Origin of the sequence: Gordonia sp. UBA5067, from assembly GCF_002414845.1 — a bacterium.
GTDB lineage: Bacteria > Actinomycetota > Actinomycetes > Mycobacteriales > Mycobacteriaceae > Gordonia > Gordonia defluvii.
This window is the reverse complement of sequence record NZ_DIAX01000021.1, coordinates 15,498-59,198: the sequence shown is the minus strand read 5'-3', so window position 1 is coordinate 59,198 and position 43,701 is coordinate 15,498. Positions and strand designations below refer to the sequence as shown.

At 68.1% G+C, this 43,701-nt stretch carries 44 protein-coding genes, 5 tRNA genes and 1 pseudogene; 15 read left to right on the top strand and 35 right to left on the bottom strand.

The genetic code is table 11. The features are described from left to right. From ruvB to B4M62_RS03005, 20 genes are all read right to left on the bottom strand, one after another. Nucleotides 1-668 (bottom strand): Holliday junction branch migration DNA helicase RuvB (gene ruvB / locus B4M62_RS03100; RefSeq protein ID WP_290704994.1); only part of this gene is annotated, 668 nt, incomplete at its 3' end. A gap of 3 nt (nt 669-671) precedes the next feature. After that, nucleotides 672-1,262 (bottom strand): Holliday junction branch migration protein RuvA, encoded by a 591-nt coding sequence (gene ruvA / locus B4M62_RS03095; RefSeq protein ID WP_290704992.1) that lies wholly within the window; start codon nt 1,260-1,262, stop codon nt 672-674. Continuing rightward, on the bottom strand, nt 1,259-1,837 hold the full coding sequence (gene ruvC / locus B4M62_RS03090) for a crossover junction endodeoxyribonuclease RuvC (RefSeq protein WP_290704989.1): 579 nt from the start codon (nt 1,835-1,837) through the stop codon (nt 1,259-1,261). Before ruvC ends, ruvA begins: the two co-directional genes overlap by 4 nt. 87 nt (nt 1,838-1,924) lie before the next feature. Beyond that, nucleotides 1,925-2,677, bottom strand: coding sequence for a YebC/PmpR family DNA-binding transcriptional regulator (locus tag B4M62_RS03085; protein WP_290704986.1), 753 nt, complete (start codon nt 2,675-2,677; stop codon nt 1,925-1,927). Nucleotides 2,678-2,840: 163 nt separating this feature from the next. Continuing rightward, a complete protein-coding gene (gene pdxT / locus B4M62_RS03080) occupies nt 2,841-3,467 on the bottom strand; it encodes a pyridoxal 5'-phosphate synthase glutaminase subunit PdxT (protein ID WP_290704983.1) in 627 nt (208 codons plus the stop codon). After that, nucleotides 3,464-4,318: an acyl-CoA thioesterase gene (locus B4M62_RS03075; protein ID WP_414651764.1), complete on the bottom strand. Its 855-nt coding sequence runs from the start codon at nt 4,316-4,318 to the stop codon at nt 3,464-3,466. The genes pdxT and B4M62_RS03075 overlap by 4 nt, the downstream gene beginning before the upstream one ends. Nucleotides 4,319-4,373: 55 nt before the next feature. Continuing rightward, the gene (locus B4M62_RS03070; protein ID WP_290704977.1) at nt 4,374-4,922 is read right to left on the bottom strand and encodes a helix-turn-helix transcriptional regulator; all 549 of its coding nucleotides are present in this window, start codon (nt 4,920-4,922) and stop codon (nt 4,374-4,376) included. Nucleotides 4,923-5,070: 148 nt separating this feature from the next. Continuing rightward, nucleotides 5,071-5,790, bottom strand: a complete 720-nt coding sequence (locus B4M62_RS03065) for a hypothetical protein (RefSeq protein WP_290704974.1) — start codon at nt 5,788-5,790, stop codon at nt 5,071-5,073. Continuing rightward, nucleotides 5,783-6,577, bottom strand: a complete 795-nt coding sequence (locus B4M62_RS03060; RefSeq protein ID WP_290704971.1) for a PP2C family protein-serine/threonine phosphatase — start codon at nt 6,575-6,577, stop codon at nt 5,783-5,785. Before B4M62_RS03060 ends, B4M62_RS03065 begins: the two co-directional genes overlap by 8 nt. A gap of 8 nt (nt 6,578-6,585) precedes the next feature. Further along, nucleotides 6,586-7,503, bottom strand: coding sequence for a pyridoxal 5'-phosphate synthase lyase subunit PdxS (gene pdxS, locus B4M62_RS03055; protein WP_290704968.1), 918 nt, complete (start codon nt 7,501-7,503; stop codon nt 6,586-6,588). A 61-nt stretch (nt 7,504-7,564) separates the two neighbouring features. Beyond that, nucleotides 7,565-8,092 (bottom strand): NUDIX hydrolase, encoded by a 528-nt coding sequence (locus tag B4M62_RS03050; protein ID WP_290704965.1) that lies wholly within the window; start codon nt 8,090-8,092, stop codon nt 7,565-7,567. 25 nt (nt 8,093-8,117) lie between these two features. Then, on the bottom strand, nt 8,118-9,242 hold the full coding sequence (locus B4M62_RS03045) for a glycosyltransferase family 4 protein (RefSeq protein WP_290704962.1): 1,125 nt from the start codon (nt 9,240-9,242) through the stop codon (nt 8,118-8,120). Further along, nucleotides 9,239-10,171 carry a phosphatidylinositol mannoside acyltransferase gene (locus B4M62_RS03040; protein WP_290704960.1) on the bottom strand — a complete coding sequence of 311 codons (933 nt, stop codon included), beginning with the start codon at nt 10,169-10,171 and terminating at the stop codon, nt 9,239-9,241. Before B4M62_RS03040 ends, B4M62_RS03045 begins: the two co-directional genes overlap by 4 nt. Nucleotides 10,172-10,176: 5 nt before the next feature. Then, nucleotides 10,177-10,842 carry a phosphatidylinositol phosphate synthase gene (gene pgsA, locus B4M62_RS03035; RefSeq protein WP_290704957.1) on the bottom strand — a complete coding sequence of 222 codons (666 nt, stop codon included), beginning with the start codon at nt 10,840-10,842 and terminating at the stop codon, nt 10,177-10,179. Further along, nucleotides 10,842-11,348, bottom strand: coding sequence for an HIT family protein (locus B4M62_RS03030; protein ID WP_290704954.1), 507 nt, complete (start codon nt 11,346-11,348; stop codon nt 10,842-10,844). Before B4M62_RS03030 ends, pgsA begins: the two co-directional genes overlap by 1 nt. Continuing rightward, the gene (gene thrS / locus B4M62_RS03025) at nt 11,345-13,417 is read right to left on the bottom strand and encodes a threonine--tRNA ligase (RefSeq protein ID WP_290704951.1); all 2,073 of its coding nucleotides are present in this window, start codon (nt 13,415-13,417) and stop codon (nt 11,345-11,347) included. Before thrS ends, B4M62_RS03030 begins: the two co-directional genes overlap by 4 nt. Nucleotides 13,418-13,503: 86 nt before the next feature. Beyond that, nucleotides 13,504-13,578 (bottom strand) — tRNA-Val (locus B4M62_RS03020). Between the two features lie 54 nt (nt 13,579-13,632). Then, nucleotides 13,633-13,707, bottom strand: a tRNA-Val gene (locus B4M62_RS03015). A 27-nt stretch (nt 13,708-13,734) separates the two neighbouring features. Further along, nucleotides 13,735-13,808: transfer RNA gene (locus tag B4M62_RS03010), tRNA-Cys, on the bottom strand. A 19-nt stretch (nt 13,809-13,827) separates the two neighbouring features. Next, nucleotides 13,828-13,900: transfer RNA gene (locus B4M62_RS03005), tRNA-Gly, on the bottom strand. A 174-nt stretch (nt 13,901-14,074) separates the two neighbouring features. Between B4M62_RS03005 and B4M62_RS03000 the strand changes: the two genes are divergently transcribed. Then, nucleotides 14,075-14,632 (top strand): GNAT family N-acetyltransferase, encoded by a 558-nt coding sequence (locus B4M62_RS03000; protein ID WP_290704948.1) that lies wholly within the window; start codon nt 14,075-14,077, stop codon nt 14,630-14,632. A 9-nt stretch (nt 14,633-14,641) separates the two neighbouring features. Here B4M62_RS03000 and zapE read toward each other — a convergent pair whose 3' ends face one another. Further along, nucleotides 14,642-15,673: a cell division protein ZapE gene (gene zapE / locus B4M62_RS02995; RefSeq protein ID WP_290704945.1), complete on the bottom strand. Its 1,032-nt coding sequence runs from the start codon at nt 15,671-15,673 to the stop codon at nt 14,642-14,644. Between the two features lie 38 nt (nt 15,674-15,711). Here zapE and B4M62_RS02990 point away from each other — a divergent pair, with 38 nt between their 5' ends. The 4 genes from B4M62_RS02990 to msrB are packed head-to-tail and all read left to right on the top strand — an operon-like array spanning nt 15,712 to nt 19,704. Further along, nucleotides 15,712-16,437, top strand: coding sequence for a pyrimidine reductase family protein (locus B4M62_RS02990; RefSeq protein WP_290704942.1), 726 nt, complete (start codon nt 15,712-15,714; stop codon nt 16,435-16,437). 10 nt (nt 16,438-16,447) lie between these two features. Beyond that, nucleotides 16,448-18,025 carry an alpha/beta fold hydrolase gene (locus tag B4M62_RS02985; RefSeq protein ID WP_290704939.1) on the top strand — a complete coding sequence of 526 codons (1,578 nt, stop codon included), beginning with the start codon at nt 16,448-16,450 and terminating at the stop codon, nt 18,023-18,025. Between the two features lie 27 nt (nt 18,026-18,052). Continuing rightward, complete coding sequence (locus B4M62_RS02980; RefSeq protein WP_290704936.1) at nt 18,053-19,294, top strand: glycosyltransferase family 87 protein; 1,242 nt, start codon at nt 18,053-18,055, stop codon at nt 19,292-19,294. Next, nucleotides 19,291-19,704 carry a peptide-methionine (R)-S-oxide reductase MsrB gene (gene msrB, locus B4M62_RS02975; protein ID WP_290704933.1) on the top strand — a complete coding sequence of 138 codons (414 nt, stop codon included), beginning with the start codon at nt 19,291-19,293 and terminating at the stop codon, nt 19,702-19,704. The genes B4M62_RS02980 and msrB overlap by 4 nt, the downstream gene beginning before the upstream one ends. A 3-nt stretch (nt 19,705-19,707) precedes the next feature. Here msrB and hemQ read toward each other — a convergent pair whose 3' ends face one another. From hemQ to hemE, 3 genes are read right to left on the bottom strand one after another with little or no spacing between them, the layout of a single operon-like run. Further along, nucleotides 19,708-20,403, bottom strand: coding sequence for a hydrogen peroxide-dependent heme synthase (gene hemQ, locus B4M62_RS02970; protein WP_290704930.1), 696 nt, complete (start codon nt 20,401-20,403; stop codon nt 19,708-19,710). Nucleotides 20,404-20,412: 9 nt separating this feature from the next. After that, complete coding sequence (locus tag B4M62_RS02965; protein ID WP_290704927.1) at nt 20,413-21,801, bottom strand: FAD-dependent oxidoreductase; 1,389 nt, start codon at nt 21,799-21,801, stop codon at nt 20,413-20,415. Further along, nucleotides 21,798-22,856: a uroporphyrinogen decarboxylase gene (hemE, locus tag B4M62_RS02960; protein ID WP_290705047.1), complete on the bottom strand. Its 1,059-nt coding sequence runs from the start codon at nt 22,854-22,856 to the stop codon at nt 21,798-21,800. Before hemE ends, B4M62_RS02965 begins: the two co-directional genes overlap by 4 nt. Nucleotides 22,857-22,944: 88 nt before the next feature. Here hemE and B4M62_RS02955 point away from each other — a divergent pair, with 88 nt between their 5' ends. Together B4M62_RS02955 and B4M62_RS02950 are read left to right on the top strand one after the other, a co-directional pair. After that, nucleotides 22,945-23,604: a DUF3000 domain-containing protein gene (locus B4M62_RS02955; protein WP_290704924.1), complete on the top strand. Its 660-nt coding sequence runs from the start codon at nt 22,945-22,947 to the stop codon at nt 23,602-23,604. Nucleotides 23,605-23,627: 23 nt separating this feature from the next. After that, nucleotides 23,628-24,872 (top strand): ribonuclease D, encoded by a 1,245-nt coding sequence (locus B4M62_RS02950; protein WP_290704921.1) that lies wholly within the window; start codon nt 23,628-23,630, stop codon nt 24,870-24,872. Here B4M62_RS02950 and dxs read toward each other — a convergent pair. The 3 genes from dxs to B4M62_RS02935 all read right to left on the bottom strand — a co-directional run bounded on the left by dxs (nt 24,869) and on the right by B4M62_RS02935 (nt 30,143). Further along, nucleotides 24,869-26,809: a 1-deoxy-D-xylulose-5-phosphate synthase gene (gene dxs / locus B4M62_RS02945; RefSeq protein WP_290704918.1), complete on the bottom strand. Its 1,941-nt coding sequence runs from the start codon at nt 26,807-26,809 to the stop codon at nt 24,869-24,871. The genes B4M62_RS02950 and dxs overlap by 4 nt on opposite strands. Nucleotides 26,810-26,898: 89 nt before the next feature. After that, nucleotides 26,899-28,149, bottom strand: a complete 1,251-nt coding sequence (locus B4M62_RS02940) for a class I SAM-dependent RNA methyltransferase (RefSeq protein ID WP_290705044.1) — start codon at nt 28,147-28,149, stop codon at nt 26,899-26,901. Beyond that, nucleotides 28,149-30,143 (bottom strand): APC family permease, encoded by a 1,995-nt coding sequence (locus tag B4M62_RS02935; protein WP_290704914.1) that lies wholly within the window; start codon nt 30,141-30,143, stop codon nt 28,149-28,151. Before B4M62_RS02935 ends, B4M62_RS02940 begins: the two co-directional genes overlap by 1 nt. 68 nt (nt 30,144-30,211) lie before the next feature. Here B4M62_RS02935 and B4M62_RS02930 point away from each other — a divergent pair, with 68 nt between their 5' ends. Beyond that, entirely contained in the window at nt 30,212-30,877 is a 666-nt protein-coding gene (locus B4M62_RS02930; protein WP_290704911.1) for a potassium channel family protein, read from the top strand. A gap of 16 nt (nt 30,878-30,893) precedes the next feature. Continuing rightward, nucleotides 30,894-31,553 carry a potassium channel family protein gene (locus B4M62_RS02925; RefSeq protein WP_290704908.1) on the top strand — a complete coding sequence of 220 codons (660 nt, stop codon included), beginning with the start codon at nt 30,894-30,896 and terminating at the stop codon, nt 31,551-31,553. Nucleotides 31,554-31,561: 8 nt separating this feature from the next. Here the strand turns inward: B4M62_RS02925 and B4M62_RS02920 are convergent, their stop codons facing one another. After that, the gene (locus B4M62_RS02920; RefSeq protein WP_414651763.1) at nt 31,562-32,269 is read right to left on the bottom strand and encodes a DUF3159 domain-containing protein; all 708 of its coding nucleotides are present in this window, start codon (nt 32,267-32,269) and stop codon (nt 31,562-31,564) included. Then, nucleotides 32,262-32,630: an OB-fold nucleic acid binding domain-containing protein gene (locus B4M62_RS02915; protein WP_290704906.1), complete on the bottom strand. Its 369-nt coding sequence runs from the start codon at nt 32,628-32,630 to the stop codon at nt 32,262-32,264. Before B4M62_RS02915 ends, B4M62_RS02920 begins: the two co-directional genes overlap by 8 nt. A gap of 69 nt (nt 32,631-32,699) precedes the next feature. On the opposite strand from B4M62_RS02915, the gene B4M62_RS02910 reads away from it, so the two are divergent. Further along, on the top strand, nt 32,700-33,407 hold the full coding sequence (locus tag B4M62_RS02910) for an alpha/beta hydrolase (RefSeq protein ID WP_290704904.1): 708 nt from the start codon (nt 32,700-32,702) through the stop codon (nt 33,405-33,407). Between the two features lie 18 nt (nt 33,408-33,425). Here the strand turns inward: B4M62_RS02910 and B4M62_RS02905 are convergent, their stop codons facing one another. Together B4M62_RS02905 and dut are read right to left on the bottom strand one after the other, a co-directional pair. After that, nucleotides 33,426-34,226: a DUF3710 domain-containing protein gene (locus tag B4M62_RS02905; RefSeq protein WP_290704902.1), complete on the bottom strand. Its 801-nt coding sequence runs from the start codon at nt 34,224-34,226 to the stop codon at nt 33,426-33,428. 16 nt (nt 34,227-34,242) lie between these two features. Further along, entirely contained in the window at nt 34,243-34,710 is a 468-nt protein-coding gene (gene dut / locus B4M62_RS02900; protein ID WP_290704899.1) for a dUTP diphosphatase, read from the bottom strand. On the opposite strand from dut, the pseudogene B4M62_RS02895 reads away from it, so the two are divergent. Beyond that, nucleotides 34,647-35,174: pseudogene (locus B4M62_RS02895) on the top strand (DUF3093 domain-containing protein); the annotation flags it as partial. The gene dut and the pseudogene B4M62_RS02895 overlap by 64 nt on opposite strands. Nucleotides 35,175-35,267: 93 nt before the next feature. Next, nucleotides 35,268-36,368 carry a quinone-dependent dihydroorotate dehydrogenase gene (locus B4M62_RS02890; RefSeq protein ID WP_290705038.1) on the top strand — a complete coding sequence of 367 codons (1,101 nt, stop codon included), beginning with the start codon at nt 35,268-35,270 and terminating at the stop codon, nt 36,366-36,368. On the opposite strand, the gene B4M62_RS02885 is transcribed toward B4M62_RS02890, so the two are convergent. Continuing rightward, nucleotides 36,356-36,892, bottom strand: coding sequence for a YbhB/YbcL family Raf kinase inhibitor-like protein (locus B4M62_RS02885; RefSeq protein WP_290704896.1), 537 nt, complete (start codon nt 36,890-36,892; stop codon nt 36,356-36,358). The two genes, B4M62_RS02890 and B4M62_RS02885, sit on opposite strands and share 13 nt — an antisense overlap. A gap of 5 nt (nt 36,893-36,897) precedes the next feature. Beyond that, a complete protein-coding gene (locus tag B4M62_RS02880; RefSeq protein ID WP_290704893.1) occupies nt 36,898-38,271 on the bottom strand; it encodes a M20/M25/M40 family metallo-hydrolase in 1,374 nt (457 codons plus the stop codon). A gap of 60 nt (nt 38,272-38,331) precedes the next feature. Between B4M62_RS02880 and B4M62_RS02875 the strand changes: the two genes are divergently transcribed. The 3 genes from B4M62_RS02875 (at nt 38,332) to B4M62_RS02865 (ending at nt 40,792) form a co-directional block, all read left to right on the top strand. After that, a tRNA-Leu gene (locus tag B4M62_RS02875) sits at nt 38,332-38,417 on the top strand. 127 nt (nt 38,418-38,544) lie between these two features. Continuing rightward, nucleotides 38,545-39,768 (top strand): MFS transporter, encoded by a 1,224-nt coding sequence (locus tag B4M62_RS02870; protein ID WP_290704889.1) that lies wholly within the window; start codon nt 38,545-38,547, stop codon nt 39,766-39,768. Nucleotides 39,769-39,820: 52 nt separating this feature from the next. Continuing rightward, nucleotides 39,821-40,792, top strand: a complete 972-nt coding sequence (locus B4M62_RS02865) for a nucleoside hydrolase (RefSeq protein ID WP_290704886.1) — start codon at nt 39,821-39,823, stop codon at nt 40,790-40,792. A 50-nt stretch (nt 40,793-40,842) separates the two neighbouring features. On the opposite strand, the gene meaB is transcribed toward B4M62_RS02865, so the two are convergent. Then, the gene (gene meaB, locus B4M62_RS02860) at nt 40,843-41,850 is read right to left on the bottom strand and encodes a methylmalonyl Co-A mutase-associated GTPase MeaB (RefSeq protein ID WP_290704883.1); all 1,008 of its coding nucleotides are present in this window, start codon (nt 41,848-41,850) and stop codon (nt 40,843-40,845) included. Then, nucleotides 41,850-43,701 (bottom strand): methylmalonyl-CoA mutase (gene scpA / locus B4M62_RS02855; protein ID WP_290704880.1); only part of this gene is annotated, 1,852 nt, incomplete at its 5' end. The genes meaB and scpA, both read right to left, overlap by 1 nt.

Here is a 43,701-nt window from a genome sequence, read left to right as displayed (position 1 = left end):
GCGATGCGCGGCGTGCCGCGCGAACGCCCGGCGACCTCCACGGCGGCATCGTCGTCGAGGGCGATACCGAGGATTCTCGCGGACCGGGCCAGCACGGCGACGAGTTCATCGGTCTCGTAGAACTCCATGTGCGCGGTGAAGCCGAACCGGTCGCGCAGCGGGCTGGTCAGCGCACCCGACCGCGTGGTGGCGCCGACGAGGGTGAACGGCGCCACATCGAGTGGGATAGAGGTCGCGCCGGGCCCCTTGCCGACGACCACGTCGACGCGAAAGTCCTCCATGGCCAGATAGAGCATTTCCTCGGCGGGACGGGCGATGCGGTGGATCTCGTCGATGAACAGGACGTCGCCCTCGATCAGATTCGACAGCATCGCGGCGAGGTCACCGGCCCGCTCCAGGGCCGGGCCGGAGGTGACCCGGATAGCCGAGCCGAGTTCACTCGCGATAATCATCGCCAGGGATGTCTTACCGAGGCCGGGCGGCCCCGACAGCAGGATGTGGTCGGGCGTACCGCCGCGCCCCTGGGCGCCGCGCAACACCAGTTCCAGTTGTTCGCGGACTTTCGCCTGGCCGATGAAGTCGGCGAGCGACCGCGGCCGCAGATTGGCGTCGAGCTCTCCGTCGGCCGCGAGCCGACCGGCGTTGACGGTCCGATCCTCGCCCTCCATGCGCTACATCTTTCCCAGCAGGGTCAGGCTCGCCCGCAGCGCCCGAGCCGAGTCGGCATCCGGATTCTCCGCCAGGACTGCCACCACTGCCTTTTCGGCGACCGCCGGGGTGAACCCGAGTCCGATCAGGGCCTCGGCAACCTCTCCCCCGACGGTGGTTCCACCGAGGTGCGGCGAGGCCGAACCGTCGGCCACGACGCTTACCTTGTCGCGCAGTTCGACGACGAGCCGCTCCGCCACCCGCTTCCCGATTCCGGGGACGGTGGTAAGTGCCTTGGTGTTGGACGAGGCCAGTGCAGTCGCCAATTCTGCGGGCTCATGAACCGCCAATGCCGCCATGGCCAGACGCGGGCCCACCCCGGTCACCGTCTGCAGCAGCACAAACAAATCCCGGGCCGCGCCGTCGGTGAAGCCGTACAGGGTCATTGAGTCCTCGCGGACGATCATCGTGGTGAGCAGTGTCGTCTCGGCCCCGCGTGTCAACGCCGCGATCGTCGCCGGCGTCACCAAGACGCGATAGCCGACGCCCGCGCAGTCCACCACCACGTGGTCGAGCGCGACGTCGACGACCGGCCCGCGCACCGCGGCGATCATTGCCGCGCCTGCATCGCGTTGGTGTGCGCCGCACGGAGCCGGGCTCGATGCACCCGCGCCAACTCGTCGGCCCGAGCCTGCGCCGCAACGAGTCGGTCTACCATCGGTCCGCGCCAGCACTGGCAGATGGCGAGCGCCAGGGCGTCGGCGGCGTCGGCCGGTTTCGGGCGCGTCTGCATGCCGAGAATGCGGGTCACCATCGAGGTGACCTGGGCCTTGTCGGCCCGCCCTGATCCGGTGACCGCAGCCTTAACCTCGCTGGGAGTGTGGAAGCGTACCGGGATGTCGCGCTGTGCGGCCGCGAGCGCCACCACCCCCGCCGCCTGAGCGGTGCCCATGGCCGTACTCACCTGTTGCTGGGCGAAGACGCGCTCGATGGCGACCACGTTCGGGTGGTGCGTATCAAGCCAGTGGACCGCGGCGGTGTGCACCGCCAACAACCGATCGGCCAAGTCCATCGAGGCCGGCGTCCGCACCACATCGACGTCCAATGCCGTCACCGAACGACCCGCACCCGATTCGACCAGCGCGATACCGCACCGCGTCAGCCCGGGATCGACACCCATGACGAGCATCGGCCCACCCTCCATAGTTTCGCGAACAACTGTTCGACAGTCTAGAAGGAGGGACCGACAACAGGCTGGACCGACACGCCCAATACGTCAGTCGTCGAGTTCGGCGAGCACCTCGTCGGGAATGTCGACGTTGCTGTAGACATTCTGCACGTCGTCGGAGTCCTCGAGGGCGTCGATGAGCTTGAAGACCTTGCGCGCGCCCTCGGCGTCTACCGGTACCTCGACGGAGGCGCGGAAGTCGGCCTCCGCGGAGTCGTAGTCGATCCCCGCCTCCTGCAGCGCGGTGCGGACGGCGACCAAGTCACCCGGCTCGCTGACGACTTCGAAGCTCTCGCCGAGGTCGTTGACCTCCTCTGCCCCGGCGTCGAGGACGGCCGTCAGGACGTCGTCTTCGCTCTGGCCGCCCTTGTCCAGCGTCACCACCCCCTTGCGGGTGAACAGGTAGGCGACCGATCCGGGATCGGCCATGTTCCCGCCGTTGCGGGTCATCGCGGTGCGTACCTCGCCGGCGGCGCGATTGCGGTTGTCGGTGAGGCATTCGATGAGCAGTGCCACCCCGTTGGGGCCGTATCCCTCATAGGTGATGTTCTGCCAGTCGGCTCCACCGGCCTCTTCGCCACCGCCACGCTTGCGGGCGCGCTCGATGTTGTCGTTGGGCACCGACGACTTCTTGGCCTTCTGGATTGCGTCGAAGAGTGTGGGGTTGCCCGCCGGGTCACCTCCGCCGGTACGCGCGGCCACCTCGATGTTCTTGATCAGTTTGGCGAACATCTTTCCGCGCTTGGCGTCGATGACGGCCTTCTTGTGTTTGGTAGTCGCCCATTTGGAGTGTCCGCTCATGGGCGAAGAGCTTACCGGGCGCCGGGAGCGACGCGAGCGGGCCCAACTACTACCGGGCGCCGGGAGCGAAGCGAGCGGGCCCAACTACTACCGGGCGCCGGGAGCGAAGCGAGCGGGCCCAACTACTACCGGGCGCCGGGAGCGAAGCGAGCGGGCCCGGTAGCTACTGTCGCACCCGATCGACGAAGTACTGGTGCACCCGCAGATCGCCGGTGACCTCCGGATGGAAGGAGGTCGCGACCACTGCGCCCTGTGCGACGGCGACGATCCGCCCATCAGCGGCCGGGTCTCGCGCGGCACCCGGCGGCACGGTCGCGAGAATTGTCACCCCTGCTCCGACTTCCTCGACCCAGGGAGCCCGAATGAAGACACCCCGCACCGGCGGCGCACCGGGGGCATCGGTGATGCCCGCGAACTGCAGATCTGTCTCGAATGAGTCGGTCTGGCGCCCGAACGCGTTGCGGCGCACGGTGATGTCGATCGCGTCGAGGTGGCGGGCGTCGGGCCGGGTGTCGAGAATCTTCGAGGCCAGCATGATCATCCCGGCGCACGAACCGTAGGCGGGGAGACCCTGCGCGAGCGCGGCGCGCAATGGTGCGTCGAGCTCGAACACGTCGAGGAGCTTGGAGATCGTGGTCGACTCGCCGCCGGGCAACACGATTCCGTCCAGGCCGTCGAGTTCGGCCGCACGACGCACCGGGCGCGGGTTCGCGCCGACCGCCCGGAGCGCCGAAACATGTTCGCGCACGTCACCCTGCACGGCAAGAACACCGATCGTTGGTGGCGTCATTGCTCCTCGGTACGCATCGGGATGCCTTGCACGGCCGGATCGGATATGGTCCGCGCCAGGCCCTCCTGGGTGACCGCCGCGACCATCCGGCCGCGTTGGTCGAACAGTCGGCCCTGGGTGAGCGCACGCCCGTGGCCGGCTGACGGCGACGTCTGGTCGTACAGGAGCCATTCATCGGCCCGGAACGGCCGCAGGAACCACATCGCGTGGTCGAGGGAGGCCGACTGCACTCGCTCGTCGCGATGGATCGCCGATGCCGAGCCCAGCAGCGTCATGTCGCTCATGTAGGCGAGGACGCAGATGTGTGACACCGGATCGTCGGGCAGCCGGTGGCGGTACCGAAACCAGACGCGTTGCTGTGCGACGAGGTAGTCCGACAGCTCCATCTGGTCGCGCGGCACAATTCGGATGTCGAAGTTCTCCCACTCGGCGAACAGCGCCCGATCCGATCCCGACACCGTGTCCCGGCGGTCGGCGATGTCGTCCGGGGCGATCACCGGCGGCATCCGATCCTGATGCTCGATGCCTTCGTCGCCGGCGATGTGAAAGGAGGCCGACATGGAGAAGATGGCCTCCCCGCGCTGTACGCCGGTGACGCGCCGCGTGGCGAATGAGCGGCCGTCGCGAATGCGGTCGACGAGGAAGACGGTCGGCAGGTCCGGGTCCCCGGGGCGCAGGAAGTAGCCGTGCAACGAGTGAACCCCGAACTCCGCTGGAACGGTCCGCGTCGCCGAGACCAGCGCCTGCCCGGCGACCTGGCCGCCAAAGGTGCGCCGCAGCACACTCGGATAGGACGGCCCGCGATAGATGTCGGTCTCGATCTGCTCTACCCGCAGGATTTCATCAATCATCGGCACGCATTTGATTATCCCTGATCGCCGCCCCGGTCGCCGCGGCGGGCAGGTGTCAGAGTTCGTCGAGCGAGATCAGTTCATCTTGCACCGCTCGGGCCACCAATCCGGCCTTGGTGGGCGCGGGGCGACCGAGGTCGGCGTACTTTGCACGGATACGGGTCAGATGGGTGTTGACCGTCCCCAGCGAGATGCCGAGACTTCCCGCCACCGCGGGCTTCGAGTCGAGCAGGAGCCAGGTGCGCAACACCTCTACCTCGCGGGCGGTCAGCGCGGGGCGGGGCAACTCCAGGTCGGCGGCCGCCGCGAGATGTGCGGTCTCGGCTGATGCGACTGCGGCTTCGGGCTCCGGTACCGGCCGCTCGAAGACGACGACGCCACCGGGCAGGCGACCGATCGGGCGGGCGGCGAACTCGACCTCGGCGTCCCGGCCCGGGGTACTGCTGCGCCGGCCGGGCACAGCCATGCGCCGTGCGGTGAGGTCGGCGAGCGCACGGGCCCGCCGCTGCGCCGCCTGTGCCGCCCGGCGGCGGGCAGCGTCCTCGGTCCGCCGGACTTCATCGTACGGGTGGTAGGCCGGGTTCCAGGGGGCTGCTGCAGTCATCGTCGTTACTCCTGTCGCGGGCGGGCACCGACGGTGTCTCGCGGTGTCGCCAATGACGTTATGGCGACGCCACCGACCAGGAAATGGGGAGAACTACCCATCCTGTATCGGCAGGTCACAGCAATATCGTGCGCGCAAACCCACGGCGTCAGGCCTGGTTTCGCCTCGCCTCGGCGTCGAGCAGGGGCAAGTCGGCGCGCGAGACCAGCTGCGACGAGAGCGCGAACTCGACGAGCCGGGCACGGCGATTGGTCGCCAACTTGCCGCCACCCGCGCGCATTCCGGGCACCCCCAACCGGTCGAGTTTGTCGCAGACGTTGTCGAGCTTGCGGTTGAACTTCGTCAGCGACCACCCCAGGCGGCCGGCCGCGTGGGCCGACGTCGGGATCGCGCTCGTGCCGCTCCCCTCGCGCCGCAGGATCTGTTCGGCGAGCACGACGATGAGCAGCCGCTGACTCTCGGTCAGCGCCGGCACGCCAACCGTCGTGTCACCGGTCTGGGTGGCCGCGGTGACCGCGGCAGCATCGGGCCCCGGCTTCGTGTGGATCTCGAACTCATAGGTCGTGGGGCCGGCGGTGAACACGACGACGGTGCGCCCGAACACGAGCGGCAGATTGGCTCCCGGCGCAATCTGGCCGTAGAACCCCGCCGCCGCCGCGACGACGGTCGCCGACAGGTGCGACCCGATGTTGGACAGGTACCAGAGGCCGGCCGCCCCCCGGTGGATCAGCAGGAATCGACGATGCAGATAGGGGTTGTCGTCAACGACGAGGTCTCCGTCACGGCCGACGGTGAAACGGCCGTCGTCGTCGAGGTCGTAGCGCTCACCGCAAAACTCGACGTATCCGTCGGCCGTCGCCTCAGGCATCGTCGGGCGGCCCCACCCGGACGACGACGACGGTCACATTGTCGTGGGCGCCCAGCGCCAGGGCACTCTCGACGAGCGTATCCGTGGCATCTTGGGCGGTCGCGCACTCGGCAAGTATTTCGCCGATCTCCTCGTCGGGCAGCTCCCCGCTCAATCCATCCGAGCACAGCAGCAACTGGTCACCGGGCTCGGTCTCAAACGAGAAGAAGTCCGCACGCGGCGGCACGAGGCCGGCGCCCAGCGCGCGGGTGATGACGTTTCGCCGCGGATCGACGCGTGCCTGCTCAACGGTCAGCATTCCCGCATCGACATACTCCTGCACCTGGGAGTGATCCACGGTGACTTGCTCGAAAACCCCGTCACGCACGCAGTAGGTCCGCGAGTCGCCGATGTTGAACACCAACCAGTGTGGCTTGTCGTCGTGGGTGATGAGGATGGCGCCGGTGGCCGTTGTCCCGGCCCGCCGGTCGCTCGACGTGTCGATCTCGCCGATCTCGTCCTGGGCCGAGACGAGGAGCTTCTCCACCTCGTCGCGGGTACCAGCCTGATCGCCGCCGACCCCGACGCCGGACAGGACCCGCAGCGCTACCTCGCTGGCGACCTCACCGCACTCGTGCCCGCCCATGCCGTCGGCGAGGAGGAACAGTCCGGGTCCGATTAGTGCACCGTCCTCGTTGGCCTCCCGCACCATGCCGACATTGCAGGCCGCCGACCACTCCAGTCGCACGCCCCCAACCTCGTCGCTCCCGGCGAGTACGTCGTCGCGGACGATTCCCGGCTCGCTCACGCGAGGGTTCACCAACCCCGCTCGGCGAGTCGGTGCGGCGCCGGGATGTCGTCGACGTTGATGCCGACCATCGCTTCGCCCAGCCCGCGGGACACTGTGGCGAGCATGTCCGGATCGTCGTGGAAGGTGGTCGCTTTGACGATCGCGGCGGCGCGCTGGGCGGGATTGCCCGACTTGAAGATCCCGGAGCCGACGAACACGCCCTCGGCGCCGAGCTGCATCATCATCGCCGCATCGGCGGGGGTGGCGATCCCCCCGGCGGTGAACAGGGTGACCGGGAGCTTACCCGCGCGGGCCACCTCGACGACCAGGTCGTACGGGGCCTGCAACTCCTTCGCGGCCACGTACAGTTCGTCCTCGGGCAGCGATGTCAGCCGGCGGATCTCGTCGCGGATCTGCCGCATGTGCGTCGTCGCGTTCGAGACATCGCCGGTGCCCGCCTCACCCTTGGAGCGAATCATCGCCGCGCCCTCGGTGATGCGGCGCAACGCCTCGCCCAAGTTGGTCGCGCCACAGACGAACGGCGCCGTGAACGCCCACTTGTCAATGTGGTTGCGGTAGTCGGCGGGGGTCAGGACCTCGGACTCGTCGATGTAGTCCACGCCCAGGCTCTGCAGAATCTGCGCCTCGACGAAATGTCCGATCCTGGCCTTCGCCATCACCGGGACGGAGACCGCGCTGATGATGCCGTCGATCATGTCCGGGTCACTCATCCGGGACACGCCGCCCTGCGCTCGGATATCGGCGGGGACGCGCTCGAGCGCCATGACCGCTACCGCTCCGGCGTCCTCGGCAATCTTCGCCTGCTCGGCCGTGACGACGTCCATGATGACGCCGCCCTTGAGCATTTCGGCCATGCCTCGCTTCACCCGGGAGGTGCCGACGTTCTCACTCACTGAAACCCACTCCTGTTGTTGCAACCACATTTACCCGAACAGTCTAGGCCAGCCGCAGGTCACCGAACCGATCAGGGCTGGCGGATCGACCTCAGGCCCGCACGCGTTCGATGATCTCGAAGTAGCCGGGCAACTGGGCGCGGCCCGCGAGGCGCAACCAGCGCACCGGTCGCCGCGTTGCCAGCGCCCGGGTATCGCGCACCGCATCGTTGTAGAAGCGCCGGGCCATTATCACCCGGGTCTGCGCGTCCGCGATCTCGGCAATCAACTCGGTGGGATGGACGAGACCCGCGGTGGCGGCCGCCACCCGGCCCAGCACCAGGGACATCTCATTCTCGGTGGCCTCGCGCTCGGCGAAAGGTGCCGCCTCGGCTCGATCGGCATCGGTGGCGAGGGTTGTGCCCAGCGCCTCGAGGTCGGGGTCCGCACCCTCGCGGAGCACGGCCGCGATGGCGCGCGCCACGACGGCCCGCCGGTCCAGTGCCGCCACCAGTGCCTGTCGGGCAAGGTCGGTTCGCACATGCAACCGGTCGAGGCGATGGGCGACCCGGTAGGCCCACAGCAGCACGAGGACGAAGAGCGCCCCCGCCACAATCAAGGTGATCGCTGTCGGACCCACCCGCTCACCCTTCTCGTCGCAAGCATCAGTCCACCAGCACGACGGGTCCGGCGGCGACGGTCACCGTCTCGTAGACGCGCATGATCTCGTCGGCGACTCTGGACCAGTCATACCGCCACGCCTGCTGCTCCCCGACGCGGATCTGTTCCTCGCGGGCGTTGTCGTCGGTCAGCAACTCGATCACCGCGGTGGCCAGGCCATCGGCGGACCCGACCTCGGCGAGCCGCCCGGCCCGGCCGTTGTCGAGTACCCGGCGGAATGCGTTCAGATCGCTGGCGATCACCGCCGCACCCGCCGCCATTGCCTCGACCAAAACGATGCCGAAGCTCTCGCCACCAAGATTCGGGGCGCAGTACACGTCGGCGGAGCGCAATGCGCGCGCCTTCGTCGCATCGTCGACGAGACCGAGGAAGACCAGTCGATCGGCGAACTCGCCGGCCCGCCGGCGCAACGCCGCCTCGTTGCCGCCGCCGACCACGAGCACGGTGACATCGGGGAACGCGTCGACGATCCGCGGCAATGCGCGCATCAGGACATCGATCCCCTTGCGCGGCTCGCCGTAGCGCCCGAGGAACAGAATCGTCCGCCCGGGGCGCGGGTATCCGTCGAGCGGAGTGGCGTCGGCGAAGAACGGTACGTTGACGCCATTGGGGATCTCGACGGCATCGGACCCGAGCGACTCCATCTGCCAGCGCCGGGCCAACTCCGAAACCGCAATCTTCCCCTTGATCCGCTCGTGATAGGGGCGCAGCACCCCCTGGAAGACGCTCAAGAACAGCGACTTCGTGGTCGATGTGTGGAAGGTCGTGACGATCGGCCCGTCGGCGACCACGAGCGAGAGCATCGACAGCGACGGCGCGTTCGGCTCATGGACGTGCAGGACGTCAAAGCGACCGTCATCGATCCATCGGCGCAGTTCCCGGTACGCATGCGGCGAGAACGTGACCCGCGATACCGAGCCGTTGTACGGAATGGCCAGGGCCGGGCCGGCGGAGACGACGAAGTCGGGCAGGCGCACACCCGACCCGGCCGGGGCCAAGACGCTGACCTCGTGACCGCGCTCGATGAACACCTGAGCGAGCTCCACGACATGGGCCTGCACGCCCCCCGGCACATCGAACGAGTAGGGGCAGACCATCCCGATCCTCATGTGGCCTCGCCCAGCCGGGCGCGGCGGGCCGCGCTCCAATCCGCCTCCCACAGCGGCTGCAACATATGCCAGTCGGCCGGATGCGCCGCGATATTGCGCTCAAAGGCCGTCGCCATCGCCTGGGTCGCCGCCGCCACGCCACCGCTCACATCGATTTCTTCGCCACACGAGGCCATCGAGTAGGGCGCGTCCAGGAACCAGACGTGCGCGGGGATGAGTGCGGCACCGGTTTCGATCGCCAGTTTCGCCGGTCCGGCCGGCATCCGCGTCGGCTCGCCGAAGAACGTCACCGGCACCCCCTGCCGGGCGAGGTCGCGGTCGCCGAGCAGGCAGATGATGCCGCCGTCGCGCAGTCGCGCCGCGAGTTCCCCATACGGCGGCTGCTCGCCGCCCGACAGCGGAAAGATCTCGAACCCCAGCGACTCGCGGTACTCGACGAAGCGCCGGAACAGCGACTCCGGCTTGAGTCGTTCGGCGACGGTGGCAAAGGTGCCATAGTGCTGGACGAGCCACAGCCCGGCCATATCCCAGTTGCCGGAGTGCGGCAGCGCGAGCACGACGCCCCGACCGCAATCGAGCGCGGTGTCGATGCGGGCCCGATCAGCTGCGGGCAAGTCGAAGTTCCCGGCGGCCTCCGCGGGGTCCATCGACGGCAGCCGGAAGGCCTCGCACCAATACCGCAGGTACGAGGTCATCGCATCGACGACGAGCTCATCGGGGACCTCGCCGGGCGTCGTACCAATCACGCGGGCCAGGTTGGCGCGAAACTGCGCGGGCCCGCCGTGGCGCCGCCCCACGACGGCACCGGCCTGGTCGAAAAGACTGCGGGCCAGGGCGTCGGGCGCGAACCGCAGCGCCGTCCACCCCGCTGCATATCCCGCGTCGGCAATACGCTCGGAAACGCGGACTCGAAGGTCTCGACCGGCCATGACGGCTAGTCCCCGTGCGCCTCGGGCGCACCCGCCGGCCCGGCCGTCCCCGCGGTGGGAATCAGCTCCCGCGCGCCGGGCGACCGGGCGATCGACCACATTCGCTGGCCGACGGTGATCACGCTCGCCACCGCCAGCACCCACATGGCGACATGAATGGCCCAGGGCACGCCCATCCCGGTCACCCCGGCCCCGACCAGCACGATGACCAACCGGTCCGGCCGCTCGATGAGCCCGCCGTCGCCATTGAGTCCGCTGGCCTCGGCGCGTGCCTTTGCATAGGAGATGACCTGCGAGGTGACCAGGCAGATCAGCGTCGCCGCGAACAGCCACCGATGCGTCTCGGTGACGATCGCCCACCACGCGAGGCCGGCGAAGATCGCGCCGTCGGCGACGCGGTCACACGTGGCGTCCAAGACTGCGCCCCACCTGCTGCCGCCACCGCGGGCTCGGGCCATTGCGCCGTCGAGCATGTCGAAGAGCACGAACAAGGTAATTACCGCTCCGCCGACGAGCAGGTGGCCCATCGGGAAAAGGGTGAGCGCCGCGGCGATCGTCCCCGCGGTGCCGATCAGGGTCATCGCGTCTGGGGTCAGCCCGGTGCGCAACAGCGCGCGCCCGATCGGCAGGGTCACCTTGGAGACCGTCCCGCGGCCCTTGATGCTTAGCACTACCGGAGCTCCTGCCACTTCGCGGAGAGAAGGCTGCGCGTGTCGCGCAACAACTGCGGCAGCACCTTGGTGTTGCCGACGACGGTGATGAAATTCGCGTCACCGGTCCACCGCGGAACGATGTGCTGGTGGATGTGCTCCGACAACGAGCCGCCTGCGGCGGCGCCGAGGTTGAGCCCCACGTTGAACGCATCGGGCGATGACACGGCCTTGATGACGCGAATCGTCCGCTGGGTAAAGGCCATGAGTTCGGCCGACTCGGCGCCGGTGAGGTCTTCGAGGTCGGCCACCTGCCGATACGGCACGATCATCGTATGCCCGGGGTTGTACGGGTACAGGTTGAGCACCGCGTAGACCGTGTCGCCGCGGGCGATGATCAGACCGTCCTCATCGGACATCCGTGGGATATCTAGAAACGGGTGCCCGGTGGAATCGGCTGGGCGCGGCTCCGCGGTGATGTAGGACATCCGGTGCGGACTCCACAATCGCTGAAGTTGATCGCTCATCGCCGCTTCCTGGCCGCCTCGAGCACGACGCCCATCGTCTCCGCGGTGGGCGAGTCGTTGCGGCGCGACTCCTCCCACTCGTCGATGGCGACCACGGCCTCGTCGACGGGAACCCCGTTGAGCTGCGTTCCGTCCCGGAAGCGGAAGCTGACGGCACCGGCCTCGACATCGCGTTCGCCGGCCAACAACATGAACGGCACCTTCGCAGTGGTGTGGTTACGGATCTTCTTCTGCATCCGGTCGTCGGAGTGATCCACCTCCGCCCGGACCCGGCGGCCCTTGAGCCGGTTGATCACCGCCTGCAGATGCGGTGCAAAAGTGTCCGCGACGGGGATGCCCACCACTTGCACGGGGGCCAGCCACACGGGGAAGGCGCCCGCGTAGTGCTCGGTGAGGACGCCGAAGAATCGTTCGATCGAGCCGAAGAGGGCGCGATGAATCATCACCGGGCGTTGTTTGGTGCCGTCTGGAGCGGTGTACTCGAGGTCGAACAACTCGGGCAGGAAGAAGTCCAGCTGAATGGTCGACATCTGCCAGGTCCGCCCCAGCGCATCTTTGACCTGAACCGAGATTTTGGGGCCGTAGAACGCGGCGCCGCCCGGATCGGGAACCAACTCGAGTCCGGAACTCTCGGCAACGGTTCGCAGCGTCTCAGTCGCGTCGTCCCACACCTCGTCGGTGCCGACGTACTTCTCCGGATCCTTGGTGGACAGTTCGAGATAGAAGTCGTCGAGGCCGTAGTCCTTGAGTAGCTGGAGCACAAAGCTGAGCGTGGTACCGAGCTCCTCGACCACCTGGTCCTGGGCGCAGTAGATGTGGGCGTCGTCCTGGGTGAACCCGCGGGCACGGGTGAGGCCATGAATGACGCCGGACTTCTCATAGCGATAGACCGAGCCGAACTCGAACAGCCGAAGCGGAAGTTCGCGGTAGCTTCGCCCGCGCGAATTGAAGATCAGATTGTGCATCGGGCAGTTCATCGGCTTGACGTAGTAGTCCTGCCCGGGACGCCGCACGGTGCCGTCGTCGTTGTACTCCGCGTCAAGGTGCATCGGCGGAAACATGCCGTCGGCATACCACTCGAGGTGTTTGGACGTTTCGAACAACTGTCCCTTGGTCACGTGCGGGGTGTTCACGAATTCGTACCCGGCCGCCGCATGCTGTTCGCGCGAGTAGTCCTCCATCTCGCGCCGGATGACTCCGCCCTTCGGGTGAAAGACCGGCAGGCCCGACCCGAGCTCGTCGGGAAAGCTGAACAAATCCAGCTCCGCGCCCAGTCGACGGTGGTCGCGCTTCTCCGCCTCGGCCAGCAAGTCGAGGTAATGGTCCATCGCCTCGGTGCTCTCCCACGCAGTGCCGTAGATGCGCTGGAGGTCGGCGTTGTCCTGGTCTCCGCGCCAATAGGCGGCAGAACTGCGGGTCAATTTGAACGCCGGGATGTACTTCGTCGTCGGCACGTGCGGCCCACGACACAGATCGCCCCAAATCCGTTCCCCGGTACGGGGATTCAGGTTGTCGTAGGCGGTGAGCTCACCGGCGCCGACCTCCATGACCGCTGGATCGTCACCGGCTCCCTTGTCGTCGACGAGTTCGAGTTTGTAGGGCTCGCCGGCGAGTTCGGCCTTCGCCTCGTCGAGCGAGGAATAGACGCGTCGGGAAAAGCGCTGCCCGGACTTGATGATCTTTCGCATCGACTTCTCGAGCGTGGCGAGATCCTCCGGGGTGAACGGCTCGGCGACGTCGAAGTCGTAGTAGAAGCCGTCCTCGACCGGTGGGCCGATGCCGAGCTTCGCGTCGGAAAAATGATCCTGCACCGCCTGGGCGAGCACGTGCGCCGCAGAGTGCCGGATGACGCTGCGGCCGTCCTCGGTGTCTGCCGCCACCGGCTGCACCTCGGTGTCGGTGTCCGGCGCCCACGACAGGTCGCGCAGGCCACCGGCCGGATCGCGTACCACGACGATCGCCTGCGCCCCTTTGTTGGGCGCCCCGATCTCGTGCAGGGCCGCGCCAGCCGTCGTTCCCGCCGGCACCAGGACGGCGGCGGGCACAGCGGATTCGGGTTGCGACGACACGGACGGACTCCTGGGGCGTTGGTCGGGAAGGGGCGGAATGCTGACATTCGCCCTAGATCGTATCCGTGATGCGCAGAGTCCGCGTGTGGTGGTCCCAGCTGGGTTCGAACCAGCGACCCCTCGCGTGTGAAGCGAGTGCTCTTCCGCTGAGCTATGGGACCGCGGGCCCACCGGATACCGGGAGCGCGCGAGCGCGCCCATCATTTCATGGGCCGTGGTGCGCGATACAGGGATTGAACCTGTGACCTCTTCCGTGTCAGGGAAGCGCTCTCCCGCTGAGCTAATCGCGCGGGTATGGAGTTGGTGGCGACAATATCTGGAGGTGGCGACGGGAATCGAACCCGTGTGCACGGCTTTGCAGGCCGTTGCCTCACCACTCGGCCACGCCACCACGCGAGGAACTCGCCTCGAGCGGATGACGGGATTCGAACCCGCGACCCTCACCTTGGCAAGGTGATGCGCTACCAGCTGCGCCACATCCGCATTCTTCGCGCCGCTCGCCGTGTCGTCTCCGTCGTGCTTGCGGTGCGAGTGGAAACACTAGCCGACCTTCCGAGCCAATGCCAAATCAACTGGTCAGCGCCACGGCCATCGAATCACGAGGATCACATTCCGGGACCGCAACCGGGCGCGCGAGCGCCGACCTAGACTTCGGGCATGCCCATCGTCGAGACCGTGACCGACTCCGGATCGGCCGGCGAGATCGCCGATGTCGCGGCGGCAACGTTTCCGCTCGCCTGTCCCCCGCACGCCCGGGCCACGGACATCAACGGATTCATCGACGCCCACCTGCGCGCCGCTGACTTCGAGACCCACATCAATGCTCATGACTCCGACGTCCTCGTCGTGCGCCCCCACGACGGCGGACCAATCATCGGCTACGCCCTGCTGCACCACCGCCCGCCGGCCAATCCCGTCGTCGCAGCCGCGGTGACGGCGTCCCCAGCGTCGGAGATCTCCAAGATCTACGTCCGGCCCGAGCACCACGCCCGACGGACCGCGGCCACACAAGCACCGTCGCGGGCGTTGATGGCCGCCGCGCGCGATTGTGCGCACGCCCGCGGCAGCGCCGTCATCTGGCTGGGCGTGAACCAGGAGAACGAGCGCGCACAACGGTTCTACGCAAAGAACGGATTCACCCGCGCGGGAACGAGGACCTTTGAACTGGGCGATCGGGTCGAGCACGACTACGTGCTCGTCGCAACGCTGCCCTAGCGGTGATGCCTAGCCGGGCTGAGCCGCAGTCGTCTCGGCGAACCGGGACAACGCCAGCAACCGCGACGTGGCGCGCAAATACTTCTTGCGATATCCGCCGGCGAGCATCTCCTCGGTAAAGATTTCGTCCAGCTTGCAGCCCGACGTCGTCAGCGGGATCCCGGCGTCGTAGAGGCGGTCGGCGAGGACGACCAGCCGCAGCGCCACCGACTGGTCCATAGCCGGCGACACCTCGGACACGCAGACGAGCGACACCCCGTCCACGAGGTCCTTGTATTTGGACGGGTGCAGGGTGCCCAGGTGCTCACACAGCGCCGTGAAGTCGTCGAGGCTGGCACCGGGAGTGGAGTTGGCCAAGTCTGCCAGCACCGCATCGGTGCGCGGCTCGGGCGCCGGCGGCAGGTCGCGGTGGCGATAATCGGGACCGTCTACCCGGACGGGCTGAAAGATCGCCGACAGTTTCCGGATCTCGCGCAGGAAATCCTGTGCCGCGAAACGCCCTTCGCCGAGCTGGCCGGGCAACGTGTTCGACGTCGTGGCGATCGACACCCCTTTGGCGCTGAGTTCGGTCAACAACCGGGAGACGAGCATCGTGTCCCCGGGATCATCGAGTTCAAACTCGTCAATGCAGATCACACTGTGCTCCGCGAGTCGCTCAACGGTATTGATGAAGCCCAGGGCACCGACCAACTGGGTCAACTCGACGAAAGTGGCGAAGGCCTTCGGCCCGGGCATCGCGTGGTAGATCGACGCCAACAGGTGCGTTTTGCCCACCCCGAATCCGCCATCGAGGTACAACCCGATGCCGTGGGCCGGGCCACTCCTGCGGCCGAAGAGTCCGCGCTTGCCGCCGCCGCGCACGGCGCGGGCACGCTCGGCGAAGTCGCGCGCCGACGCCAGCGCGGCCGCCTGACTCGGTTCGTCCGGGCTCGGAAGGTAGGAATCGAAACTCACGTCGTCGAACGTCGACGGCGGCACCATCTCGGCGACCAGGGCTTCGGGGGCGACGATCGGATTGCGATCACACAAATGCAGCGTCATGACCCTCAAATCCTATCCGGCCGGGCCACAATGACGTAGTGCAGATTCTCCGCAAAGCGAGCGAGGTCACACCCGACGAACTGCGGGTCCTCTACGCCTATCCGGACGGCGGTCCGCACGTCCGCGCCAACATGATCGCCAGTATCGACGGCGCGGCCGGACTTGAGGGTCGCTCCGGTGATCTCGGCGCCGACGGCGACCGCCGCATCTACCGGCTGCTTCGGGCCCTGTCGGATGTGGTGGTGGTCGGGGCCCACACCGCGATCACCGAGGGTTACCGGCAACCAGACGGGCCGGCGCTGGCGATCGTGTCCCGCTCGCTGCAGATCCCCGTCGACTATGCACCGCTGTCGCACCCCCGAACCCTCGTCCTCACCTGCTCGACCGCCCCGCCACAGCGGCGACAAGCACTGACCCGAGCGGGCGCAACACTCGTCGACTGCGGCGCCGACACCGTGGACCCGCGGGCGGTCATCGCCGAGTGCGCGCGACGCGCCTGGCCGGCCATCCTTCTTGAGGGCGGCCCCCGGCTGTTGGGATCCTTCGTCGCCGCCGACGCGCTCGACGAACTCTGCCTGACGACCAGCCCGGTGATCGTGGGCGGCACCGCGACCCGGCCGGTCCACGTCGACGCGGAGGCCGCGCATCCGCTGCGTTGCGCCCATCTCCTCGGTGACGACGACGGGTACCTCTACGCGCGATGGGTGCGCACCCGCGACCAATCGGGAGACGAGACGCACAACACCACCCGAGTGCCCCGCTAGTCTCGGTGCCATGCACTTGCACGGCGCACACACGGGCACCGCGGCCCGATTCCTACTCCTCCCCCTGACCGGCCTGCTGGCCGCCGGGTGTGCCGTCGGCCCCAACACCGGGCCCGCCGTGGTCCGCGACGGCGGCTCGCCCGGGGTCGCCAGCAGCCAGGTGAAGAAGGCACCCGCCTTCCCGGCGCTAACGGGGGTGAAGACCGACGTCGACTGGCGCGACTGTCCGCCCGCCATGGCCTCTCGGTACGGGATCACGCCTGCACCCGCGCTGACGGTGCAGTGCGCGACGATGATGAACCGGGCCGATCCGAACGTCGCGACCGGGGACTCGGTTACCATTCCGCTGATCCGCATCCGCCTCGCCTCAACCCCGGCCCAAGCAGCACCGATCGTGGCCGTGACCGGCACGGACCTGCCTGCGGGGCAACTCGTGCTCGCCCTGGCCAACGGACCTGCGGGGGCCGCACTGTTGGCCAAGCACCCCGTCGTCGCCGTCGAGCAGCGCGGCGTCGTGGATATCGACTGCATGACGCGCGCCGATCGCCGCATTCTTGCCGACAACGGCTCGGTCGGCACCGGCGACGATCCCCAGGCGCAGGTGAGACGCGTCGCGGCCGCGGCGCGCAGCGCCGCCGACTCGTGCACCGACGCCCTCGACGACAACGCGATGGCCTTCACCTACGCACAATCGGCCACCGATGTCGAAGCGCTGCGCCGCAAATGGGGTGTCGACCACATCGCGCTGCTCGGCATTGGCACCGGCACCCAGGTCGCATTGTCCTACGCCGCCCAGTACGCGCCGCGCGTCGGCCGCCTCATCCTCGACTCGCCGACTCCCTTCACCGGCTCGGCGAAGGATCGCGCAGCCGTCCGGGTGCGAGGAGTGCAGCAAGCCCTGGACCCCTTCCCCCGCCGTTGCGCCACCAATCCGGATTGCCGCGGGCAGGTGGCCGACCCGGGCGCCGTTCTGCGATCGGTCCTGGACAAGGCACGCGCCGGCACGCTCAAGGATCTCGACGACGCCACCGTCTCCGACGCGGTGATGACCACCGTCGGGCTGGCCACCGATCAGGCCGGCCTGCGATCCTTGGTTGCGGCGCTACAGTCCGCCGACCGCGGCGACCTCACCGACCTGACGACGATGACACGGCGAACTGCCGCCCTGCAGACACCCGACGGGATGCTGGTGAGCCGTTGCAACAATGTCACCGGGGCCGCCGGACTCAACGAGGTGGACGCGCTGACGGGCGACTGGGGCAAGCAATACCCACTGGTCGGCCAGACGATGGCGATCTCCCTGGCGCGCTGCACCGGGTGGGGCACCAGTTCCCCGGCCTCGGCGCCGGCGGGCTTCGCCGTGCCGCCGCTGGTTTTCGGGGCCGGTGCCGATCCGGTCAACGGCAGTGATCCGACCGTACTCGGCCAACTGTTCGCCGCCGCCCGCAGCCAGCCGACGTCGGTCAGTTGGGACGGGGTCGGATACTCCGTTGTCGCCCATAGTGACTGCGCGGCGCGCATCGTCAACGACTTCCTCGACGCAACGGCCCTGGGCGCGGCGCGCAGCCGGGCCTGCCCAGCCGGATAACGCAACCTCGTGTAGTACGGTTCGCTCGTGACGATTGCAGACCGTTACCTGTTCCCGCCTGTTTCGACCGAGCGGATCATCAAGGCCATCATGTGGCCGATCAGCATCATGATGGTCTTTCACAAGAGCGTGGTGCTCGGTATCAACGGTGACCGCACCGACGACTTCAAGCCGGTGTACGAAGCGGTGCTGCGGTTCCTGCACGGCCAGCCCGTCTACGCGGAGAGCTACCTGACCGTTGAACCCCACTATCTGTATCCGCCGTCGGGAACGCTACTCATGGCCCCGATCGCCTACCTCGACCCGGAGCGCTCGCGGTGGGTGTTCATCGCCCTCTCGGTGGCCGCCCTGGTGCTGTCGGCATACCTGCTGACGCGGCTGTTCGGCTACCGGGCCTCCTCGTGGGTCTTCCCGACGGTCCTCTTCTTCTTCTTCGTGTCCGAGTCGGTCGCCAACACCCTGATCTACACCAACTTCAATTCGTTCGTCCTGTTGAGCCTGGTCGGATTCCTCTGGTTCCTGCGCCAGGAGCGCCCGTGGCTCGCCGGGATCGCACTCGGGCTGACCATCGCGGTCAAACCGGTGCTGCTGCCCGTGCTGTTGCTGGCCCTGCTCAAACCGAAGATGTGGCGGGCCCTGATCCCGGCCCTCGGAATCCCGGTCGTCCTCAACCTCATCGCGTGGCGGATGGTCGTCGACACCGACAACTTCATGTCCCAGACATTCCCCTATCTGCGGGAGACGCGCGACTATTACAACTCCTCGATCGGCGGGCTCGGCACTTTCTACGGGCTGGCACCCTGGTTGATCCTGGTGTTGCGCGTGATGTTCGTCGCGATGGGCGCGTTCGGTGTCTGGTTCCTGTGGCGCTACTACCGCGACAAGGACGAGGTGCTCTGGCTGACCGCGTCATCGGGAATCCTGCTCGCGACGTCCTTCCTCGTCGGGCCACTCGGCCAGGGCTACTACTCGATGATGCTGTTCCCCCTGGTCATGACCGTTATCCGGCCCGGATCGCCAATGCGCAATTGGCCGGCATGGCTCGGTGTCTACGGCTGCATGACCTTTGACATCTACTACACGATCCGCAACCCCCGCTCCGAACACCTTCCGCAGAACTGGGAGGGTTTCGGCCGCAACCTGGAATACCTCACCGTCACCTGGGGCTGGTCGTTGCTGATGATCGCCGTATTCTTCTCGCTGCTGTGGCGCTACCTCGACTTGCGGCAGGCCCGGTGGCCCCGCGTCGCGGCTACTGTGGAGGCATGACCGACCCCACCGACTTCACCGCGCTCACCGACGACCAGTGGGCCCAGCGACTGACGCCCACCGAGTTCCGGGTGCTGCGCCGTGCGGGGACCGAGGCGCCGTTCACCGGCGAATACACGGACACGACGACGAACGGTGTCTACCGATGCCGGGCGTGCGATGCCGAGTTGTTCCGCAGTGATGCCAAGTTCGAGTCCCACTGCGGCTGGCCCTCGTTCTTCACCCCGCTGGCCGGGGAGCGGATCATCGAACGTCGCGACACCTCGGCCGGAATGGCTCGCACCGAGGTGCTGTGCGCGAACTGCCATAGCCACCTGGGCCACGTCTTTACCGGTGAGGGCTACGACACCCCGACCGATCTGCGCTATTGCATCAACTCGATCAGTCTGACGCTCGCACCAGCGGAGTAGCCCCTAGGGCAGTGCCGGCACCAGCGCCGTCGGGTCCACCCGGGGCCCGGTGAAGAACGGGATCTCAACACGCACGTGGCGGCGCGCCTCGGTGGCCCGCAAATCGCGCATCAAGTCGACGATGCGGTGCAGTTCGGGCGCCTCGAACGCCAAAATCCACTCGTAGTCGCCGAGAGCGAATGCCGGTACGGTGTTCGCCCGGACATCCTTGTAGCCCCGCGCAGCCTTGCCGTGATCGGCGAGCATCGTGCGGCGCTCCTCATCGGGCAGCAGATACCAGTCCAGCGACCGGACGAACGGGTAGACGCAAACGTAGGCGCCGGGGTCTTCGCCGGCCAGGAACGCGGGGATATGGCTCTTGTTGAACTCGGCCGGGCGATGCAGCGCGGCCCCACTCCAGAATGGATCGCACGCCCGTCCGAGGGCCGTTTCTCGCCGGAATCGTTGGTATGCCGCTTGGAGTTCCTCGATGGTCTCGGCGTGCCACCAGATCATGAAGTCGGCGTCCCCACGCATACCGGCGACGTCGTACACCCCGCGCACGACCAGGCCGTCGCCGGTGATGTCGTCGAGAAAGGCCACGAACTCGGCTGCGGCCGCGGCGCGATCAGTGGGCATATCCGCAGGACGCACGGTGAACACCGAGAACATCAGGTAGCGGATCGTGTTGTTGAGTTCGTCGTAGTTCAAACGGGCCATGGTTCCACGCTACCGCGCGGCGAGGTGGGCACCAACGGCGGCGGCCGCGGCCCGGGCCTGCCCGATGCACGCGGGAACCCCAACGCCGCGATACGCCGAGCCCGCAACAGCAATCCCGGCGGGCAGTCCGGCGATCACACCGTCGATACGCCCGTTGTGGCCAGGTGCGTAGCACGGCAGACCGTCGGGCCAGCGCTGCACCACCGCGTCGACAAGCGCAACGGCCGACGTGCCACACACCTGTGCCAGCGCCGCGGAGGCGGTCGCGATCAGTTCCCCGTCGGTGGCCGTCACCGGTTGTCCGAGACGGCCGAAGGACGCACGAACCCGCGGTGCCCCACCGCCGGCAACGCCGCTGTCCGCGGCATAGTGCGCCCACTTGCGCGAACTGAGAGTGATTGCCTTGACCGGATCAGCGCTCACCCCCCGGGCCAGTTCCTCGCCCGTCGCCGCCAGCACGCCGGACCGTTCGGGCAGCGGGGTCGCCGGGTCGACCGCCATCGCCACGACCGCCGACGAGGCGGTGGCAATGCCGCGCAGCCCGTCGGCGCTCACCGCCGCAACAGCTGCCAACTGGCGGGCGGCCACCGGCGCCGGTGTCGCCACGACGACACCGTCGTAGCCATGACCGTCCACTTCCCAGGCCGCACCCACCCGCCTCACCGGACCCACCGGACGGGTGAGGTACAGGTGGGCCGCTGCGGACTCGACAAGGGCGTCGACCAGTCGCCGATAGCCGCCGCGCAATGCCCCGAACACCGGGGCGCGCGCCTCGCCCGGAGCCGGCAGGAGGGCCGCGACCGCGGCGGTCAGGCTCGGCGCCCCCTCGTCAAGCAGTCGGGCAAGGGCCGGCAGAGCCGCCCGAACGCCGGTGTCTACGGCGAGGCACGCGTAGACCCCGCCGATCATCGGGTCGACGCTGCGGGCGACGACCGACGGACCGAACCGGTCGGCCACCAGCTCGCCCAACGAGCAGTCCGACCCGGGTGACCAGTTCAACGGCCTACCCGGCTCCCGCTCCATCCGCGCCGCGTCGACGTCGTCGACGAGCCCGCGGACCGCGTCTGCGGTCGCCGGGATACCCATCCAGGCGGGGCTCGGCAGTGGGTTGAGCCGCGCATGCGCCCACACCGCCGGCCGCGCCCCGGTGGGAACGACAACCTCGTCGTGCAAACCCAGCTCGGCGACCAGTTCGCGGGCCTCTGGCCGCCGCAGCACGAACGCCTCGGCACCGACGTCGGTCGGCCGCCCGGCCACCGGCACACCGTGGAGCTGCCCGCCAACGCGATCAGCTGATTCGTAGATGTCGATCTCCATCTTCGGCCCCAGCGCACGCCGCAGGCCGTGCGCCGCGACCAAGCCGGAAAGCCCGGCTCCGAGGATCGCGACCCGGCTCACGCCGAGTGCACCAGCTCGACAACCCGGGTGATCGCATCCGGGTCCGTGTCGGGCAGGACGCCGTGGCCGAGGTTGAAGATGTGGCCGCGCGCCCCGGCCGCCAGTGCCCGATCCGCGTCGGCGATCACCCGCCGGACGTGTTCGGCGATCACCGTCTCGCCGGCGAAGAGGACGGTCGGGTCGAGGTTGCCCTGCAGCGCCGGCCCAGGCCCGATCCGCGCGATCGCTTCGTCGAGCGGGACCCGCCAATCGACGCCGACAACATCGGCGCCGACCCGGGCCATCGGAACCAGCAATTCGCCGGTCCCGACGCCGAAGTGAATCCGTGGCACGGAGGCCGCGCCGCCGGTCTGGGCGGCGGCGATCTCGGCGAAGACGCGTGTGCTGTGCGGCGCGACGAATGTCTCATAGTCGCGCCGGGACAACATGCCGGCCCACGAATCGAATAGTTGTACCGCTTGCACTCCCGCCCGGAGCTGGACGATGAGGAAGGCAACGGTGATATCGGCGAGGCGCGCCATCAGCGAGTGCCACAATGCCGGGTTCCCGTACATCATCGCCTTGGTGTGCGCATAGTGACGGCTCGGCCCGCCTTCGATGAGATAGGAAGCCAGGGTGAACGGCGCCCCGGCGAATCCGATGAGTGCCGTCGGCGTCGGGTCCAGTTCGGCGCGCAGCAGCGCGACCGCGCGGCCAATGGCGCCGACCGCCTCGGGATCAAGGCGGCCAATAGCCTCGACATCGGCTGCCGTGCGCACCGGATGGGCGATCACCGGGCCCGTTCCGGCCACGATGTCGAGGTCGATTCCGGCTGCTTTGAGTGGTACGACGATATCGGAGAACAGGATTGCTCCGTCGGTGTCGTGGCGCCGCACCGGCTGCATGGTGATCTCGCAGACCATCGCAGGATCGAAACATGCTTCGAGCATCCCGCGATCGGCGCGGAGCGCGCGGTACTCGGGCAACGAACGCCCTGCCTGGCGCATGAACCACACCGGTCGGCGCGACGGCGACTGCCCGTTCGCCGCAGCCAACAAGGGTTTCACAACCGCCATTCCGCTCACGGCCACCACTGTGCCATACCGGCTATCGCGACCGGCGCGCCTCCCACGGCGTAAACCCGGTGCGGCTTACGTTTGACGGGTGATCCGATCAGGCCCTAGCGATGGCGGTGTCACGGCCGGCCGGGCAGGCGACCCCGCCGATTTCGCTTTCGCCGTGGCGTCGTTGCAGAGTGCGAAAGTGCGCCCCGACATCGAGGTCTCGCCGATTCGCCCGCCCCAGCGGCTCGCCCCCTTCAGCTATGCCGTGGGCGCCGAGGTCAGTTCAGCCGAGTCCGACGACGTGCCGACCGACTCCTCGGGATCTGCGTTCGGACGTCTCATTCTGCTCTACGATCCCGAGGGCCACGACGCCTGGAGCGGCACGATCCGCCTGGTCGCCTATATCCAAGTCGACGTCGAAGCGGACCTCGCCGGCGACCCCATGCTCCCCGAGGTCGCCTGGAGTTGGCTCACGGACGCGCTCGGCGTACCCGACGGGGAGAACTCGACCCCGCCGGGTGTTTCGGCGGCCGACCGGCCCACCCTCACCGCGCTGGGCGGTACCGTCACCTCAACGAGTTCAGTCCGCTACGGCGACATCGCCGGGCCGCCACGCGCCCACCAGCTGGAGCTACGCGCCTCGTGGACGGCACTCGACCCGACACTGCGCCCCCACCTCGAGGTGTTCTGCGAGGTATTGGCCACCGCCGCCGGTCTGCCACCGAGTGGAATCACCGCGCTGACGAGCTTGCGACAATGACGAGCTTGCGACAATAAGGAAACATGGCATCCACGCCCACCCCCGACAAGTCCGATCCAGCCGACATCGACAACCCTCCTGATCCGCTACTCGCCCCCGCTGACGGCGTGCCGCCGGTCCTCATCGAGCCGGGCGAGTTCGCCGACGCGGCAGCTCGCCTGCGATCGGGGTCGGGACCGATCGCGCTGGACACCGAACGCGCCTCCGGCTTCCGGTACTCCCAACGCGCCTACCTCATCCAGATCCGCCGATCCGGGGCCGGCACCCTGCTCCTCGACCCCATCGACCATCCCGACCACCTCGGCGAACTCATCGACGCGCTTACCGGGCCGGAATGGGTGTTGCACGCCGCCGATCAGGATCTCCCCTGCCTGCGCGAACTGGGCTTCTCGTGCGAGACGCTCTACGACACCGAACTGGCCGGCCGACTGCTCGGCTTGCACCGGGTGAATCTGGCCGCGATGACCGCACACTTCCTGGGCCGCGAGTTGCGCAAAGGCCACGGCGCTGCGGACTGGTCTAAACGACCGCTGCCCGACGACTGGCTCAACTACGCCGCTCTTGATGTGGAGCTACTCGTCGAACTCCGTGACGCCATGGACAAGCAGTTGCGTGCCGAGGGAAAGGATTCGTGGGCAGCCCAAGAGTTCGCGTATGTCCTTACCCGTCCACCTGCGCCGCCGCGGCTGGGCCGATGGCGGCGCACCTCGAACATCCACAGCCTGAGCACCCGCCGTCAGCTCGCCGCGGTGCGGGAATTGTGGCAGGCACGCGAGGAACTCGCTCAGAGTCGCGACGTCGCCCCCGGCCGCGTCCTTCCCGACTCGGCGATCATCGACGCCGCGCGCGTCAATCCCGCGACCGCCGAGGAACTGACCCGGCTCGCAGTCTTCGGCGGACCGCGCCAGCGGCATCACGCCCGCCGGTGGCTGGCGGCGCTGCACCGCGCCCAGGCACTGCCCGAGGACGAGTTGCCCGCGCGCACCGCTCCGTCCACCGGTCTGCCGCCGGTCAATCGATGGGAGCAGCGCAACCCCGAGGCCGCGGCACGAGCCGCCGCGGTGCGCCCGGCAATCGCCGAAATCGCCGAGTCGGTATCAGTGCCCGCGGAGAACCTGCTGGCCCCCGATCTGGTGCGACAACTCTGCTGGGCGGGAGTATCGGCGTCGCCCGGAGCCGTCGACGAGGCGCTCGCCACCGGGGCGGCCCGCCCATGGCAGCGAGAACTGACTCGGGACGCAATCGCCACCGCGCTTGGCCGGCTCTAGTCGGAGTCGCTGCGCACCGCAGTCCCGGTGTCTACCCCGATCGGCGAGTCGAGCCGCTGCGACACGCTTTCGGTGATCGTGCGCGACAACTCCTGGGCAGTGAGCCCGAGGCTGGCGAGGATTTCACCGCGTGAGGCCGCGGCCACGAACTCCCGCGGAATGCCCCGTTGCATAACCGGAACCGTGACGCCTGCGGCGGCCATCGCACCGATGATCTCCGACCCGACTCCCCCGTCGACGAGGCCGTCTTCGAGCGTGACGACGAGCCGGTGATCGGCGGACATCTCGATGATCGAGCCCGGCACCGGTAGCACCCACCGCGGGTCGACGACGGTGACCTCGATGCCGTGGCGGGCGAGGATCGCCGCGGTATCGCACGCCGTCGCCGCAAAGGCGCCGATTCCGACGAGCAGCACGTCACCGACCGGCCGCGCTGAGGTGGAGGTGCTGCGGTACAGGATGTCGACACCGTCCACGGTCCGCTCGATTGCCCGAATGTCTTCGGGTACCGCTCCCTTCGCGAATCGGATCGCGGTGGGACCGTCGTCGGTGCCCAGCGCCTCGTCGAGCTGTTCGCGCAGCCGGACCGCGTCGCGCGGAGCGGCCACCCGCAAGCCGGGAACCATCGCCATCAACGACAGATCCCACATGCCGTGGTGACTCGGCCCGTCCGGACCCGTGATCCCGGAACGGTCCAGCACCAGGGTGACCGGTTGCGCCAGCAGGGCCACATCCATCAGCAATTGGTCGAAGGCACGGTTGAGGAAGGTGGAGTAGATCGCGACGACGGGGTGCAGGCCGCCCAGCGCCAGCCCCGCGGCGGAGGTGAGCGCGTGTTGCTCGGCGATACCGACATCATAAAGCCGGTTCGGGAATCGCTCGCCGAACGCGGTCAGCCCCGTCGGAGCGGCCATGGCCGCGGTCACCGCCACAATGTCGTCCCGGCGCCCACCTGCTTCGACCAGGGCTGCGGAGAATACCGACGTCCAGTCCGGTGCGGTCACGGCCGCGGCCCGGCCGGTGGCCGGGTCGATCACGCCGATCCCGTGCATCTGGTCTTCCTCGTGATCCTCGGCGGGGCCGTATCCGTTGCCCTTGCGAGTCACCGCATGCACGATCACCGGCCCGCCGAATGACTTCGCCTGGTGCAACGCACTCTCAAGCGCAGCGATGTCATGACCGTCAACCGGTCCGACGTACTTGAGACCGAGGTCGGCGAACAGGGCCTGGGGCGCGAGGAGATCCTTGATACCGCTCTTTACGCCGTGCACGACCGCATAGGCCGGGTCGCCGACGACGGGCAGTTGCCTGAGCAGCTTGCGTCCCTCGCCGAGAATGCGCTCATACCCCGGCTGCAGTCGAAGTCCCGACAGGTGTTGGGCGAGCCCGCCGATCGTCGGGGCGTAGGACCGTCCGTTGTCGTTGACGACGATCACCACCGGCCGATTGGCGGCCGCGATATTGTTCAGCGCCTCCCAGCACATGCCGCCGGTCAGCGCCCCATCACCCACGACGGCGACGACGGTGCGGCGCTCACCGCGCAACTCAAAGGCCTTCGACAGCCCATCGGCGTACGACAGTGCGGCCGACGCGTGGGAAGACTCGACCCAGTCATGTGGGCTCTCCGCGCGCTCCTGATAGCCCGTGAGCCCGCCGCGCTGGCGCAACGCATCAAACCCCGCGGCGCGACCAGTGAGGATTTTGTGGACGTAGCACTGGTGGCCCGTGTCGAAGATCACCGGATCCGATGGGGAGTCGAACACCCGATGGATGGCCAGGGTCAGTTCCACGACACCCAGATTGGGGCCGAGGTGGCCGCCGGTCGCCGATACCTTCGCAACGAGGAATCGCCGGATCTCACCGGCGAGGCGGTCCATCTCTTCGCTGGTCAGATCGGCGAGGTCGTCCGGGGAGTTGATCGACTCCAACAGACTCATCGTCGAGTCCTCCTGTCCAAATCTGTCGCGGGCTGGGCGAATGGGTCCAGTCTACGGACGCCCGAACCCACGGTTTGCGCGGCGGCGCTTCACGGTCGAACGAGCAGTGCCATCGCCTCGACATGGTGGGTCAATGGAAAGGCATCGTAGGCTTTCAGCCGATCCAATCGGTATCCTGAGGCGATCGCGCGCCCGATGTCACGGGCGAATGCGGCCGGATCGCAGCCGACGTGGACGATCGCGGCGGGTTCCGCCGCGGTGATGACGTCCATCACGGCATTGCCGACCCCGCTGCGGGGTGGGTCGAGGACGACGATGCCGGGCGCGGGCAGATTGGCCAGCGTTGCCGCCGACACCGCCGCGCGATGCGTGTGCACCGGCGAACCGTGAAAAGTCGTCCGCGCCGATGCCAGCGCATCGGCTTCGGTGTCGACGATGTGCACGGCCCCCGCCCCGCGCTCGATCGCGGCCCCGGCGAACACCCCCGACCCGCCGTACAGGTCCCACACGGTGGCGTCGAGCGCCCACTCCGCCAACCATCGGCCCGCAGTGCGCGCGAACACCTCCGCGGCGCCACGATGAGCCTGCCAGAAGGCCGCAACCGGCAGTTCCCAGGTTCGATCGCCGACCCGATAGCGTGCCGTCGGGCCGCCCAGGAGGACTCGCGGCGCGCGCGGCGGACCGCTCTGCGCCCGTCGCCGCTGTGCGCCGGCCCGGCCGCCGCGCACGGATGGCGGTCCGGCGACCTCGGCAAGGTGGACGGCATCGTCGTCGTCGTGCACCGCGATGACCTCGGACCCGGCACGCAGATCGGCCGGGTCGAGCGTGCCGAGCGCGTCGCTCAGCGCGGGGGTGAGTGCGGCGCACCGGTGCGCGACGATCGCGTTGCTGTGGATCGTGCGAAAACCCAGCGCGGACCGATCGGCGGCGACGCCCGCCCGTGCACGGATGCGCCATCGATGCCCCGACTCGCCGCCGGGCATCCCTTCGACGACAAGACCGGCGGGCACCTCGACGCGGCCGATACGGGTGAGTGCATCGGCCACAATGGTCGCCTTCGCCCGCCGGATGCCGTCCGTGGTGCCAAATGCCAAGTCGCAGCATCCGGCCCCGGCGGCCGCGGCCGGACAGGACACCGGCGTCCGATCCGGTGAGGGCACTACCACCTCGAGGACGTGCCCGCGCCACCACGCTGCACGCGAATCATCGGTGATCTGCACCAGCACCGTCTCCCCCGGGAGCGCACCGGCGACGAACACGACCCGCCCATCGATGCGGGCCACTCCCGCACCGCCGTGGGCGAGCCCGGTGACGTCGCAGCGCACCGGCGCGGGCACCATCACGGTCCGACGCCGCGCCGGGTCTCCCCCGGCGCGACATAGTGGGGAGCCTCCTTGCGACGCTCCGACGAACTGAGCAACCACGGCACCGACGTCACCATGACACTCGGCTCGAACAGCAGTCGGCCCTTGAGGCGCAGTGCGGACTGATTGTGCAGGATCTGTTCCCACCAGTGACCCACGACGTACTCGGGGATGAACACGGTGATCACGTCGCGCGGATTGTCCCGCCGGACCCGCCGCACATAGTCGACGACGGGTCGCGTGATCTCGCGGTAGGGCGAAGCGATCACTTTCAGTGGCACCGTGATGTCGCTGGCCTCCCACTCCGCCACCAGCTTGCGCGTGTCCCGGTCGTCAACGTTGACCGTGATCGCCTCGAGGGTGTCCGGGCGGGTGGCGCGGGCGTAGCGGATCGCCCGCCGGGTGGCCAGGTGCAGCGACGACACCAGCACGATTGAATGGGTGCGCGGCGGCAACACCTCGTCCTCGTCGACGGCCGCGTCAAGTTCGGCCTGCACCGTCGCATAGTGGCGGTGGATCAACTGCATCAGCACATAGAGCGACATCATCGCGACGATCGCGATCCACGCGCCGGCCAGGAACTTGGTGATCAGCACGACCACGAGGACCGTCGCGGTCATCACCAAGCCGATCGCGTTGATCACCCGCGACCGCTGCATGCGGCGCCGGCCGGCCGGATCGGACTCGACACTCAGCAGGCGCGTCCAATGCCGCACCATCCCGGTCTGACTCAGGGTGAACGAGACGAACACGCCGACGATGTAGAGCTGGATCAGCGCAGTCACCTCACCGCCGAACGCGACGACGAAGATGATCGCGGCCAGCGCCAGAAATACGATGCCGTTGGAAAAGGCCAGCCGGTCCCCGCGCGTGTGCATCTGGCGAGGCAGATAACGGTCCTGCGCAAGAACCGAGCCGAGTACGGGAAAGCCGTTGAACGCGGTATTGGCCGCCAACATCAAGATGAGCGCCGTCGAAATGGCCACCACATAGAACGCCGGGCTGAAGCCGCTGAACACCGCCTCGGCGAGCTGCGCGATCATCGACTTCTGGCGATAGCCGTCGGGGATTCCGGTCAGCTCGGTGCTCGGGTTGGCGACGTACTTCACGCCGGCCTCCCGCGCGAGCAACACCAGGCCCAAGAGCAGTGTGATGGAGAACCCGCCGAGCATCAGCAGCGTCGTCGCCGCGTTGCGCGACTTCGGCTTGCGGAAGGCCGGCACTCCGTTACTGATCGCTTCGACGCCGGTCAGCGCCGCACACCCCGAGGAGAAGGCGCGCGCCAGCAGGAACACCATCGCCAAACCCGACCAGTGCCCGGGCTCGGCCTGCAGGCCGAAGCCGGCCGTCTCGGCGCGCACCCCGTTGCCGAAGAGGACCCGGGCAAACCCCCAGCCCAGCATCACCAGGACGCTGAAGATGAACAGGTAGGTGGGTGCTGCCAGAAATGCACCTGATTCGCGCAGGCCCCGCAGGTTGACCGCCGCCAACAGGACGATCGCGGCCACGGCGAACCACACCTTGTGGCGGTGCACCACGTCGATGGCCGATCCGATGTTCTCCACTGCTGACGCCATCGACACGGCGACGGTCAGCACGTAGTCGACCAGAAGCGCACTGCCCACCACCAGGCCGGCACGCGGCCCGAGGTTCACCGTCGCAACCTCGTAGTCACCGCCGCCCGACGGGTAGGCGTGCACGTTCTGGCGGTAGCTGGCCACCACGACGACCATCACGACGGCCACGGCCACCGCCACCCATGGGGTGTACGCATAGGCGGAAAGGCCGGCCACGGACAGGACGAGGAAGATCTCCTGCGGCGCGTAGGCCACCGACGACATCGCGTCGGAGGCGAACACCGGCAACGCGATGCGCTTGCGCAGCAGCGTTTCGCCCAGCCGATCACTGCGAAACGGCCGGCCTACGAGTAGTCGCTTAACCGCGACTGGCACCTGGGACAGGGTGGACACCACGATCACACTAGGCCGAACACCGCCAACGCGCGAACACGCCGCGCGGGTCATGTACGTTCATCACCGTGCGGATAGTCATTATGGGCTGCGGCCGGGTCGGAGCCTCCCTGGCCGAAGCGATGGAACGTCGCGGCCACACGGTTTCGGTGATCGACCGCGACCCCACCGCGTTCAAGCGGCTGAGCCCCGAGTTCGCCGGAACAACGACCGTCGGCATGGGATTCGACCGCGAGGTGCTGACCCGCGCCGGCATCGAGAAGGCCGACGCATTCGCCGCCGTGTCCTCGGGGGACAACTCCAACATCGTGGCTGCGCGCGTCGCCCGGGAGACTTTCGGTGTCGCACGGGTCGTCGCCCGCATCTACGATGCCCGCCGCGCACAGGTATACGCCCGGCTCGGCATCCCGACCGTCGCCACCGTTCCCTGGACGACCGAACGCTTCGTCGCCGAACTCGACGACGACGTCGACACGGTCGCCTGGCGTGATCCCAGTGGCAGTGTCGATCTCATCGAACTCGACATCGATGAATCGTGGATCGGCACATCGGTCGCGAAATTCGCCGAGGAGACCGGTTGCCACGTCGTGTTCCTCAATCGGCTCGGTCGCCCGATCCTGCCCGAGCCCCGCACCGCATTGCAGGACGACGACATCGTCTATGTCGCGGTGCGCTCGGCCGATCGAGCCGCCGTCCGTGCCACCGCGGGCGCGCCGCGCCCCATCCACGACTGATCCGCAGGAGAGTCCAGTGAAAGTCGCGATCGCCGGTGCCGGCGCCGTCGGGCGGTCCATTGCCCGCGAACTCCTCGCCAACCGCCACGAGGTCACCCTCTTCGAACGAGAGGCCCGCAAGGTCGACCCCGAGTCGGTGCCCGGCGCCGGTTGGATCACCGGCGATGCGTGCGAGTTGACCAACCTCGAACGCGCCGGACTGCAGGACTACGACGTCATGGTGGCCGCCACCGGTGACGACAAGGCCAACCTCGTCGTCGCGCTGCTGGCCAAGACCGAGTTCGCCGTCAATCGCGTCGTCGCCCGGGTCAACGATCCGCGCAACGAGTGGCTTTTCGACGAGGATTGGGGGGTGGACACCGCCGTTTCCACCCCGCGGATCCTGGCCTCCCTGGTGGAGGAAGCGGTCAGCGTCGGCGACCTCGTCCGCCTGATGACCTTTCGGCAGGGGCAGGCCAACCTGGTCGAGATGACCCTGCCCGACACCACCCCGCTGGCCGGTCGCCCGGTGCGCAAGCTAGCCCTCCCGCGCGATGTCGCGCTCGTGGCAATCCTGCGCGGCAGCCGGGTCATCGCTCCGCAGCGCGACGATTCGGTGGAAGGCGGCGACGAACTCGTGTTCGTCGCACCCGAAGATGTCGAAGACGAGTTGCGCACCGCGCTCCATCTCGCCTGACGGCGGCCCTATCGCGGCGGCGGCGTCTCGGCGGCGTCGGCCCGTGCCGCGATCTCGTCTTCGCCGCGGTCGGCTCGGCGCACGAGCAGGACCGTCGCGCCGACTGCGAGGATCGTCAGCGGCCACCCCATCGCGATGCGCGTGGCGGCCAACACCCCGGTGTGCCCGGTGTCGTACAAATGCGATTGCACCAGATAGCGGGCGATGAACACCGCTGCCCAGACGCCGGTGGCGACGTCATAGGCGATCAGCGTCGGCCGATGCCGGCGCCAGGCGGTGCCGTCACCGTTGATGAGGTTCCAGACGAGCCCCACCAGCGGCCACCGCACGATGATGGACACGACGAGGACCGCCGAGTAGACGAGCATCGTCCAGATGCCGAATAAGAAGTAGCCCTTCGCGCTCCCCGTGCGATGCGCGATGTAGGCGCAGATCGCGACACCGATGAAGCCCGACAATGCCGGGCTCACGTCCTCGCGCCGAGCAACGCGATAAAGGAGAATCGCCGTAGCGACGGCGAGGGCCGCGATGATCGCCCCGGTCAGTCCGAACCAGGTGTTGGCGGGGACGAAGACCAGGATCGGAAGTGTTGAGTACACCAGGCCGGACACGCCGCCCATCTGGTCGAGCAGCGTGCGGGCCTCCCGCTCGTCCTCATGGTCGGGCGCGGTGGGCGTTCGGCCCTCATGGTCTGGCGCGGCCTGCGATTCAGTCACCGTCGAGGTCGTAGTACGGGTTGAAGATCACCTTGACGCCGTCGTGCTCACCGATGCGGCCGGTGACCCACAGTTTTCGGCCCGGTTCGATTCCCGGGATCCGGTTGCGGCCGAGCCACTTCAGGGTGACGGTGTCGGTGCCGTCGAAGAACTCGGCGACGACCCCGGCTTTGGCATTCTTGGAGCACGTCTGCACCGACCGAAGTTCACCGAAGATCCGGACCTCTTCGCCCCGCGCGCAGTCCGATGCGCACCGGGCGCCCTGCGATCGCGACTCGTCGGCGATCTCTGCCGCGTCGGCGACCTCGAGGTCCTCCACGAGCCTGCGCGTCATCCGTCGCAGATAGCCCGCTGTCGCCATCACACCCTCCTGGGCGAGAGAATTCCTACATTGCGATGCCCAGGGTAGACCTTGCGGAAGGATCACGTCATGCCCCGTCCCCTGTTGGCCATGCCCGGTACCGGATCCGACGGCGACTACGTCCAGCGGGCTTTCGGCACCGCGGCCGCCGCCGCAGGGTTTTCGCTGGTAGCGCTGGAGCCGGGAACCGACCTCGCAGCCGGCTACATGCGCGCGCTGGACGCGGCCGCACGGGCCCACGGGCCGATTCTGGTCGGCGGCATATCCATTGGGGCCAGTATCGCCGCGGCGTGGGCCGCCCGAGTGGGTCCGCAGTGCTGCGCAGGCGTGTGGGCCGTGCTGCCGCCGTGGTCGGGAGTCCCCGGGGCGAGCCCGGCTGCAGCCTCGGCGACCGCTACCGCCGACGCCCTCGAGCGCGACGGCCTGAGCGCGACCCTCGACGGAATGTCCGCCAGCAGTCCGGGATGGTTGGCGGCCGAACTCACCCGCTCGTGGACGGGTCTCTATCCCGGACTCATCGGACAATTGCGTGGCGCGGCCGCCCTCGTCGGCCCGGAACCTGCGACGCTGACCCGATTGGCGGTTCCGCTGGCGGTCGTGGTCAGCGACAACGACCCGATTCACCCGGCGGCCGTCGGCGAGGCGTGGGCGAAAGCAGCACCGCGCGCCGCCGTGAAGCGCACGACCCTCGACGTGTGGGGCGCCGATCCCGCGGTGTTGGGCCGTCTGGCCCGCGCGGCCTGGGACGAGATGCACCACCCCACATTCCCGGCCTGAATCGGGGCGGAACGGGCGCTAGCGCGCCCTCCTGCCCTGACGCAGCCGCTGCATGGCGGTGCCGCGGGAGACCTCCTCGCCCGGCACCGGGCCGGCGGGCGGCTGCGCCACGGCTTCACGGGCCGGGGACTCGTAGGTCACGGACTCGTGGGCCACGGGCTCGTACGCATGGGAGTCGGGCTCGCGGCCCGTCTCGGTGAACTCCGGCGGCAGATCGTCCAGCGCGAGCTGACCGTCGTCGACCATCTGTTGCTGCGCCATGCGCACCTGCTCGGCGAGAACTTGGGGAAGTATCAGCGGCAGCGGTTCCCGCGGGGGGTAGGGCTCGGCTCCTCGGCGCACCACCGATTCGGCGAGGACCGCGCGGGCCAGTTGCGCCAACTGCGGCGCGGTCTGCGGCGGTCCACTCGCGACGCAGCGGACCATCCATCGGGGCCCGTCGACACCAAGGAACAGGTGACTCTCGTCGCCGGGCACCTCGGCGATGATCTCCCGCCCCCAGTGCCCTTCCTCGGTGCGGATCACCGCGCCTTCGGCGCGGATGGAGTCGGCCAGTTCACGAACCACCTCGCGCCACTGGCCCGGCGACTTGGGAGCGGCGTACGCGGCCACGGTCACCCGCCCGACCGGGGTGAGCAGAAACACCGCCTCGGGCTGGTGGTCCACCGACATCTCTACACTGACCTGCCCGCCCTCGACGACCGGGACGAGTACCGATCCGAGGTCCAGGTGCGAATTGGCCAGTTCCTCGGCAGAGGTCGCCAGGTCCGCAATGTCGTAGGGGCCGGCCGCCTCCCCGACCCGTGCCTGTCCTGCCATATCCTCGTCCTTCCGCTTACAGCGCCGCGTGCCCGCCGCTCGATCCATAGCCGCCGACACCCCGACTCGTATCGTCGAGTTCGTCGACCTCCTCGAGCTCGGGCAACTCGACCCGCTGGACTATCAACTGCGCGATTCGATCCCCGCGCTTGATCGCGATCGGCTCGGTGGGGTCGAGATTAATCAAGCAAACCTTGATCTCCCCGCGATAGCCCGCATCGACGGTGCCCGGCGTGTTGACAATCGACAGCCCGGCGCGCGCCGCCAGCCCCGAACGCGGATGGATCAGCCCGACCGTTCCCACTGGGAGCGCAATCGCGATTCCCGTTCCGACGAGTTGTCGGTGCCCGGGTCGCAGGTGGGCATCGGTTGTCGAGTACAGGTCGACACCGGCGTCACCGGGATGGGCCCGCGCCGGCAGTGGCAAATCCCTGTCGAGACGGCGGACGCGCAGTAGTGCGGGTGACGGAATTCGATCGGACACACCCGCAGACTACGCTGAGCGACGTGACTAGTGACGCCCAGACCGATCGATACAACGAGCGGCTGTGGTTGCCCCTCTGGTGGTGGGTGGCGGCCGCGGTTCTCACTGCCGTTCTCGGCTACGAGATCCGACTCGGCGCGCACCGCGCGGCCTGGAGTTGGTGGGTGTTCCCCGCGATCGCCGTGCTGCTCATCGCCGTGCTGGTGTCGATGGGCCGCCGTCGAGTCCGGGTGAGCGCCGACGGTGAGTTGTCCGTGGACGGCGCCCGGCTGCCGCGCGCGGTCGTCGGACGGGGCGCCTCGGTCCCGCCGAGCGCCAAGAGCGCGGCCATGGGGCGACAGCTCGATCCCGCCGCCTATCTCGTCCACCACAGTTGGGTCCACCCGATGGCCCTACTCGTGCTCGACGACCCCGATGACCCCACCCCGTACTGGCTGGTCTCTACCCGACACCCGGATAAACTGCTCGCGGCCATGGGTATCGCTGATGCCCGGCTGGAGGGCACCGCCGAGGCCCCGGTGCCGGTCGAACCCGAGGGCTCCCGGGTCACCCGAGCACTGAACACAGTTCTCTACGGCCCGCTGTTGTGGTTGATGTTCCGGCTTCCCCCCGAGACGATCCACCGATTCGCCTCCGGCGTCATCCGACTCGTTGGTGCGGTCCCGGGTCTTGGCCGCGTCGTGGGCCGGGTGCTCGTCGTCGACGATCCGATCCTGCGTCAAGATGTGCTCGGCACGAGCTTCCCCGGGCCGATGGGTCTGGCGGCCGGGTTCGACAAGGGTGCCGCGGCCGCCCGGTCGTGGGGTCCACTCGGCTTCGGATACGCGGAGATCGGCACGATTACCGGGCAGGCACAGCCCGGCAACCCCGCCCCCCGATTGTTTCGGCTTCCCGCCGACCGCGCCCTCGTCAACCGCATGGGATTCAACAACCCCGGCGCCGAAGCAGCTGCGCAGCGGCTGGGCCGGGCGCGAAGGTCGGCACGCACGCACCGGGTGCCGATCGGCGCCAACATCGGAAAGACGAAAGTGGTCGACCTCGCGGCCGCGGCCGACGACTACACGCACAGTGCCGCACTGCTCGGTCCACTCGCCGATTTCGTGGTGGTCAACGTGAGTTCACCCAACACACCGGGGCTCCGTGACCTGCAGGCCGTCGACCAGTTGCGCCCGATCCTTTCCGCGGTGCGGGCCGCCACCGACCGGCCCGTCCTGGTCAAGATCGCGCCCGACCTCGCCGACGCCGATGTCGACGCGGTCGCCGATCTGGCCGTCGAAACGGGCCTGGCCGGCATCGTCGCCACGAATACGACGATTTCGCGCGACGGCCTGACGTCGTCATCGGACGTCGTTGCGCAGGCCGGTGCCGGCGGCCTGTCCGGTCCGCCGGTCGCCGCACGATCACTTGCAGTCCTGCGGCGCCTGCACGCCCGCGTCGGTGGCCGGCTCCTGTTGGTGAGCGCCGGGGGCATCGAGGATGCCGACGACGCCTGGGAGCGGATCCGCGCCGGCGCGACCTTGTTGCAGGGCTACACCGGGTTCATCTACGGCGGGCCGCTGTATGCCAACCGGATCCACGCCGGGTTGGCGGCACGCGTGCGCGGCGCGGGATTCGCCTCGCTCAGCGAGGCCGTCGGCTCCGGTGTCTACTGCGAATAGCGGCCGACGATGGTGGACCGCGCGATGGCGTGGCTGAAGAGGTTGAACCCCAGATACGCGGGGGTGGCCTCGTCGGGCAGGCCGAGCGACTCCACATCGACCGCGTGTACCACTACGTAGTAGCGGTGCGGCCCGTGCCCGGCGGGCGGCGCAGCACCGACGAAGCGCCGCAGCGACGCGTCGTTGGCGAGCGTCACCGCACCGACCGGTAGCGAACCCGGCGCACCGTCCCCGGCTCCGGCTGTCAAGCTGGTCACCGACGCGGGGATGTCCGCGACCGCCCAATGCCAAAAGCCCGACGCGGTCGGCGCGTCCGGGTCGTAGACGGTGACGGCGAAGCTGCGCGCCGCCGCGGGGAACCCCGACCAGCTCAACTGCGGTGAAACATCCTGACCGCCCGCCCCCATGATCCCACTCACCTGCGCCGACGCCAGAGTCGTGCCGTCGGCGATATCAGTCGAAGTGAGCTCGAACCCCGGCAGGTGCGGCAGGGCCGCATAGGGGTTGTAGGAACTGTCCGGCATGGCGGTCACCTCTCGGTTGGGTGCGACGCGGCGGCGGTCGCCGGCGCGCTGTGCAATAGGAAATGCTCGAAAACCTTGGTACCGAACAACACTGAGTCCACCGGCACGCGCTCGTCAACCCCGTGGAACAGCGCAGCGAAATCCAGTTCGGGTGGCAGCTGCAACGGGGCGAAGCCGAAGCACCGAATTCCCAGTTTCGCGAAGGCCTTCGCATCGGTCCCGCCCGACAGCATGTAGGGCACGGTTCGACCCTGCGGATCATAAGTCAAGATCGCCTCGTTCATGGCGTCGACGAGGTGGCCGTCGAACGTCGTCTCATACGAGTCCAGGTGGGTGATCCACTCCCGCTCGACATTCGGGCCCAGCAGCGCGTCAATCTCGGCTTCGAAGGCCGCCTGGCGTCCGGGCAGCACCCGGCAGTCGATCACCGCCTCGGCGGTCTGCGGGATGACGTTGGCCTTATAGCCGGCATGCAGCATCGTCGGGTTTGCGGTGTCGCGCAGCGTCGCACCGATGATACGTGCCAGGCCCCCCAGTTTGAACAGCGCCGTTTCAAGGTCTGGGGTGTCAACTCCCAGATCCAGGCCAGTCTCCTCGGCGGCCACGGCCAGGAATGCGGAGACGGCATCGGTGAGCACCAGCGGGAACCGATGGGTCCCGATGCGTGCGACGGCCGCCGACAACTCGGTGACCGCGTTGTCGTCGTGCAAGAAGGACCCGTGCCCCGCCGTCCCTTTGGCACGCAGGCGCATCCAGCACAGGCCCTTCTCCGCAGTCTCGACCAGATACAACCGCCGCTGCTGTCCATCTGGCCGGTCGACGGTGAGCGAGAAGCCACCGACCTCCCCGACCGCCTCGGTCACGCCGGCGAACAGATCGGGCCGATTTTCCACGAGCCAGTGCGATCCCCAGGTGCCGCCGGCCTCCTCGTCGGCCAGGAAGGCGAAGACCAGCTCGCGCGGCGGAATTGTGCCCTCCCGGGCGAACTGGCGCGCCAGCGCGAGGGCCATACCCGCCATGTCCTTCATGTCGACCGCGCCGCGTCCCCAGATGTACCCATCGGCGATGGCGCCGGCGAAGGGGTGCACCGACCAGTCGGCCGCCTCGGCCGGCACCACGTCGAGGTGACAGTGCACCAGGAGCGCGCCCGCGGTGCTGGTCGGGTCACCTGCCAGCCGAGCGATGACATTGCCCCGACCAGGCTGCCCAGACTCGATATAGGTGGTCTCATACCCCACCTCGGCGAGTTGATCGGCAACCCATTTGGCGCATCCCTCCTCTCCTTTGGTCGTCTCCGGCTCACCGGTGTTGGAGGTGTCGAACCGGATCAAATCGGCAACCAGGTCAACGACTTCGTCGAGCGCGCGGGGTGTAGTCACACCACCATTATGCGAATTTGGGGAATCGTGTCGTCCTCGGTTAGGGTTATCGCGCACCGAGTCCGAGTGGCGGAATGGCAGACGCGCTAGCTTGAGGTGCTAGTGCCCTATTAACGGGCGTGGGGGTTCAAGTCCCCCCTCGGACACACTCGTCTTGAGTCGCGACATCCTTTCACCGGGGTGCCGCGGCTCTTTTCGTTTTGGCGAGCCGCAGCCGGTGAGTCGACTTCGTAGCTCATCCGCCCGACCATCAGATGCGCGACTATTACAGACGTGGACGCATCCGAAAGCCCCGCCGGGGCAACCTCCGGTTCCCCGGCACACCGCCGGGGCTTTTGGTCACTCGCCGTCGGCTTCGCCGCACTCATGGCGTTCACCACCATCCCGACGACGATGTACCCCGTCTATCAAGATATCGATCACTTCCCCACGTTCATGATCACTGTGATCTTCGCGGCATACGGGCTCGGTGTGATGGCGGGTTTGTTCTTCGTCGGACACCTCTCCGATCACTTCGGGCGGCGCAAGGTATTGGTGAGCGCCATCGGCGTCGAGGTGATCAGCGCGCTCATCTTCATCTTCTCCACGCACGTATCGGCACTATTGGCAGCGCGGTTTCTGTGCGGATTCGGCATCGGCGCGGTCACCTCGACAGCCACCGCCGCCCTCCTCGAGCTACGCGCCAGGGCTGCGCCCGATGAGTCTCCACGGCTGGCAACGACGGTTGCGAGCGGGGTCAACCTGGGTGGTCTGGCACTCGGCCCGCTGATCGGCGGGATCTTCACACAATGGGCGCCGAGCCCGTTGACATCAACCTTCGTGGTCTTCCTCGGTCTGTTGCTGGCCGTCGGCGTCATGGTGGTCGCGATCCCGGAAACCGTCGCCCCCCATAGCCGCCGGTTCGTCTACCGTCCACAGCGGCTGCAGGTCGACCCCCGTCGGCGTGGCGAGTTCCTTGCCGCGGGCGTCGCGGCCGCCGGAGCCTTCGCGGTAATGGGCTTCTTCACCTCGCTCACCGGAACCTTCGTCGGCGGAAGCTTGCGCATCAACTCGTATTTCGTGGTCGGACTGACGGTGTTCGCGATGATGGGCGCCAGCGCGGTGTCACAGGTCCTCCTCGCACGTCTCACGCTGCGGCCCAAAGTGGCCTACGGGCTGTCTGGGATGGTGGCCGGGCTGATCGCCCTCGCAGTATCGGGTGCGGTCCTGTCATTCCCGTTGTTCCTGGTCGCCGCCGTCGTCGCCGGCGCCGGGGTGGGACTGGTCTTCAGCGCGGCGATAGAGACCGCCGGTGCGATCTCTGACCGTGATCACCGCGGCGAAACCATCGCCGGAATGTTCCTCGCGGCATATGTGGGAATCACCCTGCCCGTCATCACCGTCGGGATGGCCCTCACCTGGTTCGCCGCGCCGACGGTGCTGATCACCTTCGCCCTGATCGTGCTGGTGGTCGTGACGGCGTCGACGAGTGCGATGATCCGGCAGACTCCCGGTTAGTCAGCCTCCCGGCGGATTGTTGGGGAACGCCGACTCGCGCTAGGGTCCGGTCGTGGCCACTGCCCTTTTTCTCGACTGCGACACCGGGATCGATGACTCGCTGGCGCTTACCTACTTGCTCGCCCAGCAGGACGTCGAGATCGTCGGGGTCGCCGCGACGGCCGGAAACGTACCCACTGACGTCGTGGTGGCCAACAACCTCGCCTGGCTCGAACTCTGCCGACGAACCGAGATTCCCGTGCACGTCGGTGCGCAGAACCCGATAGCCTCGCGCCTGCGGACCGCCGAGGACACTCACGGCCCGCATGGGATCGGCTACGCCGAACTTTTCCCGGCATCGACCCCGCCCAGCGATCTCGATGCCGCGCACGGATGGCTGCGTGCGGCCGACGACCATCGAGGGGAGCTGATCGGCCTTGTCACCGGGCCCCTGACAAACCTTGCGCTCGCGGTTCGGGCCGATCCCGAGTTACCCGGGAAGCTGCGCCGCCTCGTGATCATGGGCGGCGCCTTCGGTGTCCCCGGCAACACGACGCCCGTCGCAGAGTGGAACACGGTCGTCGATCCGGAGGCCGCCGCCGAGGTCTTCGAGGCGTTCAGCCGATTCGATGCACCCGACCCCATCGTGTGCGGGCTGAACATCACCGAACAGCTGGTCATCACACCGGCTCATCTCTGTCGCCTCCGAACCGACTCAGGCGACGCACTGCTCGCGCGGCACCTCGCCGAGGCACTGCGCTTCTACTTCGAATTCCACGATTCTCAGAACGAAGGGTACGTGGCCTACCTCCACGACCCCTTTGCCGCGATGGTCGCGCTAGATCCCGACCGCGTGTCCGGTATCGCCGCACACGTGGCGGTCGAACTCAACGGTGCCCTCACCCGGGCCATGACCGTCGCTGACCGGCGTGGCATGCTCGGGCCGCCCAACGCCCAGGTGGTCACGCAGGCCGACACCGACGCCATGCTGGACGAACTGATCGACACACTCGCCGGTTATGCCCGCCACCTCAACGACGCCTAGGAGTTTCGGCGCCGTCGACGAAATACCGGGCACAGCCGGCGCGATACCGGTCACCCCGGATGAGCAGACCGGTCGAGCGCGGCGAGTAGCTCGGCGGCGCCGAGCGTCGGGGTGAGGTCTCCCCCGACGATCCGCGCTTCGACGCCGGCCCGCACGGCCGCCACGGCCGGGTCGGCGGCCAGCCGGGCCAGCAGCGCGTCGTGGACCATCGTCCACATCCAATCGACCTGCTGACCACTCCGGTGCGCGTCGAATCGCCCGCCGTCAACCATGGCTTGCCGGTGTCGCAGCACCGCGGCCCAGAACTCGTCGACACCAGCGTTCTCGATCGCACTCATCGTAAGCACCGGCGGGGTCCACCACGCATCGTGCGGGTAGATCAACCCGAGCGCGCCGCGCAGCTCGCGGGCGGCCGACCGCGCCTCGTTGACATGCTTGCCGTCGGCCTTGTTCACGACGACCACGTCGGCGAGCTCCAGAACGCCCTTCTTAATCCCCTGCAGGGCGTCACCGGTGCGCGCCAGCGTGAGAAAGGTGAACGTGTCGACCATGTTGGCGACGGTCACCTCGGACTGCCCCACCCCCACGGTCTCCACCAGCACGACGTCGTATCCGGCCGCCTCGACCAGCACGATCGTCTCCCGAGTCGCCTTCGCCACCCCGCCGAGAGTGCCCGCCGTGGGCGATGGCCGGATATAGGCGTCCGGGTGCGCGGCAAGCCGGCCCATACGGGTCTTGTCACCGAGGATTGATCCGCCGGTACGGGTCGACGACGGGTCGACGGCGAGCACGGCGACGCGGTGGCCCTGCTCGATCAGGTACATCCCCAGCGTCTCGATCGTCGTCGATTTGCCCACCCCGGGCACTCCGGTGATACCCACCCGGAACGACTGGCCCGAATGCGGGGTCATCGCCAGGAGCAACTCCTGCGCTTTCGCCCGATGCTCGGGATTGGTGGACTCGACCAGCGTGATCGCGCGCGCCAAGTCCGACCGTCGACCGGCCAGCACACCGGCACCGAGCAGCGTTGGATCGGTGCGGGCCGGACCAGCCGCCACTACGCCCCCGCGCCCGCGCCCGACAACTGTAGACCCAGGTTGTCGGCCAGTTTCGTGATCAGTTCGACCGCCGAATCGGCGATCACCGTACCCGGCGGGAAGATCGCCGCGGCCCCCGCCGAATAGAGTTCGTCGAAGTCGCCGGGCGGGATGACCCCGCCGACCACGATCATGATGTCGGGGCGGCCCGCCTCCGCGAGCGCATCACGAAGTGCAGGCACCAGGGTCAAGTGGCCGGCGGCCAACGACGACACGCCAACGACGTGAACATCGTTGTCGGCAGCCTGCGCAGCGACCTCCTCCGGGGTCGAGAACAACGGGCCCACGTCAACGTCGAAACCGAGATCGGCGAACGCGGTGGCGATCACCTTCTGGCCGCGATCGTGCCCGTCCTGCCCCATCTTGGCGACCAGGACGCGCGGTCGGCGGCCCTCGGCCCGCGCGAACTGTTCGACGAGCGTCGTCGCGGCGTCGATGTTGCCCGATTCTCCCGCCTCGTGGCGATACACACCGCTGATGGTACGGATCTCGGCCTGGTGCCGTCCGAAGACCTTCTCCATCGCGTCGGAGATCTCTCCTCCGGTCGCGCCGTGGCGGGCGGCGTCGATGGCGAGTGCCATCAAGTTGGTGTCCATCGATCCGCCGGGCTGTCCGGCGGCCCTCGTGAGGGCATCGAGGGCGGCCTGCACCTCGGCGGAGTCCCGATCGGCCCGCAGCCGCGCCAGCTTCGCTAGTTGCTCGGCGCGCACCTTCGAATTCTCGACCTTGAGGACCTCGATCTCCTCGTCGTCGTCGACCCGGTACTTGTTGACGCCGATCACCGGCTGGTGACCGGAATCGATGCGCGCCTGAGTGCGCGCGGCCGACTCCTCGATGCGCAGTTTGGGTAGCCCCTCACTGATCGCCTTGGCCATGCCCCCGGCCTCTTCAACCTCCGCGATGTGGGCGCGCGCCCGGTCGGCGAGCTGCGCGGTGAGCCATTCCACGTAGTTGGACCCTGCCCACGGATCGATCGGCCGGGTGGTACCCGACTCCTGCTGCAGCAGCAGTTGGGTGTTGCGGGCGATGCGGGCGGAGAAGTCGGTCGGCAGCGCCAGTGCCTCGTCGAGGGCGTTGGTGTGCAACGACTGGGTGTGGCCCTGAGTCGCCGCCATCGCCTCGACGGCGGTGCGCGCCACATTGTTGAACACGTCCTGCGCGGTGAGCGACCAGCCCGAGGTCTGCGAATGCGTCCGCAGCGACAGCGACTTGGCATTCTTGGGGTTGAACTGACTGACCAGTTCGCTCCAGATCAGCCGAGCAGCGCGCAGCTTCGCGACCTCCATGAAGAAATTCATGCCGATGCCCCAGAAGAACGACAGGCGCGGCGCGAACTTGTCGATGTCCAGGCCGGCGGCGAGGCCGGCCCGGATGTACTCCACGCCGTCGGCCAGCGTGTACGCCAGCTCCAGGTCGGCCGTCGCGCCCGCTTCCTGGATGTGGTAGCCCGAGATCGAGATGGAGTTGAACTTCGGCATCTTCGCGCTGGTGTAGCCGAAGATGTCGGAGATGATTCGCATCGAGGGATCCGGTGGATAGATGTAGGTGTTGCGGACCATGAACTCTTTGAGGATGTCGTTCTGGATCGTGCCGGCCAGCTTTTCCGGCGGAACGCCCTGCTCCTCCGCGGCGACGACGTACAGCGCAAGGATCGGCAACACGGCGCCGTTCATCGTCATCGACACCGAAACGCTGCCCAGGTCGATACCGTCGAACAGCTGTCGCATGTCCAGGATCGAGTCGATGGCAACGCCGGCCATTCCGACGTCGCCGGCCACGCGCGGATGATCGGAGTCGTAGCCGCGGTGGGTG

Bases quoted from the DNA above. Each gene is read 5' to 3' on its own strand.
- B4M62_RS03085 (WP_290704986.1), bottom strand. From the start codon at position 2,677: ATGAGCGGACACTCCAAATGGGCGACTACCAAACACAAGAAGGCCGTC.
- msrB (WP_290704933.1), top strand. From the start codon at position 19,291: ATGACCGACCCCACCGACTTCACCGCGCTCACCGACGACCAGTGGGCC.
- hemQ (WP_290704930.1), bottom strand. From the start codon at position 20,403: ATGGCCCGTTTGAACTACGACGAACTCAACAACACGATCCGCTACCTG.
- B4M62_RS03040 (WP_290704960.1), bottom strand. From the start codon at position 10,171: ATGGCCGGTCGAGACCTTCGAGTCCGCGTTTCCGAGCGTATTGCCGAC.
- B4M62_RS03075 (WP_414651764.1), bottom strand. From the start codon at position 4,318: ATGATTGATGAAATCCTGCGGGTAGAGCAGATCGAGACCGACATCTAT.
- zapE (WP_290704945.1), bottom strand. From the start codon at position 15,673: ATGACGCTGCATTTGTGTGATCGCAATCCGATCGTCGCCCCCGAAGCC.
- hemE (WP_290705047.1), bottom strand. From the start codon at position 22,856: ATGGCGGTTGTGAAACCCTTGTTGGCTGCGGCGAACGGGCAGTCGCCG.
- B4M62_RS02905 (WP_290704902.1), bottom strand. From the start codon at position 34,226: ATGGCAGGACAGGCACGGGTCGGGGAGGCGGCCGGCCCCTACGACATT.
- B4M62_RS03065 (WP_290704974.1), bottom strand. From the start codon at position 5,790: ATGCCTGAGGCGACGGCCGACGGATACGTCGAGTTTTGCGGTGAGCGC.
- ruvA (WP_290704992.1), bottom strand. From the start codon at position 1,262: ATGATCGCCGCGGTGCGCGGGCCGGTCGTCGACGTCGCGCTCGACCAC.
- pdxT (WP_290704983.1), bottom strand. From the start codon at position 3,467: ATGACGCCACCAACGATCGGTGTTCTTGCCGTGCAGGGTGACGTGCGC.
- dxs (WP_290704918.1), bottom strand. From the start codon at position 26,809: ATGAGTCTGTTGGAGTCGATCAACTCCCCGGACGACCTCGCCGATCTG.
- B4M62_RS03070 (WP_290704977.1), bottom strand. From the start codon at position 4,922: ATGACTGCAGCAGCCCCCTGGAACCCGGCCTACCACCCGTACGATGAA.
- pdxS (WP_290704968.1), bottom strand. From the start codon at position 7,503: ATGTGGTTGCAACAACAGGAGTGGGTTTCAGTGAGTGAGAACGTCGGC.
- B4M62_RS03000 (WP_290704948.1), top strand. From the start codon at position 14,075: ATGCCCATCGTCGAGACCGTGACCGACTCCGGATCGGCCGGCGAGATC.
- B4M62_RS03030 (WP_290704954.1), bottom strand. From the start codon at position 11,348: ATGAGCGATCAACTTCAGCGATTGTGGAGTCCGCACCGGATGTCCTAC.
- ruvC (WP_290704989.1), bottom strand. From the start codon at position 1,837: ATGCTCGTCATGGGTGTCGATCCCGGGCTGACGCGGTGCGGTATCGCG.
- B4M62_RS02910 (WP_290704904.1), top strand. From the start codon at position 32,700: ATGCCCCGTCCCCTGTTGGCCATGCCCGGTACCGGATCCGACGGCGAC.
- B4M62_RS02950 (WP_290704921.1), top strand. From the start codon at position 23,628: ATGGCATCCACGCCCACCCCCGACAAGTCCGATCCAGCCGACATCGAC.
- B4M62_RS03045 (WP_290704962.1), bottom strand. From the start codon at position 9,242: ATGAGGATCGGGATGGTCTGCCCCTACTCGTTCGATGTGCCGGGGGGC.
- B4M62_RS02940 (WP_290705044.1), bottom strand. From the start codon at position 28,149: ATGGTGCCCGCGCCGGTGCGCTGCGACGTCACCGGGCTCGCCCACGGC.
- B4M62_RS02985 (WP_290704939.1), top strand. From the start codon at position 16,448: ATGCACTTGCACGGCGCACACACGGGCACCGCGGCCCGATTCCTACTC.
- B4M62_RS02885 (WP_290704896.1), bottom strand. From the start codon at position 36,892: ATGCCGGACAGTTCCTACAACCCCTATGCGGCCCTGCCGCACCTGCCG.
- B4M62_RS02915 (WP_290704906.1), bottom strand. From the start codon at position 32,630: ATGGCGACAGCGGGCTATCTGCGACGGATGACGCGCAGGCTCGTGGAG.